56 protein-coding genes (1 of these 56 running past the window's edge) are annotated in these 55282 nt (G+C 57.2%); 31 read left to right on the forward strand and 25 right to left on the reverse strand.

Annotated features, from left to right (window positions below):
• Positions 1-289: the 3' portion of a phytanoyl-CoA dioxygenase family protein gene (locus tag ACYVHC_RS09230; protein WP_460613404.1), read on the forward strand. Its footprint begins 527 nt before the window's first position; only the last 289 of its 816 coding nucleotides appear in the window; its start codon lies beyond the left edge, outside the window; its stop codon occupies positions 287-289.
• A gap of 107 nt (positions 290-396) precedes the next feature.
• Positions 397-1179: an SDR family NAD(P)-dependent oxidoreductase gene (locus ACYVHC_RS09235; protein ID WP_460613405.1), complete on the forward strand. Its 783-nt coding sequence runs from the start codon at positions 397-399 to the stop codon at positions 1177-1179.
• 211 nt (positions 1180-1390) lie between these two features.
• Here ACYVHC_RS09235 and ACYVHC_RS09240 read toward each other — a convergent pair whose 3' ends face one another.
• Positions 1391-2029 carry a phosphatase PAP2-related protein gene (locus ACYVHC_RS09240; protein WP_460613406.1) on the reverse strand — a complete coding sequence of 213 codons (639 nt, stop codon included), beginning with the start codon at positions 2027-2029 and terminating at the stop codon, positions 1391-1393.
• A 192-nt stretch (positions 2030-2221) separates the two neighbouring features.
• Between ACYVHC_RS09240 and ACYVHC_RS09245 the strand changes: the two genes are divergently transcribed.
• A complete protein-coding gene (locus ACYVHC_RS09245) occupies positions 2222-3532 on the forward strand; it encodes a zinc-binding metallopeptidase family protein (RefSeq protein WP_460613407.1) in 1311 nt (436 codons plus the stop codon).
• 165 nt (positions 3533-3697) lie between these two features.
• Entirely contained in the window at positions 3698-4582 is an 885-nt protein-coding gene (locus ACYVHC_RS09250) for an ATP-grasp domain-containing protein (protein ID WP_460613408.1), read from the forward strand.
• 196 nt (positions 4583-4778) lie between these two features.
• Here ACYVHC_RS09250 and ACYVHC_RS09255 read toward each other — a convergent pair whose 3' ends face one another.
• A complete protein-coding gene (locus ACYVHC_RS09255) occupies positions 4779-5561 on the reverse strand; it encodes an SDR family oxidoreductase (protein ID WP_460613409.1) in 783 nt (260 codons plus the stop codon).
• Positions 5562-5849: 288 nt separating this feature from the next.
• Between ACYVHC_RS09255 and ACYVHC_RS09260 the strand changes: the two genes are divergently transcribed.
• Complete coding sequence (locus ACYVHC_RS09260) at positions 5850-8327, forward strand: M4 family metallopeptidase (RefSeq protein WP_460613411.1); 2478 nt, start codon at positions 5850-5852, stop codon at positions 8325-8327.
• Positions 8328-8448: 121 nt separating this feature from the next.
• Here the strand turns inward: ACYVHC_RS09260 and ACYVHC_RS09265 are convergent, their stop codons facing one another.
• From ACYVHC_RS09265 to ACYVHC_RS09275, 3 genes are all read right to left on the reverse strand, one after another.
• Positions 8449-9186, reverse strand: a complete 738-nt coding sequence (locus ACYVHC_RS09265; protein WP_460613412.1) for a hypothetical protein — start codon at positions 9184-9186, stop codon at positions 8449-8451.
• 94 nt (positions 9187-9280) lie between these two features.
• A complete protein-coding gene (locus tag ACYVHC_RS09270) occupies positions 9281-10006 on the reverse strand; it encodes a tetratricopeptide repeat protein (RefSeq protein WP_460613413.1) in 726 nt (241 codons plus the stop codon).
• A gap of 222 nt (positions 10007-10228) precedes the next feature.
• Entirely contained in the window at positions 10229-10735 is a 507-nt protein-coding gene (locus ACYVHC_RS09275) for a methylated-DNA--[protein]-cysteine S-methyltransferase (RefSeq protein ID WP_460613414.1), read from the reverse strand.
• A 281-nt stretch (positions 10736-11016) separates the two neighbouring features.
• Here ACYVHC_RS09275 and ACYVHC_RS09280 point away from each other — a divergent pair, with 281 nt between their 5' ends.
• Positions 11017-12618 (forward strand): PA14 domain-containing protein, encoded by a 1602-nt coding sequence (locus ACYVHC_RS09280; protein ID WP_460613415.1) that lies wholly within the window; start codon positions 11017-11019, stop codon positions 12616-12618.
• A gap of 116 nt (positions 12619-12734) precedes the next feature.
• On the opposite strand, the gene ACYVHC_RS09285 is transcribed toward ACYVHC_RS09280, so the two are convergent.
• The 3 genes from ACYVHC_RS09285 to ACYVHC_RS09295 form a co-directional block, all read right to left on the reverse strand.
• Positions 12735-13457, reverse strand: coding sequence for a phospholipase D-like domain-containing protein (locus ACYVHC_RS09285; RefSeq protein ID WP_460613417.1), 723 nt, complete (start codon positions 13455-13457; stop codon positions 12735-12737).
• Between the two features lie 4 nt (positions 13458-13461).
• Positions 13462-14664, reverse strand: coding sequence for a glycoside hydrolase family 1 protein (locus ACYVHC_RS09290; RefSeq protein ID WP_460613418.1), 1203 nt, complete (start codon positions 14662-14664; stop codon positions 13462-13464).
• A gap of 114 nt (positions 14665-14778) precedes the next feature.
• Positions 14779-15738 (reverse strand): cation diffusion facilitator family transporter, encoded by a 960-nt coding sequence (locus ACYVHC_RS09295; protein ID WP_460613419.1) that lies wholly within the window; start codon positions 15736-15738, stop codon positions 14779-14781.
• Between the two features lie 97 nt (positions 15739-15835).
• On the opposite strand from ACYVHC_RS09295, the gene ACYVHC_RS09300 reads away from it, so the two are divergent.
• A complete protein-coding gene (locus ACYVHC_RS09300) occupies positions 15836-17194 on the forward strand; it encodes an APC family permease (protein WP_460613420.1) in 1359 nt (452 codons plus the stop codon).
• Between the two features lie 19 nt (positions 17195-17213).
• Here ACYVHC_RS09300 and ACYVHC_RS09305 read toward each other — a convergent pair whose 3' ends face one another.
• The 4 genes from ACYVHC_RS09305 to ACYVHC_RS09320 form a co-directional block, all read right to left on the reverse strand.
• Positions 17214-17726, reverse strand: a complete 513-nt coding sequence (locus tag ACYVHC_RS09305) for a GNAT family N-acetyltransferase (RefSeq protein ID WP_460613421.1) — start codon at positions 17724-17726, stop codon at positions 17214-17216.
• A gap of 104 nt (positions 17727-17830) precedes the next feature.
• Positions 17831-18823, reverse strand: a complete 993-nt coding sequence (hemB, locus tag ACYVHC_RS09310) for a porphobilinogen synthase (protein WP_460613422.1) — start codon at positions 18821-18823, stop codon at positions 17831-17833.
• 89 nt (positions 18824-18912) lie between these two features.
• Positions 18913-19455: a hypothetical protein gene (locus ACYVHC_RS09315; protein ID WP_460613423.1), complete on the reverse strand. Its 543-nt coding sequence runs from the start codon at positions 19453-19455 to the stop codon at positions 18913-18915.
• A gap of 135 nt (positions 19456-19590) precedes the next feature.
• The gene (locus ACYVHC_RS09320; protein WP_460613424.1) at positions 19591-19818 is read right to left on the reverse strand and encodes a hypothetical protein; all 228 of its coding nucleotides are present in this window, start codon (positions 19816-19818) and stop codon (positions 19591-19593) included.
• 215 nt (positions 19819-20033) lie between these two features.
• Between ACYVHC_RS09320 and ACYVHC_RS09325 the strand changes: the two genes are divergently transcribed.
• On the forward strand, positions 20034-21215 hold the full coding sequence (locus ACYVHC_RS09325) for a glycosyltransferase family 87 protein (protein ID WP_460613425.1): 1182 nt from the start codon (positions 20034-20036) through the stop codon (positions 21213-21215).
• A gap of 169 nt (positions 21216-21384) precedes the next feature.
• On the opposite strand, the gene rocD is transcribed toward ACYVHC_RS09325, so the two are convergent.
• Both rocD and ACYVHC_RS09335 read right to left on the reverse strand, forming a co-directional pair.
• Positions 21385-22644, reverse strand: a complete 1260-nt coding sequence (rocD, locus tag ACYVHC_RS09330) for an ornithine aminotransferase (RefSeq protein WP_460613426.1) — start codon at positions 22642-22644, stop codon at positions 21385-21387.
• Between the two features lie 265 nt (positions 22645-22909).
• Entirely contained in the window at positions 22910-23386 is a 477-nt protein-coding gene (locus tag ACYVHC_RS09335; protein WP_460613427.1) for a hypothetical protein, read from the reverse strand.
• A gap of 130 nt (positions 23387-23516) precedes the next feature.
• Between ACYVHC_RS09335 and ACYVHC_RS09340 the strand changes: the two genes are divergently transcribed.
• The 12 genes from ACYVHC_RS09340 (at position 23517) to ACYVHC_RS09395 (ending at position 34658) form a co-directional block, all read left to right on the forward strand.
• Positions 23517-23702 carry a DUF5522 domain-containing protein gene (locus tag ACYVHC_RS09340; RefSeq protein WP_460613428.1) on the forward strand — a complete coding sequence of 62 codons (186 nt, stop codon included), beginning with the start codon at positions 23517-23519 and terminating at the stop codon, positions 23700-23702.
• A 95-nt stretch (positions 23703-23797) separates the two neighbouring features.
• Positions 23798-24037, forward strand: a complete 240-nt coding sequence (gene rpmB, locus ACYVHC_RS09345) for a 50S ribosomal protein L28 (protein WP_110976335.1) — start codon at positions 23798-23800, stop codon at positions 24035-24037.
• 234 nt (positions 24038-24271) lie between these two features.
• Positions 24272-25912 (forward strand): aminopeptidase P family protein, encoded by a 1641-nt coding sequence (locus ACYVHC_RS09350; protein WP_460613429.1) that lies wholly within the window; start codon positions 24272-24274, stop codon positions 25910-25912.
• A gap of 368 nt (positions 25913-26280) precedes the next feature.
• Entirely contained in the window at positions 26281-27075 is a 795-nt protein-coding gene (locus ACYVHC_RS09355; RefSeq protein ID WP_460613430.1) for a DUF5602 domain-containing protein, read from the forward strand.
• Between the two features lie 222 nt (positions 27076-27297).
• Positions 27298-27480, forward strand: coding sequence for a 50S ribosomal protein L33 (rpmG, locus tag ACYVHC_RS09360; RefSeq protein ID WP_044510387.1), 183 nt, complete (start codon positions 27298-27300; stop codon positions 27478-27480).
• 7 nt (positions 27481-27487) lie between these two features.
• Complete coding sequence (locus ACYVHC_RS09365) at positions 27488-27649, forward strand: DUF4295 domain-containing protein (RefSeq protein WP_460613431.1); 162 nt, start codon at positions 27488-27490, stop codon at positions 27647-27649.
• A gap of 193 nt (positions 27650-27842) precedes the next feature.
• Entirely contained in the window at positions 27843-28820 is a 978-nt protein-coding gene (gene ftsY / locus ACYVHC_RS09370) for a signal recognition particle-docking protein FtsY (RefSeq protein WP_460613432.1), read from the forward strand.
• 116 nt (positions 28821-28936) lie between these two features.
• A complete protein-coding gene (locus ACYVHC_RS09375) occupies positions 28937-30079 on the forward strand; it encodes an acyltransferase family protein (protein WP_460613433.1) in 1143 nt (380 codons plus the stop codon).
• A gap of 182 nt (positions 30080-30261) precedes the next feature.
• On the forward strand, positions 30262-31575 hold the full coding sequence (gene rimO, locus ACYVHC_RS09380) for a MiaB/RimO family radical SAM methylthiotransferase (RefSeq protein ID WP_460613434.1): 1314 nt from the start codon (positions 30262-30264) through the stop codon (positions 31573-31575).
• A gap of 190 nt (positions 31576-31765) precedes the next feature.
• Positions 31766-33358 (forward strand): bacillithiol biosynthesis cysteine-adding enzyme BshC, encoded by a 1593-nt coding sequence (bshC, locus tag ACYVHC_RS09385; RefSeq protein ID WP_460613435.1) that lies wholly within the window; start codon positions 31766-31768, stop codon positions 33356-33358.
• 86 nt (positions 33359-33444) lie between these two features.
• A complete protein-coding gene (locus ACYVHC_RS09390) occupies positions 33445-34023 on the forward strand; it encodes a 5-formyltetrahydrofolate cyclo-ligase (protein WP_460613436.1) in 579 nt (192 codons plus the stop codon).
• A gap of 104 nt (positions 34024-34127) precedes the next feature.
• On the forward strand, positions 34128-34658 hold the full coding sequence (locus tag ACYVHC_RS09395) for an ExbD/TolR family protein (RefSeq protein WP_460613437.1): 531 nt from the start codon (positions 34128-34130) through the stop codon (positions 34656-34658).
• A 62-nt stretch (positions 34659-34720) separates the two neighbouring features.
• On the opposite strand, the gene ACYVHC_RS09400 is transcribed toward ACYVHC_RS09395, so the two are convergent.
• The 3 genes from ACYVHC_RS09400 to ACYVHC_RS09410 all read right to left on the reverse strand — a co-directional run bounded on the left by ACYVHC_RS09400 (position 34721) and on the right by ACYVHC_RS09410 (position 36791).
• On the reverse strand, positions 34721-34864 hold the full coding sequence (locus ACYVHC_RS09400) for a hypothetical protein (protein ID WP_460613438.1): 144 nt from the start codon (positions 34862-34864) through the stop codon (positions 34721-34723).
• A 122-nt stretch (positions 34865-34986) separates the two neighbouring features.
• Positions 34987-35574, reverse strand: coding sequence for a GDYXXLXY domain-containing protein (locus ACYVHC_RS09405; protein WP_460613439.1), 588 nt, complete (start codon positions 35572-35574; stop codon positions 34987-34989).
• Positions 35571-36791, reverse strand: coding sequence for a DUF2157 domain-containing protein (locus tag ACYVHC_RS09410; protein ID WP_460613440.1), 1221 nt, complete (start codon positions 36789-36791; stop codon positions 35571-35573). Before ACYVHC_RS09410 ends, ACYVHC_RS09405 begins: the two co-directional genes overlap by 4 nt.
• 112 nt (positions 36792-36903) lie before the next feature.
• Between ACYVHC_RS09410 and ACYVHC_RS09415 the strand changes: the two genes are divergently transcribed.
• A complete protein-coding gene (locus tag ACYVHC_RS09415) occupies positions 36904-37308 on the forward strand; it encodes a hypothetical protein (protein WP_460613441.1) in 405 nt (134 codons plus the stop codon).
• Between the two features lie 25 nt (positions 37309-37333).
• Here the strand turns inward: ACYVHC_RS09415 and mnmC2 are convergent, their stop codons facing one another.
• Positions 37334-38020: a tRNA (5-methylaminomethyl-2-thiouridine)(34)-methyltransferase MnmD gene (gene mnmC2, locus ACYVHC_RS09420; RefSeq protein ID WP_460613442.1), complete on the reverse strand. Its 687-nt coding sequence runs from the start codon at positions 38018-38020 to the stop codon at positions 37334-37336.
• Between the two features lie 201 nt (positions 38021-38221).
• Between mnmC2 and ACYVHC_RS09425 the strand changes: the two genes are divergently transcribed.
• Together ACYVHC_RS09425 and rlmN are read left to right on the forward strand one after the other, a co-directional pair.
• Positions 38222-38653 (forward strand): thioesterase family protein, encoded by a 432-nt coding sequence (locus ACYVHC_RS09425; protein ID WP_460613443.1) that lies wholly within the window; start codon positions 38222-38224, stop codon positions 38651-38653.
• Positions 38654-38910: 257 nt separating this feature from the next.
• Positions 38911-39978: a 23S rRNA (adenine(2503)-C(2))-methyltransferase RlmN gene (gene rlmN, locus ACYVHC_RS09430; RefSeq protein ID WP_460614304.1), complete on the forward strand. Its 1068-nt coding sequence runs from the start codon at positions 38911-38913 to the stop codon at positions 39976-39978.
• 74 nt (positions 39979-40052) lie between these two features.
• Here rlmN and ACYVHC_RS09435 read toward each other — a convergent pair whose 3' ends face one another.
• The 3 genes from ACYVHC_RS09435 to ACYVHC_RS09445 form a co-directional block, all read right to left on the reverse strand.
• On the reverse strand, positions 40053-40733 hold the full coding sequence (locus tag ACYVHC_RS09435) for a hypothetical protein (protein WP_460613444.1): 681 nt from the start codon (positions 40731-40733) through the stop codon (positions 40053-40055).
• A gap of 68 nt (positions 40734-40801) precedes the next feature.
• Positions 40802-42028 (reverse strand): hypothetical protein, encoded by a 1227-nt coding sequence (locus ACYVHC_RS09440; protein ID WP_460613445.1) that lies wholly within the window; start codon positions 42026-42028, stop codon positions 40802-40804.
• A gap of 191 nt (positions 42029-42219) precedes the next feature.
• The gene (locus ACYVHC_RS09445; protein ID WP_460613446.1) at positions 42220-43191 is read right to left on the reverse strand and encodes a YihY/virulence factor BrkB family protein; all 972 of its coding nucleotides are present in this window, start codon (positions 43189-43191) and stop codon (positions 42220-42222) included.
• Positions 43192-43345: 154 nt separating this feature from the next.
• Between ACYVHC_RS09445 and ACYVHC_RS09450 the strand changes: the two genes are divergently transcribed.
• Positions 43346-44167 carry a hypothetical protein gene (locus ACYVHC_RS09450; protein ID WP_460613447.1) on the forward strand — a complete coding sequence of 274 codons (822 nt, stop codon included), beginning with the start codon at positions 43346-43348 and terminating at the stop codon, positions 44165-44167.
• Between the two features lie 78 nt (positions 44168-44245).
• Here the strand turns inward: ACYVHC_RS09450 and ACYVHC_RS09455 are convergent, their stop codons facing one another.
• Complete coding sequence (locus ACYVHC_RS09455; RefSeq protein WP_460613448.1) at positions 44246-44974, reverse strand: DUF3891 family protein; 729 nt, start codon at positions 44972-44974, stop codon at positions 44246-44248.
• 120 nt (positions 44975-45094) lie between these two features.
• Complete coding sequence (locus ACYVHC_RS09460; RefSeq protein ID WP_460613449.1) at positions 45095-46093, reverse strand: Rossmann-fold NAD(P)-binding domain-containing protein; 999 nt, start codon at positions 46091-46093, stop codon at positions 45095-45097.
• Positions 46094-46241: 148 nt separating this feature from the next.
• Between ACYVHC_RS09460 and ACYVHC_RS09465 the strand changes: the two genes are divergently transcribed.
• Together ACYVHC_RS09465 and kbl are read left to right on the forward strand one after the other, a co-directional pair.
• Positions 46242-47315 (forward strand): patatin-like phospholipase family protein, encoded by a 1074-nt coding sequence (locus ACYVHC_RS09465; protein ID WP_460613450.1) that lies wholly within the window; start codon positions 46242-46244, stop codon positions 47313-47315.
• Between the two features lie 86 nt (positions 47316-47401).
• Entirely contained in the window at positions 47402-48649 is a 1248-nt protein-coding gene (kbl, locus tag ACYVHC_RS09470) for a glycine C-acetyltransferase (protein ID WP_460613451.1), read from the forward strand.
• 195 nt (positions 48650-48844) lie between these two features.
• Here kbl and cdaA read toward each other — a convergent pair whose 3' ends face one another.
• Together cdaA and folP are read right to left on the reverse strand one after the other, a co-directional pair.
• Positions 48845-49687 (reverse strand): diadenylate cyclase, encoded by an 843-nt coding sequence (gene cdaA, locus ACYVHC_RS09475; RefSeq protein WP_460613452.1) that lies wholly within the window; start codon positions 49685-49687, stop codon positions 48845-48847.
• Positions 49684-50502 (reverse strand): dihydropteroate synthase, encoded by an 819-nt coding sequence (gene folP / locus ACYVHC_RS09480; RefSeq protein ID WP_460613453.1) that lies wholly within the window; start codon positions 50500-50502, stop codon positions 49684-49686. Before folP ends, cdaA begins: the two co-directional genes overlap by 4 nt.
• Positions 50503-50721: 219 nt before the next feature.
• On the opposite strand from folP, the gene ACYVHC_RS09485 reads away from it, so the two are divergent.
• From ACYVHC_RS09485 to ACYVHC_RS09505, 5 genes are all read left to right on the forward strand, one after another.
• Complete coding sequence (locus ACYVHC_RS09485) at positions 50722-51276, forward strand: DUF1599 domain-containing protein (RefSeq protein ID WP_460613454.1); 555 nt, start codon at positions 50722-50724, stop codon at positions 51274-51276.
• Positions 51277-51450: 174 nt separating this feature from the next.
• The gene (locus tag ACYVHC_RS09490) at positions 51451-52557 is read left to right on the forward strand and encodes a BT_3928 family protein (protein ID WP_460613455.1); all 1107 of its coding nucleotides are present in this window, start codon (positions 51451-51453) and stop codon (positions 52555-52557) included.
• A gap of 81 nt (positions 52558-52638) precedes the next feature.
• The gene (locus ACYVHC_RS09495) at positions 52639-53697 is read left to right on the forward strand and encodes an ABC transporter permease (RefSeq protein WP_460613456.1); all 1059 of its coding nucleotides are present in this window, start codon (positions 52639-52641) and stop codon (positions 53695-53697) included.
• A 64-nt stretch (positions 53698-53761) separates the two neighbouring features.
• A complete protein-coding gene (locus ACYVHC_RS09500; RefSeq protein WP_460613457.1) occupies positions 53762-54328 on the forward strand; it encodes a shikimate kinase in 567 nt (188 codons plus the stop codon).
• Between the two features lie 69 nt (positions 54329-54397).
• Entirely contained in the window at positions 54398-55072 is a 675-nt protein-coding gene (locus ACYVHC_RS09505; protein ID WP_460613458.1) for a sterol desaturase family protein, read from the forward strand.
• The last annotated feature ends 210 nt before the right edge of the window (positions 55073-55282 follow it).

Raw genomic sequence — 55282 nt, forward strand, 5'->3', positions numbered from 1 at the left:
GCGCCTGATTCCGGGCACGCACCGCCAGAACCTGCGCGACATCCTCTTCCGCAAGAAGTACTACAAAGACGTAGGCCCCGACCCCAACGAAGTAGCCGTAGAAACCGAGCCCGGCGACTTAACCGTGCACGATGGCCGCATGTGGCACCGGGTGGCGCAGTCGCCGCTGGTGGGCGAGGCCTCGCGCCGCCGCGTGATGTACGTGCCCATCATTGCTGGCAAGTACGAGCCTAAGCACGAAAACAGCCCTACACCGTTCTATCTGCGGTTTTTGCATCTTGTTAAGTAGCCACAACCGACGAAATAGGTTTGACCTCCGATAGGGCCTAGGGGCTTTTGAACCTCAAACCCCTTTCTTCAGGAGCGTACGCATTCACCTCTTTACCCTTTTTGCTTTTGAAAACTGCCCTTATTACCGGCGCTTCCCGCGGAATCGGGCGGGCCATGGCGCTGGAGCTGGCCCGCCGCGGCTACAACCTGCTACTGGCGGCCCGTTCTGCTGATCAGTTAGAGCAGGTAGCGGCCGAGGCGCGGCAGTTGGGGCGGCAGGCGCAGGTGCTAGCGCTGGATCTGGCCATGCCCGGCGCAGCAGTTGAGCTGGCTACCTGGGCTAGTGCGCAAACGCAGGAGTTGGCGGTACTCGTAAACAATGCGGGCTACGGCTTGTGGGGGCGTTTTGAGGAGCTGCCGCTAGCCCAGCAGCATAATATGCTGCAGCTTAATATGCACCTGCCCGTGGAGCTTACGCATGCGTTGCTACCAGCTTTGCGTCGTCAGCCCACAGCGTATATTCTCAATGTTGCTAGCACGGCCGCGTACCAGGCGGTGCCTACGCTCACGCTGTATGCTGCCAGTAAGGCTTTCCTGCTGAGCTTTTCCCGTGGGTTGCGTTTCGAGCTCCGCGACACCAGCGTATCGGTAACGTGCCTGAGCCCCGGCGCCACCACCACCGATTTCGCCGACCGCGCCGGCATGAACTCGGAGCTGCAAGCCGTGGCCAACAAGGTTTCCATGACACCCGAGCAGGTAGCCCAGTTTGGAATTGCCGCTATGCTGGCCGGAGAGGCAGAGGTGATTCCGGGCGCTCTCAATAAGGTGTCGGCCGCCCTGACCTCCTTGGTTCCCAAAGGCCTCACCGAGCGCATTGCGGCCGGCATCTATGAAAAGCACTTAAAGTAAACAGGCTGCACTAGGTGGGGTGAGCAAGTGAACCTAAGGAAGAATTAAATAAGCACCCAAAACAAAGGTCATGCTGAACTTGGCGAAGCATCTCAGCCGCTTCGTTGTAGTGCCGAATAGAAAGTCAGAGGAAGAGATGCTGCGGTAAGCTCAGTATGACCACTCGGATCTTAAGACGCAGGCTAGTACGAATTTGGGCGAAAACAAGACCCTAGGCGGCTGGCGATTCACGAAGCAACTTACTAGCCAGCCAGAAGCTCAGGCCTGCAAACAGCGGCGCGGCCAGCACATCATAGGTGTAGTGCGCATGCTGCACCAGTACCAGAACGCCAATTAGGCAAGTGCCTGCTGCCAGCACCCAGCGCCGCCAGCCGCGGGGCACGGCCAGCGCCAGCAGAAACAGCGTAGCCGTGTGGCCCGAGAAAAACAGGTCTTTGGTGATGGGAACCGGAGCGGCGTAAAAAAGCTGTTCTACCAACGGGTCGTGCAGCAGCACGAGGCCTGTTGGTGGCTCTAGGGGTAGTAAGGCCAGCATCAGGCACCGAAATCCGTGCAGCAGTAAATAAGCCAGCAGGGCGCGCAACAGGGGCTGTGGCCGAGGGAGTAGCGTGGCAACTCCTAACCCAATTCCCAGATAGATAACGCCGAATGCCAGCCCTGAAACATCGTGGGCAGGCAACGCCGCGAGCAGCGGATCAGGAAGCTGGTAGCCAGGGCGGGCCTCAATCCAGGCAAAGAAACGCGGAAGCAAGGTGGCCAGCAGCAATAGCCCCCCGAGTACGAGCAGCAGTTGATGCCGGAACTTGGGGTAGCGCCAGGCCTCAGGCCACGAAACAGAATCAGGTATCATGTACGCGTAAGCAAGTCCGATCAAGTGCACTAGCCCCACGGTGCTACCCAAGTGACCAGGCTGCAAACCTACCGCCAAATTGGGCACGGCCGTGCAAGCAGGTTTTTCTTCGGCAAGATTCGGGCAAAAGCAGTTTGCGGCGTACCTTTTCAACCGACTGTTTTTACCTGCCTGCTTTCCATTCCTCTGCGCATGAAGCTTCTGTACACTGCTTTCACGGCCGCTTTGCTCGGGGCCGTTCCGGCCCTAGCCCAAAACACGGCTCTCTCTGACCAAATTGCCAAGCTGGCACCCCAGCAGGAAGCCAAAGTAATAGCTTGGCGCCGCGACCTGCACCAAAACCCGGAGCTGGGCAACCAGGAAACCCGCACCGCCGCCCTCATTGCCGAGCAGCTCAAGCGCCTCGGGTTGGAGGTGCAGACGGGGGTAGCGCGCACCGGCGTAATCGGGGTGCTAAAAGGAGGAAAGCCCGGCCCTGTGGTAGCCTTGCGCGCCGACATGGACGGGCTGCCCGTCACGGAAAGCAACAATCTGCCGTTTGCCTCCAAAGCCCGCACCACCTACAACGGCCAGGAGGTTGGCGTGATGCACGCCTGCGGCCATGATACGCACGTGGCCATGCTGCTAGGCGCGGCCGAAGTGCTCAGCCAGATGAAAAAAGACCTGCCCGGCACGGTGAAATTCATCTTCCAGCCCGCCGAAGAAGGCTCATTGCCTGGCCAGGAAGGCGGTGCCCGCCTGATGGTGAAGGAAGGCGCCCTCGAGAAGCCAAAGGTTGATGCCATTTTCGGGGTGCACATTCAGGCCCAGACGGAGGTAGGCAAGCTCTCATACCGGCCCGGCGGCGAAATGGCCTCGTCGGATGTATTTACCATCAAAGTGAAAGGCAAATCGGCGCACGGCGCCTACCCTTGGCTTTCCGTCGATCCGGTTGTAACAGCCGCCCAAATTATCCTAGGCTTGCAAACCATTGTAAGCCGCCAGACCGAGCTGACCGAAGATGCCGCCGTGCTGACGGTGGGCATGGTGCACGGGGGCGTGCGCAACAATATTATTCCGGAGCAGGTGGAGCTGACCGGCACTATCCGCTGCCTGAACAAGGAAACTCAGCAGAAAGTGTGGGCCGCCGTGCGCCGCACAGCCAAAGGCATTGCCGAAAGCGCCGGGGCTAGCGCCGAGGTCGAGATTGTAAACTACACGCCCATCACCTTCAACGACCCGCGCCTAACCGAGCAAATGGTGCCAAGCCTTAACCGGGCGGCCGGCGCCGCTAACGTGCGCGTGCAGAAGGCCGTGACGGGGGCCGAAGACTTTGCTTATTATCAGGAAAAAGTGCCGGGCCTGTTCGTGTTCGTGGGCGGCATGCCTAAAGGAAAGAACCCAGCCGAAACGGCCCCGCACCACACTGCTGGCTTCTTCATCGATGAAAGCGGCCTGACCCTAGGGGTGAAAACCTTAGCAACCCTCGCTACCGATTACCTCTCGGCCGGCGCCAAAAAATAAGCCGCTGGGTAGCGCTGGTTTCCTTAAAGATTTCGGCCAATTCAGCCTAATCACGCAACCGCACACCGTGCTATACGTCTGATAGCGCGGTGTGCCGGCTTGTAGCGTGTGCCGCGCGGCATGGCATCCGGCTGCCAAATCTCCCACCTTTGTTCTGTTTCGCTGATGAATATTGCCCTTGTTACCTGTGAAAGTCTGGCCCAGTACGCGGCCCCTAACGTGGAGGACGAGGATGGCCTGCTGACCCGCTACCTGCGCGAGCAGGGCCACACCGTAGAGCCCCGCGTGTGGAGTAATCCGGCCGTAGATTGGCTGCGCTATGATGTGGTAGTAGTAAAGTCGCCCTGGGATTATTTTGATCGGGTAGCTGAGTTTTATGAGTGGCTTGAGCGCATGGAGAGCCTAGGCGTGAAGCTCTTGAACCCAGCCGCTACGGTGCGCTGGAACGCCGATAAAAAGTACTTGCTGGAAATGGAGCAGGCCGGCGTGCACATTGTGCCCACGCACTGGCTTTCGCGCGGGCAAGCCGTGGAGGCCGAGGCACTGTTTGATGAGTTGGGCAACGATACGCTGGTAGTGAAACCGGCCGTGAGCGGCGGCGCCAAAAATACGTTTGTATTTACCCGCCAGGAGTCGGCCATTCGGCAACCACTGCTACAGGATTTGCTGCGCGACGAAGACTTTCTGGTGCAGCCATTTCAGCCCGAAATTCAGCAGGAAGGCGAGTGGTCGTTAATTTACTTTGGCGGCGAGTTCAGCCACTGCGTGCTCAAAACCCCCAAATCCGGCGACTTCCGGGTGCAGCACTACCTAGGCGGCGGCATTGAACCCCGGGAGGCACCCGCCCACCTCCGCCAAGCCGCCGACGCCATCGTGCGCCAGTTTGCCACCGGCTGCCTCTACGCCCGCGTGGATGGGCTAGACCAGGGTGGCCAGTTTCTGCTCATGGAGCTGGAGCTGATTGAGCCCTTCCTGTACTTGGCTTCCTCCGAAGGCTCCTTACCGCGCTACGAAGCCGCCCTCAAGCGGCTGAGCACCAGCCAACACTAGCCCTCGAAAACCACCAAACCGCAAGGCCGTTCAGTGGGGCGGCGACTAGGGTCTTTTCGTATCTGAAACTCTCGTAACCGCGACAGGTTCAGGCATGATACAACCCTAGGCGCCGCCTAACTGAACGGCCTTTGCTGCTTTCCGGACCTAGTGGCTGTCAGTCCGAGAAATCCGAAAAATTCAGCTAAATCCGTGATTAGAAGCCGTACACGGAAAAACCACCATCTACGCTGAGCGTTTGGCCAGTAATGTAGCCGGCTGCGGGTAAGCACAGGAACGCTACGGCCGCCGCTACTTCTTCCGGCTCGCCAATGCGCTTCAGGGGCGTGCGACTCAGCACGTCGTTCAGGTAGGCCTCATTGCTCAGCACGCCGGCGGCCAGTGGGGTCCGGATGTACCACGGGGCCACACAGTTCACTCGAATTCCGAGGCTAGCCCATTCTACAGCTAGGTTTCGGGTGAGCTGCACCAGCGCGGCTTTGGTCATGCCATAAATGGCGCCGGTGCGCACGTGCGTCAGGCCCGCCACCGACGAAATATTTACGATGCTGCCGCCGCCCGCAGCTTTAAGCAGCGGCTGCACGCCCCGGCTTAGTTCCCAGGCCGAGTTGAGGTTGGTAGCCAGCAGATAGCGGTACTCCTCTGCGGTATACTCCACGGAAGGCTTGCGGATGTTGGTGCCTACGTTGTTTACCAGGATGTGCAGCTCAGGCCAGCGCCGGCTGACCTCCGCCAGCAAGTGCGCCCGGCCGGCTTCGGTGCTGATATCAGCCGCTAGGGCGTGAGCCGGCAAGCCCTGCTGTTGCCACTGTGCCACCTGCTGCTCCAAATCGGGGGCCGTGCGAGCCACCGCTAGTACGGTTGCGCCCAGCCCCAAAAGCTCTTCGGCTACCGCGGCTCCTATTCCTTTGGAGGCTCCAGTAACCAGCGCGGTTTGACCCGCCAGCGTCCAGCGAGATGACAAGGAGGATGTCTGCATATGCGTTTCTAGGAATGTTTAAAATTTCGAGCTGCAAAATAGAAGCTTACGCTGGGCTGCTAGGTAGGGTAGTGAAAATCAGCAAGCTGAAAGATATTATAAATGCTATATAAATGGGTTTGTTAAATTGTGAATGTTGCATCAAAAACAACTTTCGCTATAAATGTTATCAACGATTGGACTTATTATTAAAAAGTATTTAATTTACGCCCTCTTTGCTTGCCAACAGTCGTAGTTGGCAGGTGTACAAGTTCTGTTCAATTTTTCTTCACAACCAAATCGCGCTCTATGCTCAACAAATACTCTGCAGCAACCCTATTGCTGCTAGGTGGCCTGGCCTCAACTGCCTTCGCCCAGGACTTCTCCCGGGTAAAAAGCAAAAACCTCAACGACAACGGAACGCCTTTTTTGGTGCAGTTCCGCTCTGAGCTGAACGCATACAAACTCAGCGAGTCGGGCAAGGTGCTGAAGGACCAATTGGAGCTGACCTCCGACGACCAGATGCTCCGTGCCACCACCGAAATTGATAATGCCGGCTTTGTGCACGAGAAGTATCAGCAGTACTTCAAAGGCATTAAGGTAGAGCACGCTACCTACTCTGTGCACGCCCGAAAAGGCAACGTGGAAAGCATTAGCGGCCAGTTTGAGAAGATCAAAGGCATCAACACCACCCCCTCACTGGATGCCAGCGCCGCGCTGCAGCGCGCACTTGCGTTTGTGGGAGCCAAAAAGTACATGTGGGAAGATGCCCGCGAAGAAGCTGGGCTGAAACAGCAGCAGAACAACCCAAACGCCACGTTTAAGCCTCAGGGCGAGCTAGTGATTGTGCGCAAGGGCTACACTCGGGATGCCGCTTCGCTGGGCAAGCCTACTCTAGCCTGGAAGTTTAACGTGTACGCCCAGGCTCCTCTGAGCCGCGCCTTTATTTACGTGGATGCCCAATCGGGTGAGGTAGTACTCCAAGACAACATCATCAAGCACGCGGCGGCTACGGCTACTTTCGCTACGGCGTACAGCGGCACCCGCTCGTTAGCAAACGGCACGGCTACCGGTGGCTACAACCTGCGGGAAGTTACCCGCGGCCTGGGCATTGAAACCTACAACGCCCGCAAAGGCAACAGCTACACCGCCGCCGTCGACTTTATTGATGCCGACAACAACTGGACGGCTGCTGAATACAACAACGCCAACTTCGATAACGTAGCCGGCGACGCGCATTTCGGCGCTCAGGCTACCTACGATTACTGGAAAGCGGTGCATAACCGTAACTCCTACGACAACGCCGGCGCCAAAATCAAGAGCTACGTGCACTTCGATGACACGCCCGGTGACGGTGTAGGGTACGAAAACGCATACTGGAACGGCTCGGTAATGACCTACGGCGATGGTGCTTCTACCTTCAAGCCGCTGGCCTCTATGGACGTGTGCGGCCACGAAATCGGCCACGCCGTGTGCGAAAAAACCGCCAACCTGACCTACCAGAACGAGTCGGGCGCCATGAACGAAGGCTTCTCCGATATCTGGGGTGCCTGCGTGGAGGCCCGCGCCGTGAGCACTTTCGGCCTCACGGGCAAGAGTACCTTCCTGATTGGAGAAGAGGTAATGAAAGCCGGCGGTGCGCTGCGCTCCATGAGCAACCCCAACCAGTACGGCCAGCCTGACACCTACAAAGGCACTTACTGGAAGCCAACCACTACCTCGCCTACCCAAGCCAACGACTACGGCGGGGTGCACACCAACTCGGGTGTATTGAACTTCTGGTTCTACCTGCTCAGCCAGGGCGGCTCGGGCACCAACGACATCGGCAGCGCATACTCGGTAGCCGGGGTGGGCATTGATGCCGCCTCGAAGATTGCCTACCGCACCGAAAGCGTGTACCTGACGGCTTCTTCTACCTTCGCTAACGCCCGCACGGCTGCTATTTCGGCCGCTACCGATTTGTACGGCGCTGGCTCGGCCCAGGTAACTGCCGTTACCAATGCGTGGTATGCAGTAGGAGTAGGCGCCGCGGCCGGTGGCACCACGCCTCCGCCTACCACGGTTACCTACTGCGCTTCCAAAGGCACCACCACTACCTACGAGTGGATCGACTACGTGAAGCTGGGTACTATTGCCCGCACCTCCGCGGCTGATGCCGGCTACTACAACGGCACCGCTACGTCTACCTCGGTGGCCGCTGGCTCTTCGCAAACCATCAGCTTCTCGGCGGGCTTTGCTTCTACCGCTTACACGGAGTACTGGAAAGTATACATCGACTACAACCAAGACGGCGACTTCATCGATTCCGGCGAGCTAGTAGTATCGGGCTCTTCGGCTAGCACCGGCACCCTGTCGGCTACCTTCACGGTGCCTGCTACGGCTAAGTCGGGTGCTACCCGCCTTCGGGTTATCATGAGCGACGCCTCGGCTACCACCAGCTGCAACAGCTACAGCTACGGCGAAACCGAAGACTACACCCTGAACATTTCGGGTGGCACGTTGGCTGCTGCCAGCGTAGCGTCTATCACGGGTGGTTCTAGCCTGAGCAATACCCTCGAGAAAGCCATTACGCTGTTCCCGAATCCTGCTTCCGATGAACTCAACATCGCACTGTCCAGCAAGGCTGAAGTGGTATCGGCTACGGTAACCGACCTGCGTGGTGCGCGCGTAACGGGTGCCCGCTTCGAGAACGGTAAGCTCAACGTAAGCGGTCTGGCTAAAGGCATCTACCTGCTAACCGTTAGCGACGGGCAGAAGTCTTTCCACGAGCGTTTCGTGAAAGAGTAGTCACGGGTACTAGGTGCCGTTTTTACGAAAACCCCGCCCGCTGGCGGGGTTTTCTTTTTGCCTTTATAGCACAAAAAAAGCCTGACTCTTAAGTCAGGCTTTTTTTGTGAAGATTGACCGCTTATCGGGCCCACGGAGCATACTCCAGCTTCAGCTCAACTTGGCCGTAGCCGTCGTTTTTGCCCGAGCTGGAGCGCCCCGAAACCGGGCTGATATCATCGAGTTGGTCGGTGGTGGTGAAGGTGTAAGAGCCTTCTAGGCCTGCATTCAGTTGCGAGGTAAGCTTCACAGTGAAGCCCACACCAACCGGAAGTATGCCGGCCAAAGCAGGGTAGTCGTTGCGCTCAGCCCCCAGATACTCGGGGGTAGAGTTGCCGGAAGGCCGGGTAGTGCCCCGGAACGCTTTGGGGTTATACAGCAGGAGGCCCACGCCCGCTTTCACGTAAGGCTTCACAAGGGAGGCATTGCGGCGAGAGGCGGCATAGGCACCGGCATCATGAAACGGCTCCCATCGCACATACGAAATGCCGGCGAAGTTGGTGCCCTGGAAGGCTAGCCCGCGGGACGTAAGGTAGTCTTTGGCGCCCAGTCGGATGTAGGAGCCTTCGCCGCCTACCTGCCAATGCGGGTGCAACTGATACAAAACGCCCGCACTCAGGCTAGGGCCAATAAACTGGTCGCCGAGGCTGCTGGTTAGGTCGCCGCTGTAGAGGCCAATGCCGCCCCCCAGCGTAAACCGCACCGGCCCGCGGTAATACGCGCGCGCCTGCCCATCGTAGTGCCGGCGCCGACGCTCGGGGCCACTGTTCTGGGCTGCAACGGAATGTGCTGCCGCAACAGAGAAGAATAACAGAGGCAAAAAAGGACGAAACTTCACGCAGAAAAGCAAAAGGTGAGGTCCCGGCATACGCGGCCAGGACGTTACTCGTTGTCTAACGCCCTAGGGTCATGGTTTATTTGAACTTGCCTTCTGGGTCGGGCAGGTGCGTCAGCAGGTTCGACACGAGGTCAAAGTCAACCGCCGAAAAATTGATGTTCTGAGCTTTATGAATGGCAGCCCAGGCCTCAGCGTACTTCTCCTGATGATAATAGGCTTGCCCCAGCTGCTGCCAGGCGGCCACGTTGCCGGCATCCTGGGCGGTAGCTTTTTCTAGGAGTGCTGTGCCACTGGTGAGGTCCTTTTTCTTTTTGGTTTGCTCGTAGCGCAGCAAGTAGCTGGTGCCCAGGTCGCTGAGTAGCATTGAGTTGGTAGGCGCCAGCGCCATTCCCTTCTGGAGCAACTCAATGGCCTGATCGGGGGAAGGGTTGCGGTTAGCGGCTACAATGCCCAGGCCGCGGTAGGCATCGGCGTTAGAGGGGTCGAGGAGCCAAGCCAGGTTAAAGCGGTAGGCGGCCGTGTCGGCTTGGTTTTCGGCTAGGTACTCATAGCCTTTGTTGCTGAAAAAGCGGCTGGCTTCGGCTTTGGAGGCAAAGCTGCTTTCCAGACTAGCTAAGAAAGGCGCTCCAACCGCTTGCGTGGCCTGCTCCGGCGTAAGGCCGCCAAATAAAGGCTGAAGTCGGCGCGCAGCCACCGATACGTTGGTAGAAGCAGCGGCCGAGGTTTTGGATTTACGCTGCGCCTGCGCCGATACCGATACGCTAAGCAATACGGCCGTCGCGAGTAAATAAGAGAATTTCATAAGGAGCCAGAAGGAAAGTAGGTGCACAAGGGCTACTCTCAAAGATACAGCGGCCGCGGCAACCGCAGTTCCCTTTCTGCTAAGCGCTTTTCGCACTAGCCCTTTTAGGTAGCCAAACCGTTGAGTTTGTGTTTGCTCTCGGGCTGGTAGATTTTGCTTTGTGGCGGAGTCAGTTGTGCCACTAGGCCCGTAGTTGCCACAAACCGGTAACAACTTTCTAGTTTAAAAGAGGCGACCCTGCAGGGCTGGGCGCTCAAACTCAAGCAGCCACTGCTTACGCGAAAGTCCGCCGGCATACCCAGTTAGCTTGCCGCTGGCCCCGATAATGCGGTGGCAGGGCCAGATAAGGGCCAGCGGATTCTGGCCGTTCGCGGCACCTACTGCCCGTACGGCACCGGGGTTGCCCAGCTGCCGCGCCATATCCAGATAAGAAGCCGTGCGCCCATACCCCACCGCCGGCAGACTAGCCCACACCTGCCGCTGAAACGGAGTGCCCACCCGGACATCCACGGCCAGATCAAACTCCTGTAGCTCCCGGCCAAAATACGCCGCCAGCTGCTGATAAGCCTCCCGCAGGCAGCCCGCTACCTCTGCTGCCGGCGTAGCAGCCAGCTCCGGCTGAGCACCAGCTTCTGCTACAAACTGCACGGAGCTAAGGCCAGCATCGGAGCCATGCAACGCGAGTAGTCCAAGGGGAGAAGGCAGGTACGCAACCGTGTCAGAAATCATAATTTTGAGGAAAGCCAACAGTCAAAAATACACAACTTCTAGCGGGTAAATTATTGTCGAGCTTACGCGCAAAAGCAGGAATTCAAGGCAATAAGTGCACGAGGTAAACAAGTAGTCAGCTGGAAATACTTATATTGTGCAGGCAAAACGCGCCGGAAAAATGCAAGCCGGGTTCTGCGTTACTTTGTTCGCTAGTGTGTTGTAGGCTTTGCCTGATTCGTTGATTTAAAGCTTTCGTTGCTGTGCGATATTTACTTTTGTGTTCTGTAGTTGGGCTGGGAATGGCCGGTAATGTGCTAGCGGGCAGCGTAGGTAAGCTAGCGCCAGCTCCCTGCTTTGCCAAGTTGGATGGGGCTAGCATCGGCAGTGTTGCATATGGGCCACAGGTAGCCGTTCGTACTCCCGCACAAGGCCTCGGCACCGGACTTACGGCCTCTTACTTTACCAACGGCACCTTGGCTGGTGCCCCGGCTCTTTCGCGGGTGGATGCCGCCGTAGATTTCCGGTGGGGAAAAGGCGCTCCGGCTCCCGGTATCCCCGCCGATAACTTCTCGGTGCGCTGGGAAGGTCTGTTGGCAGGCCCCAGCACTGGCCGCTACCGGTTCTCGGTGGTAACGCCCGATGAGGTGCGCGTGTGGGTGAACGGCAAAAAAGTGGTGGATACCTGGGATGGCAAAAAAGCCAGCGCCACCGATGCCAGCGTAAACCTGGCCGCTGGCGAGAAAACCACCATCAAAATAGAGTACAGCGACACCGATGGCGACGCCACCGTGCAGCTGATGTGGGTAGCTCCCGGTCAGGGCCCTCAGGTTATCCCGATGGGTAGCCTGTATCCGGTAGGTTCGCCTACTACTCCTGATCCGGCCGGTGCTACCCCGGCCGTAGCCGCCAAACCCGCAACCCCCGCGCCGGCGCCAGCCAAGCCTGCTACTCCTGCTCCTGCTCCTGCGCCGGTGGTGGCCGCCAAACCCGTTAAGGCGGCTAAGCCCAGCAAAAAAACAGCGGATAAGCCCGCCGAGGCTACTGCTTCAGTGCCTGCACAGGCGCCAGCACCAGTAGCGGCCAAACCTGCTTCAGCCAAACCCGCCCCGGCCGCCGCGCAAGCTCCGGCTGCCACTGCCCTGACAGGCGGTATATTTACGCTTACTAACCGCGCCACCGGCAAGGCGCTGGAAGTAGATATGGGCCGGCCTGCTACCCGCGCTGAGCAATTGGCCATGGCAGGCAATGCTGCCGCGCCGCAATGGAAAATTGAGAGCGTGGCCGATGGCTACTACCGACTGATGGTGCAGGGCAGCAACAAAGTGCTGGAAGTACTGGGTAGCTCTACCTCCAACGGCGCCGACCTTAGCCTCTGGACGTACTACAGTGGCTACAACCAGCTCTGGCGCATTGAAGATGTAGGCGACGGCTACTACAAGCTCACGGCCAAACACAGCCGCAAAGCCCTCACCCAGAAAGATTCCATTGATGGTGGTTTCCAGCAGTGGCGCTACAATGGCAAAGAAAACCAGCACTGGAAACTAGCTGCCGTGGCGCCGGTTGCCGCTGCCCCGATGGCTGCCTTTACGAACCTGCGGGGTGTGGGCGCCAACAACATGAGCGTGTACCCCAACCCTTCTAACGGCGTGATACAGATGGCGTATGAGCTAAAGCAGGAACAGCCGCTGGGCTGGGTACTGTATAGCCAGCGCGGCGTGGCCGTGCGCGTTTCCGATTACCGCAAGCAGGCCGCCGGCCCGCACAACCAAACCCTCGACTTCACGGATCTGCCCGCCGGCGACTACTACCTGAACCTAACAGTAGGCGCAGAAAATACTCGCCAGCTGATTTCAATTCGGCGCCCCTCAGCTGATGTGCCGGAGGTTGGAGCTTCCAAGTAGGCTAGTAATCAAACTTGTACAAACTGCTGGCCCGGCCCGGACTTCCCTTGCAAAGGGAGGTTTGGGCCGGGCAAGCAGTTTTTGAGTTGGGCTAAGAAGGAGGGCTAGTAATCTGCTCAGCTTTCCAGCACTTTCATCTGTGCCCATAGCTGTTCAAACTCTGCGGCGTAACGCTTCACAATGGCCGGGTCAGGCGTGATTATCAGGTTTTCCAGGTTATACTCAGCGGCTGAGCGGGTCCAGTTGTAGCTGCCCGTGAGTACGGTCCGTTGGTCGGCAATGGCAAACTTGTGGTGCATATGGTTGTCGGTACAATCAGTGCGCACGGCTACGCCGGCTGCGTGCAGTTCGCGCACATCGGAGCCCCGGTCAAAGAGTTTGTCGTTGTCGGTGAGCAGGCGTAGGCGCACCCCGCGGCGGTGCGCCTGTAGCAATACTTCCGTCAGCCGGTCATCGGCCACCGTAAACACGCACACATCCAGCGTATGGCGGGCCTCACTGATAAACTCCCGGATTGCCGCTACGCAATCAGGCCCCGGACTAAAATACACTTGCGCCTGCTGACTGTGGGTAGCCGGGGTTGGGGCCGATTGCTCGGGTAGCAGGGCACTGGCTGCTTCCAGCCATTCTACCACGGCTTTGTCTTTGAACGTATTAAACCGCCCCTTCGCCAGCTCAAACAACTCGTGCCGAAGACGAGCCACGTCGCCGCCCTGGCCGGCAAACTCCACAAGCTGCTGCCGGAGCTGTTGGGCCTCAGTAGGAGAAAGATTTACATCGGCGAAGGCCTGCCGGAACTGAAATAGCAGCTCAGATGAGGCAGAAAGGGGACTGCTCATATACCTAATACGTGGAGGTGAGCAGCTCCACGGGTGCCGGCAGCACTTCCTGCGTAACCTGCTGGGCCTCCAGAAGTGCGTCGGCAGAAGGTATGTCCAGCACGCGGGTCAGGCCTGGATTTGGCTGTGAAGTGTCGGCGTCCCAGAGGCCGGCGCGGTGCCACGGCGTCAGGTGGTCCCAGTCGGGCCGGTCGATGATGGGGTACAGACAGATACCTAGTAAAGGCACGCCGGCCTGCAGCGTACGCACGGCCTCGTGGGCAATCATGCGTAGCCACAGCGGCCGGTCTTGGCCGGGGTGGCTGGTTTCGGTTAGTAATACTGGCCGGCCGTAGCGGCGGTAGGCTTTGTTGAGTAGGTGGCTAAGCGGGCGCCAGCGTGGGTCGTTGTGTTCATTCATCCACGGCAGGGTTTGATGCGGGTCCTGCTGCCACTGGTTGTCGTAGTAGTAATTGAACCCTAGCAAATCCAGATATTCCGGCCGGCCGCCCAGCTCCGGGCATAGTCGGCCCGCTAGCATGTCCACGCTCTGAAACTGGTTGGTATCAAACTCCCGAGCCCTCCGAACCTCAGCGGGCCGCGCTCCGTGCCTTGGCACAATGTTAATGAGCGGCTCTGTGGTCAGGATGCGGATACCGGGGTCGGCTTCTTGCAGGGCAGCTACCCCTTCAATGTAAGCGCGCATCAGGCCCCGCTTCACTTCCCAGCCCTGGCCCACGCAATAGGGTGAGGTTCCGCGCACATCGCCCCCTAGCCAGCTCATAAAGCTCACCTCATTAATGGGCGTCACGATGAGCACATCATCGGGGCGTTGGCTGCGGTAGAAATCCACGAAGGCGCGGCAAAGGTGCGCGAAGCGCCGGGCAAACATGGGGTGTAACGGCGTCAGGTCGTCGGGGTAGCCGAAGTGGCATAAGTCCCAGATTTGCTGTACGTTATTTCGAGCGCCTGCATCTAGTAGCACCTGCACCGTGCTCCAGTCGTACTGATAGGGCTGGCGCTCCACTTGGCTCCACCGAATTCCCTCGCGCACCGTGCTCATGCCGAACGATTGAATGGCCTGATAATCCTCGTCGAGCAGCTCTAGGTGCCCAGTTAGGGTCAGAAAATCAACTCGATTGCCAAATGCATTCAGCTGGTCGGTACACTCAAAACCAGCCATCCAGAACGACTGAAACGGATTGGTGTGGGTAGATAAAGTAGCCATACTTGCCTGGGGTTATGGATCAAAAAGGCGCTAGCCACGCTCCTCTATAAGCCTGGTTAGCGCTCTGTTTACCTTAAAACTGCCGCGTAGGTTGGATACGGTTCAGCACCGAGGTTAAATTTGGGGAGAAACCTGGTTGGTGGGCGACTTAGTACCCCGCTCTTTGCTAGTAAGAGCCTTAGCCTCCACAAAAATGCGCTTAAACTCCGGATGCTTGGCCCGGATGGCGTCCTGTAACTGGTCCACGGCCTGTTCTACCTCCACGGCCGAAAGGTGGTCGTGAAATTCGACATCCAGCGCCAACACCACATCCTGCGGGCCCATGTACATGGTCAGGGGGCGGCGCACCTGCTCCACACTCCGCTGACTTACGGCTATTGCCTCAAGCGAGAAAATCGTTTCGTCGTCTACTCCCTCGCCTACCAGCAAGCCTTTGGTTTTGTAAATCAGGAAGATGGCCACCGCTACCAGCAACACGCCAATGCAGAGGGAAGCTGCTCCATCGAGGTAAGGATTCTTGAGCAGGTGCCCGAAGTAAACTCCGGCCAGCGCAAGTACTAGCCCCAGCAGGGCCGCTAAGTCCTCCATCAGAATAGAAAATACGGAGGGGTCTTTGCTGCGGCCCAGTGTAGCCCAGAAGCCGGCCTCGCCGCGGCTTTTGTTGAACTCCCGGAATGCCAGAAAAAACGAAATGCCCTCAAACACCAACGACAGGCCTAGTACCCAGTAGTTCCAGGTGGGGTCGGTGATGGGGGCGGGGTGCTGAATGTGCTTGATGCCTTCGTAGAACGACATGCCGCCGCCCACCGAGAACACCAGAATGGCCACAATCAACGACCAGAAGTACAGTTCCTTGCTGCGACCAAACGGGTGACGGTCATCGGCCGGCTTCTCGGCCTGTTTTACTCCAAATAGGATAAGCATGCCATTGCCGCTGTCTACGAGGGAGTGAATGCCCTCCGAGAGCATAGCCGAGCTGCCAGTGAAGAAGGCAGCTACAAACTTGCTGATGGCAATGGCTATATTGGCTCCGATGGCCCCGTAAATAGCAATTTTAGAAGAGCTTCCCGCCATACAATAGATAGTTTGTGCACCCGTGGTACGGGCCCCGCCAAGGTGGGGTTGGAACGGCGGGCTGAACAATCTGCCGTTATCCGACTTTTACGCCCCTATGACGCCAACCTCTACTGAAACTACGGCTCCGTTGCGCCGGCGGCTTGGGCTCCTGCAGGCCACCGCCCTCAACATGATTGACATGGTGGGCATCGGGCCGTTCGTGACGCTGCCGCTGGTGATGGGCTTCATGGGACCGTACTTCTTGCTGGCTTGGCTGGTAGGGGCCGGCCTAAGCCTAGTAGATGGCCTTATCTGGAGTGAGCTAGGCGCGGCGTACCCCGAGGCAGGCGGCTCTTACCGCTTTCTGAAGCTAGCGTACGGTGAGCGGAAATGGGGCCGCCTGATGTCGTTTCTGTATGTGTGGCAGACCTTGGTGCAGGCCCCGCTAGTGGTAGCTTCCGGCGCCATCGGGTTTGCGCAGTACTTCGGTTACCTCGTGCCGCTCACAGAGTGGTGGCAGCCCAAGTTGGTTTCGGGGGTAGTGGTATTGCTCCTGATTGCGCTGCTGTACCGGAGGATTGAGGAGATTGGGCGCCTAGGAGTCATGCTCTGGGTAGGCGTGCTGGTCCTGATGGCGTGGCTGATTTTTGGCGGCATCACCCACTCCACACATGCTGTGGCGTGGCTGCCAACGGAGGGAGTATCGGCGCTGCCTGGCATCCTGATATCAGCCGCTATGGGCCAAGCCGCCGTCAAGACTATCTATAGCTACCTGGGCTACTACAACGTGTGCCACCTGGGCGGCGAGGTGAAAGAGCCGCACAAGCTGATTCCGCGCAGCATATTTCTGAGCATTTTGGGCATTGCGGCGTTGTACTTGCTGCTGAACTGGAGTGTGGGCACGGTTATCCCATGGCAGGAGGCTAGTCAGTCGGAGTTTATTGTGAGCACGTTTGTGGAGCGCCTCTATGGCGCGGTGGCGGCCAAAGCGGCTACCGCGCTGGTGTTGTGGGTGGCCTTTGCCTCCCTGTTTGCCGTGCTGCTAGGCTACTCGCGCATTCCGTACGCCGCCGCTGCCGATGGCGAGTTCCTACCCATTTTTGGTCGGCTGCATCCCACCAAGCAGTTTCCGCACGTGTCGCTCCTAATCTTGGGCGGCGTGGGCTTTGTGTTTAGTTTGCTGTTTCGGCTAGGAGAGGTGATTAGCGCTATTCTGGCTATGCGCATTCTCATTCAGTTTGTGGGGCAGGCAGTGGGCTTAGTACTACTTCGGCGTCGTCGGGGCACGGCGGGGCTTCCCTTCCGTATGCCGCTCTACCCGTTGCCCGTAGTGCTGGCCATTGCCGTGTGGCTGTTCATCCTGTATAGCACCGGCCCTACTCTTATTCTTTCGGCGCTAGGCGTAACGGCCGCCGGGGGAGTTGCCTTTCTGCTGTGGAGCCGCAGCCAAAGCCGCTGGCCGTTTGAGCGGTAGCTTAGGCTGGGCTAGTGACCTAGTCTAACCGTTTCTCGTAGCAGAAGAACCGCAGGCCGGGCCGGAAAGCCAGCGTGATTTCGCCGGCGTAGCGGTAGCCCAGCTTGGGAAAGAGCTTCTGGGTTGCTGCGTTTTCCGAGTTGGTATCAACCCGCAGTGCTTTCAGGCCGAAGGATTGAGCTAGGGTTTCGGCTTGGTGCAGCAAGGCCACTGCCAAACCGTGCCCATGCGCCGCCGGGTCTACGGCCAGCCGATGCGTAACAAGGGCCGGCTCCGAGGGGTCCCAATCGGCTTGGGCGTATTCGGGGTCCTGGTCGTTGTTGGTGAGGGCAGCCATGGCGGCTACGTTCCCTTCCATTTCGGCCACCCATAACTGGCCCTTCGCAATATCCTGAGCAAATATGGCTTCATTCGGATACTCATCGCTCCACTGCTGGTTGCCGCTAGCCTGCATTACAGGCACAACCCGGCGCACAATGGCCAGGATGGCGGGTATATCGGAGGTAGTAGCAAGGCGCAGAGAAGCAGGCATAGGATGAGAATATAGGGAGCGGCGCAACGAATATCGGCTACGAAAAGCACAAAAAAGCGGAACGGGCCTAAGCTCATTCCGCTTTTTGATTTCAAGACAACTGATTAGCCGCGGCGCAGCACTTCGGCAGCTTCCTTGGCGAAATAGGTCAGGATGGCATCGGCGCCGGCGCGCTTGATGCTGGTAAGCACTTCCATCATGGTTTTTTCGCCATCGAGCCAGCCATGTTGAGCGGCGGCTTTCACCATGGCGTATTCCCCCGATACGTTATAGGCCGTCACTGGCAGCTGGGTGTTGTCGCGCACTTCCCGAATCACATCTAGGTAGCTCAGGGCAGGTTTAATCATCACCATATCGGCGCCTTCCTGCTCATCGAGGGCTAGCTCGCGGAGGGCTTCACGGCGGTTGGCGGGGTTCATCTGGTAGCTTTTCTTGTCGCCTTTCTTGGGCGCCGAGTCCAGCGCATCGCGGAAGGGGCCGTAGAACGCCGACGCGTATTTGGCCGTGTAGCTCATGATGCTCACGTGCGAAAACGCGTTGCGGTCGAGCACGTCCCGAATCCAGGCCACGCGGCCATCCATCATGTCGCTGGGTCCGATGATATCGGCGCCGGCGCGGGCTTGTGCCAGGGCCATCTGGCCGAGCACCTCCAGCGTCGCATCGTTCAAAATCTCGCCCGACTCGGCATCTACTACCCCATCGTGGCCGTCAGAAGAGTACGGGTCCATGGCTACGTCAGTCATCAGCACCACATCCGGAAACTGGCGCTTGATGTCAGCTACGGTTTTAAGGTACAGGCCTTCTGGGTTCGCCGATTCGCGTGCCAAGCGGTCTTTGAGCGCATCATTGATGCTCGGGAATGGGGCGAAGCTGTTGATGCCCAGCTCCACGCAGCGCCCGATTTCGTCGATCAGGCGGTCGGCAGAGAAGCGGTGAATACCCGGCATGGACTTGACTTCCAGCATCTGGTTCTGACCTTCAATCAGAAACACGGGGTATATAAAATCGTGGGTAGTGAGGCGGGTTTCCTGCACCATGTCGCGGATAACCTGAGACTTGCGGTTGCGGCGCGGACGATGCGTAGGTAGAATAGGCATGAGTTGCTTTCAGTTAATGAGACGAGGTAGAACAGGACAGACAAAGGTAAGGTTGCGCCAATTGGCAACTACCACTGGTCCGCAGCGCCCTACATATTGAAGAACTCTTGGAAGATTTCCAGCCAGGCGTGCTTACCCCCGAGCCCGAGTATCACAAAATAATAGCCCAGAATCACTACCAAGGCGCCTACGCCCAAGCCCAGCCAGCCGCCAAGCAGCAACCCCGCTACCACCCCAGCCGCCACTAGGGTAAACCCAAGCACCAAGTGAAACGTGTCGCGGCCCGCCTGGGAAGCAGCAGGCTGCGCGGCTACTTCAGCGCGGGGCCGCAGGAATGGCCGGGGCGTGGCTACTGCCAGCCGGCGCCAGGGGTTTGAGGCCACGCGAGGCCTAGTACGTGTTGGTTTGCGCGGTGCAGAAACAGCTGGGGCCGTTAGGACCGGTGCAACAGAGGCTGCGGAAGCTACCGGGGTGCCAGCCAATGCAGCGACGCGCGGCGCACTAGGTACCGACGAAGCCGAATGTGCCGAAGGTGCCGTTGAGAAGCGAAAGGCTACCTGCTCGCTACGGCAGCTGGTGAGCAAAAGCAACACAAACGCCCACCCGTGGCGCCGGAAAATTAAGGTTTGCATGCCCCAAGGTAGAGACAAACCACTTTACCCGTAAACCCAACCTAGTAACTCTGGGCGCAACGCAAAGCGCGGCTGTACCACTTCCGGTACAGCCGCGCCAGCACGGTGTGTGAAAACCAGAAAAGAGCGAAGAGCCTACTGCTGTCGGAAGGTAGCGGCTTCAGCCGTGGTGAGCGTAACACGGGTAGCCTGCGGGCCCTGCGAGTCGTGCATCATAATGACGGTGGTGGCGGTATCGGAAGCTGAAGCGGAGAGCGTCTTTCCGAAGGAGGAAGGGCCCTGCAACACGTTTCGGCTAATTTGGCAGCTAGAAAAAGCGGCTCCGGCACCACACAACAACACGAAAACAAAACGAGCACGCATAACAGTCAGGGCTAAAGGAATAATACAACAAAGCTACAGCGCCGGAAAAACGGCCGCTGACTTCCTCGGCCAAGCGGGCACTGGGCCCCGCCAGTTAGGCCGTTTTATCGGCCGGTGGCTTTGGAACTCAACGGTTACGAGTGCACCACGGGCTAGTGAAGCCTCCCCCGATCCTTGTACCTTTGACCTAAACAGCTCCGTTTTACCTATCATGCATGAATAGCCGCCTGAAGTTTCTGGTTCACCCGCGCTTTGTCTTGATTCTCTATGTGGTCCTGACGATTATCGTCAGTTTCCAGCATTACCTCAAGGGGACTTATAACAACTACCTGATTTTTGTAAAGCCGTTCTTCAACCTGCTGGAAGGCAAAAATCTGTACCTCGAGTACCCCGAGTACTATTACGATACCTACAAATACAGCCCCACCTTCGCCTTATTCATGGGCCTGTTTGCTTATATGCCCAACTGGCTGGGCTTGCTTAGCTGGAATGCGCTGAACAACGCGGTGCTCTACACGGCTGGCCGGCGCCTTTTCCCCGATCAGCGGCGCCAGATCTGGTTTCTGCTGCTGGTAGTGGTGGATATGATGACTGCCCTGCACAACAGCCAGGCCAACTGCCTGCTCGTGGGCCTCATGCTCTGGACGTACATCAACCTGGAGAAAGGCAATAACCGCTGGGCCGCGCTGTGCGTGGCGCTGGCCGCGCTTATCAAGGTGTATGGCATCGGCATCGGGCTGATTTTCCTGTTCTACCCAGGCTTTATCCGCAACGGATTCTGGATTGCTGCCTGGATGCTGCTGCTCGCGTTTTCGCCGCTGCTGGTGGTGTCGTGGCCCGAGTTTCAGATGATTTACACCGGTTGGTACAATATTGTGCGTGAGTCAGCTACGGGTATTCAGCTTTCCCTGATGGGCGTGCTCGAAGCCTGGTTTGGCGTAGCACGCGAAGCCAAAGGCCTGGTACAAGGCATCGGCATGGCGCTGCTGCTGCTGCCACTGGTGTACTGGCGGCATTGGCAGGAAACGGATTACCGGCGGCTGTACGTGGCTTCTATTCTGATTTTTGTGGTGATTTTCAACCAGATGGCCGAGTCGCCGACGTTCATTATTGCCACCGCTGGCTTTATGTTCTGGTTTATCTGCTACCACCGCAGCCTGCGCTGGCACTGGGCGCTGTTTGCGTTTGTATTCGTCTTCACTACCCTCTCTGCGACCGACTTAGTGCCGCCTTCCATCCGCCACGCCTACTTCGATGTGTACAAGCTCAAAGCCGTACCCATGATTGTGGCCTGGCTGGTTATTCAGGGGCAGTTGCTGCGGTATCCGGCCTGGCGCCAGCGCCTGCAGGAAGCTGAGCAGAGTGTTGCCGCCGAGCAATCACTAGCCATTGCCTAACCCCAAACTGCTCACAAAAACCAACTCCCTGCACCAGTCCAGAAGCTTCGGCGTCCGGGCAGGTGCAGGGAGTTGGTGGTTAAGGTGAGCCTAGTAAGGAGGAGCTCGCAAGCAGTTGAACGGCGGAGCAGGGGTAGTGAAGAGTTGCTCTCTGCTACCCTACTAGCGGTTAAAACTCCCGAATTACGTCCTCGATGATGTCACAAGCCTCATGGAGCTGCTCTTCCGTGATAACCAGCGGCGGAGCAAACCGAATAATGTCGCCATGAGTAGGCTTGGCCAGCACGCCACGCTCCATTAGGGTCACGCACACGTCCCAGGCGGTGCGGCCATCGGCGTGCGGCTTAATTACTACGGCATTGAGCAGGCCTTTACCGCGCACCAGCTCCACCACCTCAGGGCGCTGCTGCTGCACCCGGCGCATCCGCTCCCGGAATACCTCGCCCAGGGCCCGGGCATTAGCCGTCAGCTTTTCATCAATGAGTACATCCAGCGCGGCGCGCAGTACTACCGAAGCCAGCGGGTTGCCCCCGAACGTGGAGCCGTGCTGGCCGGGCTGAATGGTAAGCATGATTTCGTTGCGCGAGAGTACCGCCGAAACGGGTAACACACCGCCGCTCAAGGCCTTGCCCAAAATCAGGATGTCGGCGTGTACGCCCTCGTAGCACACAGCCAGCAGCTCGCCGGTGCGGCCCAGGCCCGTCTGAATTTCATCGGCAATAAACAGCACATTGTGGGCTTTGCAGATGGCAGCTGCATGGGCCAAGTAGCCTTCTGAAGGCACCATCACGCCGGCTTCGCCCTGAATGGGCTCTACCAAAAAGCCGCATACGTGCGGGTTCTTCACGGCTTCCTCTAGGGCTGCCAGGTCATCGTAGGGTACTACCTGGTAGCCAGGGGTATAGGGGCCAAAGCCGCCGGTTGAATCGGGGTCGGTGCTGAAGGAGATGATGCCAGTGGTGCGGCCGTGGAAGTTGTGCTCCGCTACCACAATCACGGCTTGGTTTGGGGCAATGCCTTTCTCCTGATAACCCCACTTGCGCGCCAGTTTCAGGGCCGTTTCTACAGCTTCGGCACCCGAGTTCATGAGCAGGGCTTTGTCGTAGTTGAACAGCTCACAGATCTGTTTTTCAGCCGGACCGAGTTGGTCGTTAAAAAACGCGCGGGAAGTAAGCGTAAGCTTTTGGGCCTGCTCCGTAAGCGCCCCAATGATGCGGGGGTGGCAATGGCCTTGGTTTACAGCCGAATATGCCGATAGAAAATCATAGTAATGCTTGCCATCTACGTCCCACAGATGCACGCCTTCGCCCCGGCTCAGCACCACGGGCAGCGGGTGGTAGTTGTGGGCGCCGTAGTGGTCTTCCAGTGCCATCAGCTCCTGGCTGCGGCCGTGTATAGTAGTGGAGGTAGCAGAGTGGGTGGTTTCCATAGGGTGGGATGGTTGCAGTGGAAGATTCAGCAAGTCAAAAGTACGCAAAAAGGTTAGAGCCCGGTTAAGCCTGGCCGGAGCTGAGCTCCACCATGGCGTAGCTGGCTGCAAGTGGTGGGGTTGAAAAAAAATGCCTGGAAACCAGCTACATGCATACCGTAGCTCTGCTAGGCCAAAGCCCGCAGACCAAGTGCGCAGTGCGTCAGAGGTAAGGTAGTACAGACCGGGGCAGTAGGAGCTGTTGCGATTTAGGCCAGTAGGCACCCTAGTCCTCCAGCGTTGCCAAGCGTTCTTCTAAGTCCAGAAACTTACCGAGGTAGTTACCTTCTTCTGCGCCCTGGGGCCGGATTACGGTCCAATCCAGCACTACCGTTTCATCTAACTCAACTGGCGCTACGGCGCTGGTGCTGCGGCTATTGGCAGCAGCCAGGCGCACAATTCGGCCACTGATGAGGCCTTGCTGCCACGTGTCTACCAATATCAATACCGGCTCGGGGGTAGCGGCTTCGTTCAGCACCTTTGCTGTCAGATAGAGCCTAGTACCCGCCGGCAACCCCTGCTGAAAGCGCTGCCTAACTTGCGGCAACGTGCGGCGGGCTTCCTTCAGGGGCAAGGCTGGCACCGGCTCAGCCAGTCGGGCCAGCTGCCGCACCAACTGCAGAATGCCCGCATTATCGGTCGGCTGGGCCCAGGCGGTGCTCACCGGCAACCAAGCTACAAGAAAACAGAAGAGAAAGCGCATACGCGAGGAAGTAGCAGTGCCGTGCGAATAGCCCTGAATAGAGATATACAAATAAAGGGCGTCCCGGGTTTTCGTTGGCCGTAGCTCCGGCGCCAGGGTGTATCTTGCGGCTTCATCTACTGCTCGCTCTGTGGCCCAATCTGCTCCGCAACCGCTCCAGCCCGGTGACTACTACTTCACGCCGGAAGGGTATATGGTATTCACTGAGCAGTACCACTTGCGGCGGGGCAGTTGCTGCGGAAATGGTTGCCGCCATTGCCCTTGGCAGGCCGCCCGGAATAAAAAGAAGGCCCCTAGGGCCCCTGAAAATGGCTAACCTGCTATTTTTCAGGTGTTGGATTTGATTTGCTCGAACAAATACCGATATTTGCGTCCCTTTTTCTAGCATTGAAACCTTAAGCTCCTGATATCATGGCCCGAGTTTGTGATCTGACCGGCAAGCGTACCCGCGTAGGCAACAACGTTTCGCACGCCAACAACAAAACCAAGCGCAAGTTCTACCCGAACCTGCAGAAGAAGCGTTTCTACATTCCTGAGCAAGACGCCTGGGTTACGTTGAAAGTTGCCGCCAGCACTATCCGTACTATCAACAAGAACGGCATCATGTCGGTATTGAAGAAGGCGAAAGAGCAGGGCTTCATCGTTTACTAGTACTTCGTTTCTTTTCAGAAACAAAGTGAGTTTCAGCGCGAAGCTTCCGCGACGTGCAGGGTTTGGTAAGGTTCCGATACGGAGCTTTTCGGCGCTGCGCATTGTGGAAGCTTCGCGCTGTTTCTGTGTTGCCCGCCGCTGGCAGTAGGTTCCGTCCGGCTTTTTTCGCAAGTTGAGGCCTAGCTCTGCTTTCAGCGGCAACGTTGTGGGCGGGTTGCTGTCCTTGCCTGTGCTATGACCCCACTTCTGCTGAACTCTGCCCGACTGCTCCTGCTGGCCGGATTGCTGACTGCCACCCCCGATGCGCAGGCCCAGCGTGCGGCCGGTCCCGACCGGCCCGCCGACTTCTTGTCGCCCTCTTTCCATAAGCAGCGGCGCGAGCTGCTCCGGCAAGCGTTGCCGGCCCGCTCGGTGGCAGTATTGTTCGCGGCCCCCGTCCGGAACCGGGCCAATGATGTGGACTTTACCTATCATCAGAACCCCGACTTTTACTACCTCACCGGCTACGATGAACCGGAGGCAGTGCTGGTTCTGTTTAAAGAGCCACAGACTATTAAAGGCCAGGCTGGCGTAACGGAAGCACTGTTTGTGCAGCCCCGCGACGCACGCGCCGAGCAGTGGACCGGTCGCCGCTTGGGCACCGAAGGCACCAAGCAGCAGTTGCAGGTGCAGTTTGTGGCCGACAACAAGGAGTTTGCCGCGGCCGGAATTAAGTGGGCCGATTTTGCAGAGGTTGCCTACCTACCGCTCCCGGCCGATGTGCGCAACGATGCCCGCAACCCCGCGGACTTGTATGACCTGGTGGCCACGTTCCGGCAGCAAGCTACCTTGCCGCCCGACATGGACCCGGCCGTGGCGCAGGCCCACCAGATGATTCAGCAATACGGCCTGAGTGGCGCTGAGCGGCTGCGCACCTTCCTGCAGGAAACCGCCAAAACGAATGCCAGCGCGGCACAGGATACCTATATTCAAACTTATCTGGCAGCCAAAACTGATGCGGAGCGGCAAAAGGCCGTGGCCGGCAAGCCCACCAGTCGCTTCAATACTACTGCCCTCGATGACGCCCTAGACCAGTTGCGGGAAATAAAAACGCCCGAAGAGCTGGCGCTGCTCCGCCGGGCCGTGCGCATCAGTGCCATGGGGCAACAAGAGGTGATGAAAGCTACCCGCCCCGAAATGGGCGAGATGGAACTGCAGGGCCTGCACGAGTACGTGTACAAAAAATATGGCGCCGAGTTTGAGGGCTACCCTAGCATAGTAGGGGCTGGCAACAACGCCTGCATTCTGCACTACACCCAAAACGACAAGCCGCAGGTGAAAAACGACCTGCTGCTAATGGATTGCGGCGCTGAATACCACGGCTACACCGCCGACGTAACCCGCACCATTCCGCCCTCCGGCAAATTCACCCCAGCCCAACAGCAGATCTATGAGTTAGTATTGGCAGCTCAGGAAGCAGGTTTTGCGGCTTGCAAGCCCGGCAATGAGTTTCAGGCGCCCAACAAAGCCGCCCAAAAGGTGGTGGCTGATGGGCTGTTAAAGCTCGGTATCATAAAAAAGCCTGAGGAGGCGCGCATGTACTTTCCGCACGGTACTAGTCACTATTTAGGCCTTGATGTGCACGACCGGGGTAGCTACAAACCGCTGCAGGCGGGCACCGTCATCACGGTGGAGCCCGGAATTTATATCCCGGAAGGCAGTCCCTGCGACAAAAAGTGGTGGAACATTGGTGTGCGCATTGAGGATGATGTACTGATTACGGCCCAGGGCTACGAAAACCTCTCGCGGGAAGCCCCGCGCACCGTTGCCGAAATAGAAAGCATGATGGCCAAACCTAGCGCCCTCGACGATTTTAAGCTGCCTCAGTTGAAATAACACGGCTCAGATAACTGCGCTAGCCGCCGTTGCCGCACTGCACACAGCATCTCTCTGCTCTTTTGCTAGGTTACCAGAGTAACTAAAGCGCTGGGCGGAAAGATGCTGTGTTGTTATGTACGCAAAACGGGTTTTCGCTAACCGTAAAGAAGATGGCGTTCATTAAGATGTTGGAGATGAATGTTTATTATATTAGATTTAGTTAATAATCATTTGCACTAACGCTATCGGCCGGAGTAGCTGGTGGGGTGCTGGTACGTATGGGGCAGCTGCTCATAGTACCGAGAGGGGCTGGAAGTAGCAGACGCAGCCCGGAGCCTGACTGCTCGGAGATTTTCTATCCCCTCATCTCTGTTTTCCTGGTAACAATGCATGTTCTTCCTGCTTTCCAACCGCGCCACTGGGTGCGGGCTGGGCTGGCGGTGCTCCTACTGAGCAGCCTCTCGCTTAGTGCTTGCAACGATGATGACGACAACCAGCCCGACCCCACCACTACGTATGGGGATACGGTAACCATCGGGAATGGCTCAGCCCGGAGCTTTATCACTACCTCACCTGATGGCGCGCCTACTGAGGTAGGCATGCGCATAACCGAAGCCGGCCTGACCGGGCTGCCCACCACCGATACCAATCCGCCCGCCTGGTATATGCTGCCGCTGCCGGCTACCGCCGCCAAGATTCCTTTCAACCATGTTTCCTTCGACTGGAACCCCCACGGCCACGACCCCGCTCAGATATACGACTCGCCCCACTTCGACGTGCACTTCTATACCATGCCGATGAATGAGCGCATGCAAATTGCGCCTAACGACCCCAAAGGAGAAATTGCGCCCGAAAGCAAGTACATACCCACCGGGTATGTGGCCGGCCCGGGGGTAGTACCCATGATGGGCAAGCACTGGATAAACCCAGCGGGGCATGAGTTTCATGGCGAGCAGTTCACCCAAACCCTTATTTACGGCTCGTATAATGGCAACGTCACGTTCATTGAGCCGATGATAACGCTAGCCTATCTGCAAAGCAAAACCACCGAAACCTTCGACTTACCCCAGCCGCAAGCCGTAGCCCAAACCGGCCTCTACTATCCTACAAAATACACGATCGGCTACGATGCTGCGGCTAAGGAATACACCGTTAAGCTGCACAATATGGTATTGCGCTGAGTCCTGCTAGGCCTGCTATGTGGGCAAAGCATAAAGCCCAGTCCTGCACTGTCGGGGCTGGGTTTGGGCCTAGCCAAGGGCTAGTACGGAAGGTAGTACCGGGCGCTATGGATAATAATTGGCCGGTAAAGCACAGTTTTATTGGGAATGTCATTGACTGTTTGGCAATTCCAAAAAGGGTTGTACCTTTGCAGTCCTTAATACCAAAAAACCCCCGTCGAGATGGCTAAGAAAGGCAACCGGGTGCAGGTAATCCTTGAATGCACTGAGCATAAGAACTCGGGGCAGCCGGGCACCTCGCGCTACATCACCACCAAGAACCGTAAGAACACTCCTGAGCGCATTGAGCTGAAGAAGTTCAACTCCGTGCTCAAGAAGATGACCGTTCACAAGGAAATCAAGTAACTGAGCAATGGCTAAGAAAGTAGTAGCAACCCTGAAAACCGCTGGCGGCAAGGACTGGGCAAAAGTCATCCGTGCTGTGAAATCGGAGAAAACCGGCGCTTACACCTTCCGCGAAGAGATGGTGCCCGTTGACAAAGTGCAGGAGTACATTTCCTCCGGCGTTAAGTAAGTCGGCGCCTCTGTGGCATTCCTACCGAAGTGAAGAAGTCCCGCCTGCGTGGGACTTTTTTGCGTGTTGGGGGCTAGCGAGCTTTGGATCTTGGGGTCTGAGGTTTCAGGCGCCATCCATGCAGGCTCTTATTGCAAATACATAGCGGCTCTTCTCATCCAGTCCCCAAGACCCTAAGACTCTAAAACCCAGTATGGGACTTTTCGATTTTTTCAAGAAGGATAAGGAAAGCAAGGAGCAGCAGCAAGCCCTTGATGAGGGGTTGCAGAAAACCAAAACCAACTTCTTTGATCAGCTCAGCAAAGCAGTAGTCGGCAAAAGTACCGTCGATGAAGCCGTGCTCGACGACCTGGAAACACTGTTGGTGCACGCCGACGTGGGCATTGATACCACCGTGAAGGTGATTGACCGCATTGAGAAGCGTGTGGCCCGCGACAAATACGTGAGCACCTCGGAGCTGGACCGCATCTTGCGCGAGGAAATAATAGACCTGCTAGACCGCAACAGCGGCGCAACCGGCTCCCGCGCCATCCTCGACCGGCCTGATAATACCGGCCAGCCCTTCGTGATTATGGTAGTGGGTGTGAACGGGGTAGGCAAAACTACTACCATCGGAAAACTGGCGCACCGCTTCCACTCAGCCGGCAAAAAAGTAGTACTGGGCGCCGCCGATACGTTCCGAGCCGCGGCTGTAGACCAGCTCATCATCTGGGGACAGCGCGTGGGCGTACCGGTAATTTCGCACGGCATGAACACCGACCCCGCTTCCGTAGCCTACGATGCCGTGCAGAAGGGCGTAGAAATGGGCGCCGATGTCGTGATTATAGACACCGCCGGCCGCCTGCACAACAAGGTGAACCTGATGAACGAGCTGAGCAAGATCAAGCGCGTGATGCAGAAGGTAATTCCGGATGCGCCGCACGAAGTGTTGCTGGTTCTTGATGGCAGTACCGGCCAGAACGCCTTCCTGCAAGCCAAGGAGTTTACCAAAGCCACCGAAGTATCGGCCCTGGCCATCACCAAGCTCGACGGCACTGCAAAAGGCGGCGTGGTTATCGGTATCAGCGACCAGCTACAGGTGCCCGTGCGCTACATTGGCGTGGGTGAGAAAATGACTGACTTACAGCTTTTCGACCGCGCTACCTTCGTAAACTCGCTGTTTAAGAAGTAACTGCGCATCGCAAAAGACTAGCTTTCAAATCCTCCTGAACCTTAGGGTGCAGGAGGATTTGTGATTTTTGGGTACCTAGCAGACAACGCTTTTTGGCCCGCTGGCATCCTAAGAATATGCAAGCAACTACTACCCTGGCTGCGCCAGCACCGCCTGTGCCACTCAATGCGTTTCTGAGTCAGAAACTACGGTTTTGGTCGTTGGTAGCCATGGTGCTGCTGGTGTACGTGCACGCCTACAACCTGCACTCCCGTTACCTGCAGCCCTGGACGCCCGTTGATGAGCCCTTATCAGCGGGTACATGGCTGCAGTACTTCCTGGCTAATGGGGTGTTGCGCTTCCGCATCCCGATTCTGTTTGCCATTTCCGGTTACTTGTTTGCCCACCACGAGGGGAGCGCGCCCCATACGGTGCGGGTGAAGCGCCGGGTCCGGACGCTGCTGGTGCCGTATGTGTTGTGGTGCACTGTGGGCCTGGGCCTAACCTGGGCCATGGAGCAGTTTCCGGCCACGCGGCAGCTCGTGCTCGATGCCGCACTCAGCCCATTTGGCCCGCAAAACCCCCTAGTAAGCAACTACAGCCCCGGCGAGTTGCTACTGCGGTGGCTCCTGATTCCAGTGCCGTTTCAGCTGTGGTTTTTGCGCAGTTTGCTGGTATATAACCTGGCCTACCCCTGGATGCGTCGGGCCCTGGAACGGGCCCCGAAAGTGTATTTTGGAATTGCTGGGCTGATGTGGCTAATGGAGTTCGGAATACCTCCTTTTTTTGAGGGAACCGGCTTGGTGTTTTTTGCGCTGGGTGTGCTATTGCGCAAACGTGAGACGGATGTCCTGACTCCTCCGCGGTGGTTTAAGGCCGGCTTGCTGCTAGCCGTGTGGCTAGGGCTGTTGGCCATCAAAACCTGGATGGCCTTTCATTTCGAGCAGCCGCCCTTTATCCCGATGCTTTTGCTGCACAAATCGGCGGAGGCGTTGGGCGTGGTGCTCATGTGGTTTGGGGCCGATGGGCTGGTAAGCGTGGCTATGCGCCAACGGTGGTTTGTGTGGCTTACGGGCTTCTCATTTATGATTTACGGCCTGCACGTGCCGCTGGTAAACTACGCTACGGAAGCGGCTTTGCGCCTCTGGCCGGGCCAAAACCTGGCTGTATACCTCATGCTGCCCTTGCTGATTGTGCTGATAGCGGTAGTACTAGGTGCCCTGTTGCGGCGAACCGTGCCGGGCGTGTACAGTGCCCTGACGGGCGGGCGTGGGTTGTAGCGGGTTGGCGAGGTCGGAGGGGCTAGTATTTACCGAGCCCATCAGTTCAGCCTTTGGAACGTTCACCTTAGGAAAAGGCGTTGCCGAGTTCGTACCTTTGCGGTCCAAAATTCGCCGCGAGCCGTAGCGGGCAACTTTCTCACTCAGAAGAAATTGCCCGGCCGCCCGCCAACACACGCAGCATGAAAGTTAGAAGCCAGCAGGCCAATAAAGTGAACGTCATCACCCTCGGGTGTTCCAAAAACCTCGTCGACTCAGAAGTGCTGATGGGCCAGCTCCGTGCCAATCAGTTTGATGTAACGCACGAAGCCGACAAGAGCGACGCCAACATCGTTATCATCAATACCTGCGGTTTTATTGATAACGCCAAGCAGGAAAGCATCGACACTATTCTGCGCTACGCCGATGAAAAGATGGCGGGCAAGCTGGACAAGCTGTACGTAACCGGCTGCCTCTCTCAGCGTTACAAAGATGACCTGGAGCAGGAAATTCCGCAGGTAGATGCTTACTTCGGCACCTTGGAGCTACCGCAGCTGATGAAGACGCTGGAGGCCGACTACAAGCACGAGCTGATCGGCGAGCGGCTGCTCACTACCCCGTCGCACTACGCCTACTTCAAAATTGCGGAGGGCTGCAACCGCCCTTGCTCGTTCTGCGCCATTCCCCTGATGCGTGGCAAACACCAAGATCGTCCTATCGAGGACCTGGTAAAAGAAGCCACTCGCTTGGCTTCTATGGGCACTAAAGAACTGATTCTGATTGCGCAGGACTTGACCTACTATGGCCTGCAGCACTACGGCGAGCGGAAGCTGGCCGACCTGATGCGCCACCTCTCCGACGTGCCCGGCATCGACTGGATTCGGTTGCAATATGCCTACCCCTCGCAGTTCCCGATGGATGCCCTGGACGTGATGAACGAACGGGAAAACATCTGCAAGTACCTGGATATGCCCCTGCAGCATATTTCTGATAACATGTTGAAAACCATGCGCCGCGGCATCAGTAAGCGCCGCACGGTGGAGCTGGTAGATACCATTCGGCAGCGCGTGCCCAACATTGCCCTGCGTACCACGCTTATTGCCGGCCACCCCGGCGAAACCCAGCAGGATTTCGAAGACCTCTACAACTTTGTGGAGGAAACGCGCTTCGACCGTCTGGGCATCTTCACCTACTCGCACGAGGACAACACGCACTCCTTCACGCTGCCCGACGATGTGCCGGCCGAGGTAAAGCAGGACCGTGCCGACCAGATTATGGAGTTGCAGCAGGGCATTTCGATGGAGCTGAACGAGGAGAAAGTAGGCCAGACGTACAAAGTGCTCTTCGACCGCAAGGAAAGCGGCTACTTTGTGGGCCGTACCCAGTTCGACTCGCCCGAAGTAGACAATGAAGTGCTGGTGCCTGCCACCAAAGATACCTACGTCCGCCTCGGCGACTTTGCCCAGGTGCAGATTATCGAAGCTTCGGACTTTGACCTGTACGGCAAGCTAGTATAGCGGTAAAGCAAGGTGCATTAGTGATTGGCTGTCAGTGGAATGAATTTCCGCTGGCAGCCAATTTTGTTTGTGTGTACTAGGTGCCCGATGAGCTGAAACCCATTAACGCTGGGCTCAAAAACAGGAGCTAAGAAAATACCCAGTTACTTTGTAGTCGCTGGCCGGTTATAGCCGGATTATTCCCTTTCGTATGCCCGTCACGACCTTGCGCTACGCCGATACCGGCGCGTTTTCCCCTCTGCTTACCGATTACCTGGCCCGCCACGAAGCTCTAGCGCCCTTTTACCACCGCTTTCCAGAGCTGGATGCTTTTCAGGCGCAACTACAGGAGAAGCAGGCCAGCTATACCCCCGAAGCCCGGCAGCGGCTGGTAACTGCCTTACGCGAGCAATATGCCACGTTGCCCTCGGTGCACCCGGCGGTGCAAGCCAACCTGGCCCTGCTGGAAAAGGACACTACCTTCACTATTACCACTGGTCACCAGCTCAACCTGCTCACGGGCCCGCTGTACTTCATTTATAAGATTGTAACGGCAGTGAAGCTGAGCCGTCAGCTCAAAGAAAAGTATCCGCAGTACGATTTCGTGCCGGTGTACTGGATGGCCTCTGAAGACCACGACTTCGCCGAAATCAACCACTTCAACCTGTTTGGGAAGCAATACGAGTGGAACGCCGCCGAAACGGGCGGCCCAGTAGGCAGGCTGAAGCTGGACGGGTTTAAGGAGCAGCTACTCGACCAGCTGCCCGCCGATGTGCCCGCCTTGTTCCGCACCGCTTATCAGGAAACTGATACCCTAGCCGCTGCCACCCGCCGCCTCACCCATGACTTATTCGGGGAGCTAGGGCTAGTAAGCCTAGATGCCGATGCGCCTGCACTCAAGCAGGCCTTGGTGCCGGTGCTGGAAAAAGAAATTCAGGAGCAAGCCTCCAACCGTGCCGTGCAGGCTGCCAATGCCCAGCTGGAAGCCGCCGGCTACAAGCCCCAAGTGTATTCACGCCCGCTCAACCTGTTTTTCCTGACTGATGGGGGCAAACGGGAACGGCTGGAATACGATGCCGCCCAAGATTGCGTGCAGATTACAGTGCGCAACACTGGGCGCTGCCACAGTCAGCAGGAACTGCTGGAGCTGGCCCGCCAGCACCCCGAGCAGTTCAGCCCGAACGTAGTGCTGCGTCCGCTGTACCAGGAGTTGTTGTTGCCGAACCTCTGCTACATTGGGGGCGGGGCCGAAGTAGCCTACTGGTTTCAACTGAAAGGCGTATTCGAGGAAAATGGTGTTCCATTTCCCATTCTGTTGCCCCGTAATTCGGCCCAATACATTGGCAAGGCCAACGCTGGTAAGCTGCGCAAACTGGGCCTGACTTCCACCGATATTTTCCGGCCCCTGCCGGAGCTTAAGAAGCAGGTAGGCGCCACCTTAGGCCAAGAGGAGGTGAGCCTGAAAGAGCAACAGCAGCAGCTAGCTGCCGCCTTTCAGGCCGTATCCGACCTAGCCCAACGCCTCGATCCAACCCTCGTGAAAACGGTGGCGGCTGAGCAGCAAAAAGTAAGCGGTATTGTAACAGGCCTGGAAAAGCGCCTAAGCAAAGCCGCCGAAGCCAAGCACGAAACTGCCTACAGCCAGCTCACAGCCCTCAAAGATAAGCTCATGCCCGGCGGCCACCTCCAAGAGCGCACCGACAACGTTCTGAGCATTCTCATCAACAATCCGCAGTTTATTCAGCAGCTTGTGGAGGCCTTCGACCCATTGGCGCTGGAGTTCACGGTGCTGGAAGAGGAGTAAGCGCCCGCCGCGTTTCCTGAAAATATTGTCTTACTTCACAACGGCCCGCTTCTACCTGATGCGGGCCGTTTCTTTGCTCGCTCCTTATGCTCAAAGCCGACCTTCGTCGCCAAGCCCTAGCTCACCGGCGTGCCCTACCCGATGAGGAACTAGCGCGCCGCAGTACTGCGCTGTGGCAGCAGTTGCGGCAGGAGTTTGACCTAGCAAGCTGGCGGTGGCTGCACGTGTTTCTGCCCATTCCGCAGCACAAGGAGCCCGATACCTGGGCCCTGATTCGGCAGGTGTGGGCGGAGGTGCCCGGTTTGCAACTCGCCGTGCCCGTGGTGCAGCCCGATGGCCAAACGCTTCGGCACTATCACTTGACCGCCGCCACCCACCTAGTAACCAACCGCTGGGGCATACCCGAGCCGATGGACGCCACGGAGGTTGCACCCGCGCAGCTGGATGCCGTGCTGATTCCACTGCTGGCTTTTGATGAATCCGGCCACCGGGTAGGCTACGGTAAAGGCTTCTACGACCACTTCCTAGGTCAGTGCCGGCCAGAAACCGTGCGTATTGGCGTGAGCCTGGAGTCGCCGGTGCCGCGTATTACCGATGCCTGGGAAGGGGATGTGCGCCTGCATGCCTGCCTCACGCCGGAGCAGGTGTGGCGGTTTGAAAGCTGAAGCAGCCTAGTGAGAAAGAGTATATAGCGTAACAGCAATAACTCCAAGGAGCGGCCCGTTAGGTGGAAAAGAGTCACAAGATTCACCTCAACCACCACACTGTTATGGCCGACATTCAAGCATCTCCGGTTACGCGCGGCGGCAAGCCCCGTGCGAAGAAACATGCCTTCCGCCTTGATATGACGCCCATGGTAGACCTGGCGTTTCTGCTGCTGACTTTTTTCATGCTCACGACCACCTTCAACAAGCCTTCCGTGATGGATCTGCAGATGCCGGTGCAGGATGCTGCCAAGCAAAAAAGCCCCGTTTCTGATAAGAAAGCACTCACCTTGATTTTGGGCAAAGGAGGCCAGGTACACTACTTCTTCGGGCTGAATGAAGCGGGAAATGCTGCCAAAGCCGCTGCCACGAAGTTGTTCACTACTAACTTTAGCGCAAGCGGTTTGCGGCAGGTACTTCTGAAGCGCCAGCAGCAACAGCCAGCGCCCATCGTGCTGATCAAAACGGGCCCGGGCGCTACTTACCAGGATTTGGTGAATGCATTGGATGAGATGAACATCACGGACCAGAAAAAATATGCGCTAACTGAGTTAGACCTCGCCGATCGGCAGTTGCTCGCCAGTCGGAACTTGTAGTGTAAGCCGCTACCCGTAAATAAGCAGAAGGCCGAACCTGTACCCCAGGTTCGGCCTTCTGCTTATTTACGGGTAGTGTTTCCTACGTTGGGTTCACTATTGGCCTGACCCTGAGTGTCAGTGGCTTTTTTGCGGGCAGTGGATGGGCGGGTGTTCTGGCGCTGAGCCGCCAGCACATCGGCCAGAGTAGATAAATTAGCTTTCATGGAGTAGTAAAAGGAAGGATTACAACAACATGCAATAGGTAACTAGCAGAAGTAGAGGCGAGAATAGTACGCTAATATAAGGCCGCCCGCCAAATAACAGTCTGCGTTTTCGCCTGCCGGCACTACTTAGTGTCCGTCTCGACTTTCGTAATGCGGGCCTGGCCCCAGGGGGCAATACTTACCTGCACGCGTAGGCTTTGGCGGCGCTCTAGGTCGCGGCTGGCACCTTCTGGCACATAGTAACGCTCTAGCCCGTAGCGCAGGCGCAACCCACGGCGCCACACATCCTGCACTGAGCCACGCAGTACGGCTTGGTTGCCGACGGTAGTAGGCTTCTCGGGGTAAATGGCTAGCGCCTCATAGGTGCCATCGGGTTTTGGCTCTAGCAGCACGTAGGCGGGCTCATGGCGGCGCGGCATGGCCCCTCCTCGCCAAAGCCGGCCCGGCAGCTCGCTTATGTGGTAGCGCAGGGTCACGTAGTCGCCGTACAATAGGTCGCGTGGGTCGATGGGGCTCGTGCGCAGCACAATGGTGCGGCCCAGTGCTGCCGTTGCATAGCCAGCGGCCGCCACGCCCAGCACAAACAGCACTTGCGCCAGCACCAGCCATTGCAGCCACCGCCGCCGACGCGGCTCCGGCAGCTCAGGTAGCGGTTTCACCAGGGGAGGCGCTACTACCGGTTCAGGTGAGTTAGGGTAGGTAGAACTCATGGCTGAGGCGGAGCGGTGGAAGAAAACGTGCGGGCTGCCCGGCGCCTTAGCCACCAGCTCAGGCCCAAGAGTAGCAAGCCTCCCAGCAGGAAAAACAACGACTTATCCAGGAAACCCCAGGTCAGCTTAAAGTAGGCTACGGCTGTAGTGAGAATAAACAATACGGTGCCCAGCGTCACACGGTCTTGGTTTTGCTCTTGGTGAGCCCGCAGCAATACCGAGCCCGAATACGCGTACAGCACAACCAGCGTAGCTACTGCCAGCGGCAAGCCGCCCGTAAAATAGAAACCTGGCAGCAGTAGTAGCCAATCGGTGAGGCTGCCGAGGCGGCCGCGCTGCCGTTTGCCCAGCACCGAAATAGCTAGTACTGCACTTAACGCGGCCAGGTAGGGTAGTAAGGGTGCACGCAATTGCCCGGCATAGAAATCAGACTCACCAAACAAGGCCAGCCCCAGCGTAAACAGGAAAGCCGCCACCAATGGCGGCCCCTGCAACGCTCGCCCGGCCGGCCGATCCGGCTGCCAATCGCCAAAGCTGTACACGAGCATAGCCGGGATGAAAAACCACGTGATTTTGACGTGCAAGTGGTTGATGAGCAGCGCCGCCTGCCAGAGCAGACCCGTGGCGAGCACGCCCCCTAGCAACGAATCAGGCCGGCGCCACCAATAATAGCCCAGGCCCACCGCCGTACCTATGGCCGTGAGGTAACTGAAGGCGCCAAGCTGCCCGGTGTTGTACCCTTGCACAATGCCGCTGATAACGGCCGTCATCAGGAACAGGAGGCGACTGCGGTACAGCCAGGTAAGGCCCATGCCCGCTACGGCCCAAGCTAGCAGTCCCGTGAGGTCGTAGCCGATGAGTTGGTAGAGCTGGCTGGTGAGTACAATGCTAGCCCCGAACAGAATCAACCCCAAGGCAATCAGGCCCATTCCTAAATTAAGGTTGCCGCGCCGCCGGAAGTACTCGCCACCTGCGTAGGCCGCGCACAGCGCACCGAGCAGCAACGCTAGCCTCACTGCCTCGGGCAACCCCTGCCAGTTAGCCGCGACCACGCTCAGAGCACTTAGACCAACCAGCAGGCTCCCCAGCAGCGGCAATAAGCCAATAGCGGTGGCATCAGCAGGGTAGAGGGTCAGCAGTTGTTCTCGCTGTGCCTCGGTAATTATGCCCTGCTGCACCCATTCCCGTCCGTCGGTTTCTAAAAGCTTACGACTCATATTAGCCCCAACTTACGCAGGATGCAGAGAAAACAGTTGACTTCTCTGCTTATGCAGCCCGGTTGCCGGAAGTGGTACCTTGCAGCCGTCTATTATTAAACTTGATTCGAGTATGCTAGGCTTCTTCCAAAAAATACCGGTTCATGTAAAACTCTATCTAAACGAAATAGAAGTTACAGACTTGCGTACTAACCGCACCATCCGTCGAATTGCTAACCAGAAGTTCTCATCTTCGCGAATGTTGCTGGCAGACTTTCATACGGCCGAATCCTTGATCAAGAGTACTTTAGAAGAACTAGGCCTTCGCGACAAGATGCTAAAAGTGGCCGCGCAGCAGATGGTAGATTTAGGTGGTGGCATATCGGCCACTGAGCAACGGCAGCTCCGAGATACATGTGAGTTTGTCGGCTCTGCTTTTACTATCCTGCTCTTGCACACGAGGGAGGTACCTGCCGCTGAAGTGCTAGGCCTGCTGGAGTTGAAAAGGGAAGAACTGCCTACGGATGTAACATGGTAATGCCCAAGCCGATATTATTCTCTGCTTAGCGCTTCCAGGCCCGCGTCATTTCGCGCTTGCCGGGTGGGCCCGGAATCCGCTCTACTAGCCAGCCGGCGGCCTTAAGGCTACGCTTGAAGGAGCCTTTGGCGCAGTAGCTCACGAGCACACCGCCCGGAGCAGTGGCTTGGTACAGTTGCGCAAATACCTCATCGGTCCACATATCGGGCTGCTTTTCCGGCGCGAAGGCATCGAAGTAGATGACGTGGTACGTGTCGTCGGGCAGTGGAGTGGCTTGCAGCTCGCCGGAGTGCTTAAGCAGCAGAAAATTAGGCGTAAGAATCACGGGCCGATTCCAGGTGGCGGCGTGCAGCTGGTGCTGGTAATCAAGCAGATCAGGGTGAGAGAGGTGATAGTTCTCGGTGTTCATCTGGCTTATTACTGACCAGGGCAGCGGAAACTTCTCGATGGTGTCGTAGAAGATGGTTTGCTCCGTGGTCAGGCTGCGCTCCAGCGTGAGCAAAGCATTCAGGCCCGTCCCGAACCCTACTTCCAGCACCCATACTGATTCGGTAACTTCAGCCAGCAGCGGCTCCAGTCCGGCGGCTAGGTATACGTGCCGGGCTTCCTGCAATGCCCCGTGCGTGCTGTGATAGTGCTCATTAAGCTCGGGTACAAACAGGGTGCTGGAGCCGTCGGCGGTAGCGCGGACTTCGACGTGGGGCGTAGACATGGTGTTGGAAAAGAACAGAAGATAGGACAGGCGGCAGCAGTGCCTAGTCCGGCGCCACGCTTGGCTAATATACTGCGTTTCGGGTTTCAACGCTATAAGGCCCTAGTCGCTGTGCGGTTGGAGCTGCTGCTGGGGCTAGCAGTATGTAGTTTACCCGGCGAAAACCTGCGTACTTTATTTGTGTTCACTTAAGCTGCTACTATGGCCCGCGTAAAAGTCGCCCTTCCCGAAACCTACCTGCTGACAGTCGAAATTCCGGTGCGCATCACCGACCTCAACTACGGGGCCCACCTCGGCAACGATGCTCTGCTCAGCATCCTGCACGAGGCTCGCGTACAGTTTCTGCGCCACCTGGGCCACGCCGAGTTTGACCCCGCCACCGGCCTAGGCCACATTATGGCTGATGTAGCCATTGAATACAAGGGTGAAGGGTTTTATGGCGACGTGCTGCACATTCAGATGGCCGCCACCGACCTCAATAAGTATGGGTTCGACTTGGTGTATTGGGTAAAAAACCAGGACGGCAAGGAAATAGCTCGCGCCAAAACCGGCATGTTGGGCTTCAACTACAACACCCGCCAGCTACTACCCCTCACCGAGGACTATACCGCCCGCCTGAATGGAGCCGGGTAAGTGAGTAGATAAGAATGACTCTCATCCTGAGCGGAGCGAAGAACCTCATTACGCCGTCCGCAGTCGTAAAAACGATTGTCGCGCTAACGTGATAAGGTCCTTCGCTCCGCTCAGGATGACAGCCGGATGTGGCGGCCATGTGTTGTCCTATGCCTACTTCTCTTACCGGCACTTTTTTCAGTTTCAGCGGGTTGAGGGATGTTCTGAGAAAGAAGAGGTATGGCTTCGTCTTTCTGCCTTGTATCTTTGCCGTTATGATGATTGACCTGCCCGTAGTTTCTAAGCGCGATATCCGCAAACTCACCCCCGACGAGCTCAAGGCCTTTATGGTGGAGCACGGCGAGAAGCCTTTCCGTGCCAAGCAGGTACTGGAGTGGCTGTGGAAGAACACGGCGGGCACGTTTGAAGAGATGAACAACATCTCGTTGGCCACGCGCGAGCTGCTGGCGCGGCACTTCGTTATCAACGGCGTGCAGGTGCAGAACTCGCAGCTTTCCAACGATGGTACCATCAAATCGGCGTTCCGGCTCTACGATGGCAACATTGTAGAAGGCGTGCTTATCCCGCACGATACGCGCATGACGGCCTGCATCAGCTCGCAGGTGGGGTGCTCCCTTACGTGCAAATTCTGCGCTACCGGCTACATGGACCGCAAGCGCAACCTCGATGCCGCCGAAATCTATGACCAAGTAGTGCGCATCCGGGAGCAGTGCGAAGCCCAGTATGGCACGCCGCTCACCAACATCGTGTACATGGGCATGGGCGAGCCGCTGCTCAACTACGCCAACGTGGTAAAAAGCATTGAGCGCATTACCGCTCCTGATGGCCTGAACATGGCGCCGCGCCGCATCACGGTGAGCACTGCCGGCATTGCCAAGATGATCAAGAAGTTGGCCGACGACGGCGTAAAAGCTAACCTGGCCCTCTCGCTGCACGCCCCCAACGATACCAAGCGCAACGAAATCATGCCCATCAACGAAGCTAACTCGCTGGCCTCGTTGCAGGACGCGCTGAAGCATTACCACCAGGTAACCGGCCGCAAAGTAACCTACGAGTACATCGTGTTCGAGAGCTTCAACGACACGCTACAAGATGCCGAGGAGCTGTACCAGATTTCGAAGTGGATTCCCTGCAAAGTGAACCTGATTGAGTACAATCCCATCGAAAACGCCGACTACGTGAATACCGCTGACGACAAGCTGGTGGCTTTCCATAAGTACCTAGCCGACCGCGGTGTGCAAACTAACGTGCGCCGCTCGCGGGGCAAAGACATTGACGCCGCCTGCGGACAGCTGGCGGTGAAAGAGAAAACGGTAGTAGCCTAGGCCTATATCACAAGCAAAACAGCCCCGTCATTCTAATGATGGGGCTGTTTTCATTTATACTGTGCAGTAAGAAGCTAATCTGCTTGGTTAAGCAAATATAGGAGCGAGGTACATTGTTCCTGTATTTGTTGAGATACCAATTGGCTCAGTCTATCTACAGCTTGTGGGCTATTGCCAGCAGGACCATACACCTTCATGATTTGTGGTCCGTGCGTGTTTACAGAGGTCATAAACTCCCGACGGAAAAGCTCCATTCGCTCAGTCGGAGTTTTACCCTTGAAGCTGCCATTGTCTTTTAAAGCAGTAAGTCGAGAGCAAAGCTCACTTCCCCAAGACTTGATTAGCATTTGCTCTGCAGCAGTAGGCAATGAATTGCTGAACTGATTATACAAAGTAGCAGCAGGCTGGCAAGTTTTTACCAACTGTATAGCTACTGCCGTAGGTAGATTAGCTCGTAATTGTTCGTAGGCGCCGGCTATCTTAGAACGCGCTGCCACTTGCTTAATGCTGCTGACGCGTTTCTCTATAGTTGCAGATAATGTTTCTTCAAAAAGCTGTTGTGCTTGCGTGGCGTTCAGCGTAGAAAAAGGAGTGTTCTTCTGCCTGCTTAGGAGTTGCTCACAAGCTTCTGTACGGAGCTGCTTTACTAACTGACTTTGCCCCATAAGGGTGTCAGGAAGGACTTGTAACGCATAAGCATATCCATTAGACGAAAACAGGCAACAAAGAATCGCTAAAGCAATAAATAGTCTCACAGAGCAACAGATGAAATAAGCGGATAGTGGCTCCCAAGGTAGCTATAGGTTTCGACGTGCACACGTAATTAGCGCTGTGCCGTTTTGCCGAAGCGCAATGCTAGGTCTAGATACACGGGGTACAAGTAGCCAAAAGCACCTTCTTCACCGAATGGGGCTACATAAAATGAGCCTATGCCAAAGGTTGTGCGGGGCCAGTTCAGGCGAATACCGTACAAGCCGCCCACGCCGCCATCTCCAGACGTGATTAAGTAGTTCTCTGACATAAGAGAGAGTTTCTTGCTAACGCGGGTGGTACCGCTCAGCACCGCTACCGGCGACTTGCCGAAGCCCTGATTGCCATTGCCCTCACCTGTAAAGCCATATCCCAGCCCGAAGGTGAGGTTATTGTCGGCACTGCCATAGGTAGCCAGACCATAGGCAATTCCGGCTCCGTAGCTGGACGTATAGCCTGATATGTCGTCTTCGGCGGGAATACGAGCGTAAAGAAGGCCTGCTCCAAGGCTCCAATCTTTGCTGATGGGAGCGCTAAACTTAGGGGTAATAGCCACAATCTGGTTACCAATACCAAGCCCGGGAATAGCGGAGGCTAAAAGACCCATGGAGAAATTATCAGTAAAACCGTAGTTGGCTCCGAGCAAGAAAACGTCAATTGTTTGCACGTAGCCTTCCCCGGCCCGCAGGTTACGGGCTGTGGGTGAAAAAAACACGCGGGTACCATTGCCAACGTAGCCCCAGGTTGGGTGACGCATAGCATCAGCCATTTCTACTTGGGGTACGAGCTGCATGTTAGCAATCTGACTCCGGGCAATGATAACCGCACCCGGTTCATTGGTAGAAAATTCCAGTTCCAGCGGGCGAACTGCTACCAACCTGCCTGCAAAAGTAGTTCCAGAGCGCAGGGTTACGCGGTAAGTCTGCCCAATAGAGTCAGCCGCCGCTGATCGGCTGCCGGAGCTGAGCAGTTGCGCTTTTGCCTCAATGCGCTGACGCATTGCAAAATATTCAGCTAACGGAATAGGACGGACAATGGTACGCCCATCATTAAGGGTTGCCCGTAGTCTGATAGCACTGTCAGGAGCTAAAACCTGTTCAAAAGAGCCCTCAACGAATTCCTTGGGGGTATAATAGGGGAATAGCTCGTACAGCACTTTCTCTTGGCTGTCGATAATGGGGCCAACGACTGGGCTTATAACCAGTGGACGGGTAGTGGGTTGTTGGGCATACGCATGACCGCTAATCAGCGAAGCTAGCACCAGAAAAACTATTCGGCAGGAGGGTAGGAGTGGATGCATATACTAGGAAAGTGAAAGTGATTCAAACCTATCACTTCGCTGGAGTAGTACAACATATATTTCCTGCTATAAATTGAATTTATCAGACTTTTCCAGAGGAGAATATTCTACAGGTAAGGTGATCTTTATGGCATACAGAAGAATACAAAGCCGGTTTTATCCGGTTTAGTACCTAGTAAATTTCTGACTTTCTAATTTTTCCAGCGGCCTTGGGAGCGGGGGCGGCCGGTGCTGATTTCTTCTTTGGTTTCGCCCTCGGGTACTTCGCGGGTTTCAATGCGCACGGCGTGGGCCTTGGGCTGCACCTTTTGCCCGAAGGCATCGGCAAATTCCTGGGTAAACTCGGCCCCGAAGAAGATGATGAGCGACGAGTAGTTTACCCACACCAGCAGCACAATGGCCGAGCCGGCAGCTCCAAACGCTGAGCCTGGGTCGGCCTGGGCAATGTAGAAAGCAATCAGGAATTTGCCCAGCACGAACAGCAAGGCCGTGATAAAGGCGCCAATGCCCACGTCGCGCCACCGAATAACAGCATCGGGCAGGAAGCGGTAAATCAGGGCAAACAAGAGCGTGGTAACACCCAACGACAAGGCAAAGTCCACAATCCGGATTACTACCACCCCTATTTCTGGAAACCACCGCTGCAGCTGGTCCGTGAAGGCACTCAGCACGGCACTGATAACAAAGGAAACCAGCAGCAGTAGCGCTACGCTCAGGATAAGGCCAAACGACAGAAAGCGCTGCTTCAAAAACTGTCCGATACCGATGCCAACGGTGTTTACCTTCAGGTTCCAGATATCATTGATGCTTTCCTGGAGCGTGACGAAGAAAGTAGTAGCGGCAAATACGAGGGTGCCAATGCCAATGAGCGAGGCCACGCCGCCTTTCTGCTGCTTGTTAAACTCATTGATGCTGTCTTGCATAAACTTGGCCGAGTCGGCGCCTACTAGGCCCTTCATCTGGTCAAACACCTGCCCCGACACGGCGTCGGCGTCCCAGATGGTGCTAGCGGCCGTAATCACAATCAGCAGCAAGGGCGGCAGCGAGAAGATGGTATAATAGGAAAGCGCCGCCGCATGGCGAAACGAATTGTTTACCATAAACTCGCCGGCCGAAGTTTTTAGGATGTTAATAACATCGGAGAAGCGGTAGGTTGTGGCCATAGGGCAGAGGGTTCAGAAGAAGAAAGCTGCGATTAGTACGGACCAGATACAAAGGACGTTCGGTGGAGTCACGCAATTCCCGTTCATTTGCGTAGCAAGCTCGCCCGTCCGGAGGCACCGGCAGGGGCTGCTACTCACTGATTTTATTACTCTTATGCGCGTTCTGAGTTATGTTGTGCTTGCCGCCCTCGGGGGGCTAGTGGCCTGCCAGTCGAATTCCTCTGAGCAAGCGGCGGCCGCTTCTTCAGCCGCGGCTACTAGCCCCGGTAGTAGCACCTACCCCGCCGCCGAGGGCTTTGATGCCGCCGGCTCCGATGCCAAAGCCATAGCCCTGGCCGATACCGTAATGCAACAGATGGGCGGTTACCCGGCCTGGCAGCAAACCCGCCTGCTAGGCTGGGACTTTCTGGATGGCTCGTACCAGCTCTGGGACAAGCAAACCGGCGACTTCCGTTGGCAGAAAGACAGCACCGTGGCCATTTACAACCTCACCAGCAAGCAAGGGAAAGCCTACCGCAACGGCCGCGATATTTCGGCCACGCCCGATGGCGAGAAGTTGCTCAGCAACATGTACCCCATTTGGGTGAACAACTCGTGGTGGCTGCTCATGCCCTTCAAGCTGAAGGATTCCGGTGTAACCCTGACCTATAAAGGACCCGGCAAGTTTATGGACGGTACGCCCGCCGAGGTATTGAACATGACGTTTAAGAATGTGGGCGTCACGCCCGAGAATAAGTACGAAGTGCTGGTTAACCCCCAAACCAAGCTGGTAGAAGAGTGGGCTTTCTTCGCGAAAGCCACCGATGCCCAACCCGCCTTTCGCCGCCGCTGGGCCGGCTATCAGCAGTATGGCCCTATCAAGCTGGCCGCTGACCGTACCGATGGCAAAGATGGCCGCGGCCTAGGCCACATCAGTGCCCGAACCGATGTGCCCGCCGGCCTCATGCAAGACCCCAAGCCCGTAGCCAAACTGTAACCAAAGGCGCCGTGAAATGCACCGCCCGGCATCCTGTGTACAAGGCAGGGTGCCGGGCGGTGTACAGGTAAAGTCTATCTATTTCGCCAGCTCCCAGCGCAGCATCTCGATAGGAGCTTCTCGCAGGGCAGCGGCTAGCTCCGTATCATCAGCAAACTGCAGCTGATGCAGCGTCATGGCTTCTACGCTCACGCTGAACTGTTTTTCCCGAAACGGCCAAGGCTGCACATTCACCGGCCCGCTGGGTTCAGGCTGAACTACGTGGTAGCGGTTGCCATCAGGCCCGGCATAGATTTCCAGTGCCCGCCCCATTTCAGGCAGCTCGTGGCGGCATAAAATCAGGCTGAGCCGGTCGCACCAATGCAGCAGCGTATATGCCCGCTGGGCATCAAGCTTCTTGATGTGCAGCTCCCGCAGCCAACGCTTCTGGTTGGCCACTTGCTCATCTAGGAAGGTATCCAGTTCCTTTTTCTGGCCGCGCAGCCCTTCATATAGGGTGCTCAGGTGCATGCTCGTGAGTAGGCTGCGCCAGCGGCCTTGGTAGCGGGCAGCCTTCATCACGCCGGTCGCCTGCTCCAGGGAAAACTCCTTCATGGTGAAGTTGGCGGGCGCGCCGGCGGGCGTAATACCGTAGTGTCCGTCCCAGTTCTGTTGCTCATCGTCGTGCTGCGCGGCGGCGGCCAACAGGCCCACCCACTGGTCGCAGGGCAAAAACGCGGGCCACTGGTGCAGCAGCTGCGCTGCTAGCAAGGCATGCGCTTGCTGGTAGATAACCTGCCAGCCGTCCGGAACGTGGTTTACAATCATAATGGAGCAAAGTAGTCTGCACAGAAACGCAGCGGAGCTTTACTAGGTTGGCGAAGTTCACCACCCTAGTGAGTGCCGCATCCAATAAAAAAAGCCCCGCTGAAAAGGCGGGGCTTTGTGCTAGGCTACTTTTTCGGGTACTACGGCTTCTTTCATGTGCAGCAGCATGTCGTCGGTCATCTTGTTCAGGTCGTACTGCGGCTGCCAGCCCCAATCTTGGCGGGCCTTGGAGTCATCGATGCTGGCGGGCCAGGAGTCGGCAATTTGCTGGCGGGCGTCGGGCTTGTAGCTCACCTGGAACTCGGGGTAGTGGCGCTGAATGCTGGCCGTAATTTCGCGGGGGCTGAAGCTCATGGCGCCCAGGTTGTAGCTAGAGCGCACCTTAATGCTATCGGCGGGCGCGTGCATGAGGTCCAAGGTCGACTTTAGCGCGTCGGGCATGTACATCATGGGCAGGTAGGTGTCCTCAGAAAGGAAGCACTCGTAGTGCTGGCCCGCTACGGCTTTGTGGTAGATGTCCACGGCATAATCCGTAGTGCCGCCGCCGGGTAGGCTTTTGTAGCCAATCAGGCCGGGGTAGCGCAGGCTGCGCACATCCAGGCCGTGCTTGCGGAAATACCACTCGCACCACTGCTCCCCGGCCAGCTTGCTGATGCCGTACACCGTGTTGGGGTTCATGATGGTGAGCTGGGGCGTGTTTTCGCGCGGGGTATCGGGCCCGAATACGGCAATGGAACTGGGCCAGTATACTTGCTTCACCCCTAGGTCAACGGAGGCATCGAGCACATGAAACAGGCCATCCATGTTCAGCTGCCAGCCAAACTTGGGGTTCTTCTCAGCGGTAGCCGACAGTAGCGCCGCCAAGTGATATACCTGCTTAGGCTTGTACTGGCGGATAACATCTTCCAGTCGCTTCTTATCCAGCACATCCAGGAGCTCAAATGGGCCTGCTTCTGCTGCCTCAGCATGTTGTGGGGCTCGTACATCGGCGGCTACCACATTGGAGGCGCCATACATCTGGCGCAGCTCGTGGGTAAGTTCCAGGCCAAGCTGTCCGCCGGCGCCGATAACGAGAATGGTGTCGCCGGGGGTGGCGGCAGAAGTGCTGGATGTGGCCATTCGGGGGTGGTTGAAGGTATTGGGTGGATGGGGGCTACAAAGATAACGGGCCGAAACGGTTCTTCTTTGCTGCCCGAAAGAGGAAAGAACCCGAAAGCAACCCGCGGTGGCTGCTTTCGGTATCTGGTCTTTTGCTAGCCCCCTTTGTATGCGTAACCCCTTGTTTCTTCTCGCTCTGGTCTGTCTGGGGCTGACTTCCGCCGCCGCGGCCCAAGCTACTAGCCCTCCGCAGTACCGAAACCTGGTGATGGAAGGCGGCGGTATTCGGGGAATTGCCTACGGCGGGGCGCTGGCCGAGCTGGAAACGCAGGGCGTACTGGCGGGACTGCAACGCGTGGGCGGCACCTCGGCGGGGGCAATTCAGGCGGCGCTGCTAGCGGTGGGCTACTCGGCGCAGGAAATAACGGAGGTAGTAAACCACACGCCCATCCAGCGCCTGAACGACGGCCGCCTGCTATTTTTCGGGGGCAGTACCCGACTGCTCAAGCAATACGGCTGGTACCGCGGCGACGAGTTTTCGCGCTACCTGAGCGAACTGGTCGGGCGTAAAACCCAGCGCCCTCACCTCACCCTAGGTCAGCTGCACGAGCTAACCCAGCAGGAGCCCACCCGCTACCGCGACCTGTACACCACCGGCACTAACCTCACCACCCAGCGCACCCAGGTATTCAGCTACGAAACGCACCCCGATTTGCGTGTGGCCGATGCCGTGCGCATCAGCATGAGCATTCCGCTGTACTTCCGGGCCGTGCTGCTGGATACGCAAGGCCGCGTAGTGCGCCGCCCCACCCAGGGCCAGGAAGTAGAGGTGCTGGTTGATGGCGGCCTGCTGGCCAACTACCCCATCGATTTATTTGATCAGCCGCGCTACCTGCCCGTTGGTGCCGCCACGGTTGCTGAGGCCGCTACCCCCGGCCGGTTCATCAACCCCGAAACCCTAGGCCTGCGCCTCGACCGAACCGAGCAGCTGGCCTACGATGCCCAGCCCGGCGGCCGGCAGCAGCTGGCCCCCTACGCCATCCACGATTTCGGTTCCTACGTGGGTGCGCTCTACAACGTAGCCATCGAAAACCTGAACCCCACGCAGCCCGAAGACTGGGCGCGCACCATCAGTATTAGCACCTTGGGCTTCAACCCCAAAATCAAACGTATTTCCGACGCGCAGAAACAGCAGCTGATGGAAAGTGGCCGGGCCGGCGTGCAGGCATTTCTGGCGCGCTGAGTAAGGAGTGGGCACAGTCTGCCAAACGCTTACCTTTGCTTTTCTCTCCCATTGCCCCCAAGCCCCACTCTATATTTACCTCACCCATGTACACCACCCTTCAGCCCGACCTCGAACAGCAGCTTCAGGAAATCAAGGACGCGGGCCTTTACAAAAAGGAACGAGTGATTACCTCGCCCCAGGGCGCCGAAATTGAAACCCAGGAGGCTGGCGAGGTGCTGAACTTCTGCGCCAACAACTACCTCGGGTTGTCGTCGCACCCGGAGGTAGTGAAAGCGGCCAAAGATGCCATTGACACCCACGGCTACGGCATGTCGTCGGTGCGCTTTATCTGCGGCACGCAGGATATTCATAAGCAGCTGGAAGCCAAGCTAGCCGAGTTCCTGGGCACCGAAGATACCATCCTGTACGCGGCTGCTTTCGATGCCAACGGCGGTGTGTTCGAACCATTGTTTAATGAGCAGGACGCCATTATCAGTGATGCTCTGAATCACGCCTCCATTATTGATGGCGTGCGCCTCTGCAAAGCCCAGCGCTACCGCTACGCCCACAACGACATGGCCGACCTGGAGCAGCAGCTCCAGGACGCCGTAGCCAAAGGCACGCGCCACCGCATCATCGTCACCGACGGGTCCTTCTCCATGGACGGCACCATCGCGCAGCTTGACAAAATCTGCGACCTAGCCGATAAGTACGAGGCCTTGGTAATGATTGACGAGTGCCACTCCATGGGCTTCCTGGGCAAAACCGGCCGCGGCACCCACGAGTACCGCAACGCCATGGGCCGCGTGGATATCATTACGGGCACGCTGGGCAAAGCGCTTGGTGGCGCTATGGGCGGCTTCACCTCGGGCCGCAAGGAAATTATTGATATGCTGCGTCAGCGCAGCCGTCCGTATCTGTTCAGCAACACCCTGGCTCCGGCCATTGTAGGGGCTAGCCTGCGGGTATTGGAGCTGCTCACGGAAAGCACCGAGCTCCGCGACCGACTAGAGGAAAACACCAAATACTTCCGCACCAAGATGACGGAAGCCGGCTTCGACATCAAGCCCGGCGAGCACCCCATTGTGCCCGTCATGCTCTATGATGCCAAGCTCAGCCAGGATTTCGCCGCCAAAATGCTTGAGAAAGGCATTTACGTAGTCGGTTTCTACTTCCCCGTAGTGCCCAAAGGTCAGGCCCGCATTCGGGTGCAGCTGAGCGCCGCCCACACCCGCGAGCATCTGGACAAAGCTATCAACGCCTTCATTGAGGTAGGCCGCGAGCTAGGCACCATCAAAGCGCCATCGGCCCAGCAGCCCGAAGCCGGCCAGATCGTAACCAACACGCCGTAATCTTTTCTTGATTGTAGACTAGCCAGCCTATCATCTTGAGCAGCGCGAAGAATCTTATCACGTCAGCACGAACCGCATGAACGGCTGGTTCTCTCGTGGTAAGGTTCTTCGCGCTGCTCAGGATGACAGGCTGGTTTGTAAGTAAGTAGCAGGGATGAGTAAACACTAGGCCAGATTACTGCCCAAACCGCGCGTCTACGCCGCTACTTCTGCCGCCGTAGAGCCGGCCGATGCTGTAGGTTTTGGAAGAGCATCGAACAGGAACTCGTTGAGGCGGGCGCGCAGGTCGGCGGGGGCGAGGTTGCGGAATACTTCGCCGCCGCGTACCAAGGAAATCTGCCCGGTTTCTTCGCTCACCACTAATACAATAGCATCTGTTACTTCTGTCAGGCCGATGGCGGCACGGTGGCGCAGGCCCATGGAAGCCGGTACATCGGGGTTCTCACTCACGGGCAAAATGCAGCGCGCCGCCCGAATGCGGCCGTTGGTAATAATCACGGCGCCGTCGTGCAGGGGGCTGGTTTTGTTGAAGATGCTCATGAGCAGGCGCTTGCTTACCTCGGCATCAATCAGGTCGCCGGAGTCAGCAAAAAACTTTAGGTCCGAGACCATGCTGAAAGCAATGAGGGCCCCGGTTTGCTTACCCGATAGGCTTTTGGCCGCCTCAATAAATGGCGTGATGTTCATGCGCTCCTGAGGCTGCTCGCGCCGCCACGGAAACACCCGCATGCGGCTCCCGAAGGAGGTAGCCTTGCCCACATTCAGCAAAAACCGCCTGATTTCCTGCTGAAACAGAATGATGCCCGCTAGCACGCCCACGCTCATAAACTGCCCCAGAATGCTGGTGAGCAGCTCCATGCCCACGGCCTTCACCACCAGGTACACCAGGTAGAGCGACATAAACCCCAAAAACACCTTCAGCGCTACGCTGCCCGTTAGCAGCTTATACAGCTGATAAAAAAGGGCCGTGACCAGTAGCACGTCCACGACGTCTATCCAGCCAATGCGCAGGAAGCCGATGGTGAAGGAGCCAATCACGAGGAAGGGGGTGGGGGAAAGGTGTTGGAAACGAGTTGAATAGTCTGCACAGCCTCGGCTACATCGTGTACGCGCAGGAGCTTGGCCCCGTTGAGCACGGCCATGGTATTGACGGTGATAGTACCCGCTAAGGCTGCATCAGGCGTGAGGCCTAGTGGCTTGTAGACCATGCTTTTCCGCGAGAGCCCCGCCAAAATGGGGAGCCCTAGCACGTGTAGCTCCCGCAACCGTTGCAGCAACTCGTGGCTTTGGGCTGGGGTTTTGGCAAATCCAAAGCCTGGGTCCAGCACTACATCTACCACGCCGTGGCGGCGCAGTTCAGTTAGTTTGTCGCGGAAGTAGCGCACCAGCTCCAGCACCAGGTCGTCTTCGTAGTGCGTGAGCTGGGTCATGGTTTGCGGCGTGCCACGCATGTGCATCAGGATGTACGGCACCCCTAGGCGGCCCACGGTAGGCAGCAGGTCTTCATCCAGGCTGCCGCCGCTGATGTCATTCAGAATATCGGCGCCGGCGGCCACGGCTTCGGCCGCTATTTCGGCCCGAAAGGTATCCACGGAAATAAAGGCTTCCGGGAAAGCACGCCGCACCGCCTCCACGGCCGGTAGCAGCCGCCGCTTTTCTTCCTCCACTGCTATATGCTCGGCCCCGGGGCGCGAAGAGTAGCCTCCTAAATCCAGCACGGCGGCGCCGGCTTGCAGCATGTGCTCGGCGCGGCGCAGCAGCTCCTGTTCGCTGCTAATTCGGTTGCCTTCAAAAAACGAGTCGGGCGTCAGGTTCAGGATGCCCATCACTTGTGGCCGGCGCAAATCCAGCACGCGTCCGCCCCTGCAACGCAGGGTTTGCCTCGGGGAAAAGCATGTATCTTGCAGGGCCTGGAGCATGATTTTGGGCGGAAAAAGGCGTGTATGCTACGCGTGGTCGAAGCATGAAGCCAGAAGGTAGTCTGAGTACATGCCTGTGCCTGCCTACGCGCCGCTTCGGCTGTGTGTAGCACAAGGGCTCGGAGCGAATTGCAACAAAATAGCCTCAAAAACTTGGAGAATCAAACCCAGCACGAATACGACCGGGTCATTGCACGGTGCCGCCAGCTGTTTCTGGCCAAAACCCACGACTATGGGACCGCTTGGCGCATCCTGCGCCTGCCTTCCGTGACCGACCAACTATATATCAAAGCCCAGCGTATCCGCAGCATTCAGGAAAAGGGCGTGCAGCTGGTAGCCGATGGGGTAGAGGAGGAGTTTGTGGCCATCATCAACTACTGCATCATTGCCCTGATGCAGCTGGGGTTGCCCACTGATGCACCGTTGGAGCTAGATGCCGAGGTAGTAGCTGCCGCCTACGATGAGCAGGTGGCTGAAAACCGCCGCCTGTTGTTCGCCAAAAACCACGACTATGGCGAGGCGTGGCGCCAGATGCGCATTGAAAGCATCACCGACATCATCCTGATGAAGCTACACCGCACCAAGCAAATTGAGGACCTGGGTGGCCTTACTAGGGTGTCGGAGGGCGTGGAAGCCAACTACCGCGACATGCTTAACTACGCCGTGTTCGTGCTGATTAAGATGGACTTTGGCACTCCCAAAGACTAACTCAGCAACAGTTGGGGCCTGCTGGTAGGTGCTGTATCTTGCAGCGGCCGCAGCCGATAGGCTCCTTTCGTAGTCTGTTTGTTGTGTTGAACGTACACGCGTCTGGCTGCTCCTGCTGCGCCTAGCGTGGCCTTCTGCTCAAACCTTCTGGCTTATAAGTCTTTCAGGCTGTATATGAAACAATTTACCCGTATTTGCTGGCTACTGCTGGGCGTCGTTTTTATCTTTTCGGGCTTGGTAAAGCTCAATGACCCCGTCGGGACGGCGTTGAAGCTGGAAGAATACTTTGAAGTGTTTTCGACCGATTTCGGATCGTTCTTCCGCGTGTTTATCCCGCATTCCCGCACGCTCAGCATTGTACTCAGCTCCCTGGAAGTGATTCTGGGCGTGGCCGTGCTGCTGCGCTGGATGTTGCGCCAAACCCTGTGGGTGCTGCTGGCGCTGCTCGTGTTCTTCGGGTTCCTTACATTCTACTCGGCCGCGTTCAACAAAGTAACTGACTGCGGCTGCTTCGGCGACTTTATTAAGCTTACCCCCTGGACTTCGTTTATCAAGGACTTATTCCTGCTAGGGCTGTGGGCCGTGGTGTTCTTCAACCTCCGTCATTTGCGCCGGGTGTTTGCCAAAGGCACTTTGGGCGTGATGTACATTACGTTGGCCTCGGCCATAGCCATTGGCATTGGGGTGCGTGCCCTGGGCCACTTGCCGTACTTCGACTTCCTGCCTTACAAAGTAGGAAATGACATTGGCAAACTGATGAAGCCCCAGGAGCAGGCTCGGTACCAGTACGTGATGGAGCGCAACGGCGAAACCAAAATCTTCACGGAATACCCCACCGACTCGACCTGGAAATACAAGAGCATGGAGGTGATGAATCCGCTCACGAGCAAGCCCGTCATTACCGATTTCTCCGTGTTTGATGCCGAGGGCAAAGACCACACCCAGGAAATACTCACGGGTAGCAAACTGCTCCTGATTGTGCAGAACAGCCACGACGCCGACCGCGACCGGTTTACCGAGATAAGCCAACTAATGGAAGATGCGGCCAAGTCGCGTAAGCAGATTAAGTCGTTGATTATCACTAGCAGCAGCCCTCAGGAGTTCGATGCGTTTCGCCACGATGTAAACTTGGCGGGCACTTACTACTTCGCCGATGCAACTGTGCTTAAATCGATGATTCGCTCCAATCCGGGCTTTATTCTGTTGCAGGATGGCGTAGTGAAGGGCAAATATCATTACCACGATATTCCTGATATCAGCAAGCTGGAAACGGAATTGTAATCAGGACCTAGGGGTGAGTGCGGGCTGTACACTCGAACTTGTAACCGGCACCTCACTCCTGGCAACTGGCAACTGAAAATAATGCTAGGGTTCATTTTAAGCCGATTGTGGCAGGGCGTGCTGGTACTAGTAGGCGTGGCGCTCACCGTGTTCTTCCTGTTTCAGGTGCTGCCCGGCGACCCCGTAGCCTTGCTGGCCGGCCAGCGCAGCGATGCGGCCACGCGTGCCGCCATTGCCGCCGACCTGGGCCTCGACCGCCCATTGCCGGGCCAACTGCTGGGCTACCTGAACGACGTATCGCCGCTGGGCGTGCACCCGCGCGATTCGGCAGGCGTGGCCAAATACGGCGGTGTGCAGGTACTACCCCTCGGCAGCGAGCAAGCCCTGGTGCTGAAAACGCCGTATCTGCGGCGGTCTTTTCAAAGCAACAAAGAGGTGCTCAGTATTCTGCTCGACCACTTTACTGGCACACTCTGGCTCGCGTTGGCGGCGATGCTGCTAGCGGCCGTGGTTGGCATTTCACTAGGGGTAGTGGCGGCCTTAAAGCCTCATTCCTGGCTGGATAGGGCGCTGGTCTCTACCTCCGTGCTGGGTATTTCAGTGCCTTCGTTTGTGGCCGCTATTCTCATTGCCATGACGTTCGGCTTCTACTGGAGCCACTGGACGGGCCTCAACCTAACGGGCCAGCTCTACGAAACGGACCCTTTCACGGGGCGCCACTTGGTACTCAAAAACCTGGTATTACCGGCCTTTGCCTTGGGTATCCGGCCGCTGGCAGTTATTGTGCAGCTTACCCGCTCCTCCATGCTGGATGTGATGAGCCAAGACTACATCCGGACGGCGCGGGCCAAGGGCCTGTCGGGCTACCGGACGGTAGTGGGCCACGCGCTCAAAAACGCCCTGAACCCGGTTATCACGGCCGTTTCGGGGTGGCTGGCCTCGCTCATGGCCGGCGCCTTTTTCATTGAGTACATTTTCAACTGGAAGGGCCTAGGCACCGTAACCCTCAAGGCCGTAGAAAATCTTGATTTCCCGGTAGTAATGGGCGCCACCATCTTTATTGCCGCCATGTTTGTGGTGGTGAATATTGTGGTAGATGTGCTGTACGCCGTGCTGGATCCGCGGGTGAAACTATGCTAGGCCGGCTGTAGTCCGCCACGTACTAGGCCTCGGCCGGCGAGCAACCCCACCACTTTCTCCTTCTATGACACCTAGTACCTCAGCTACCGGCACGGCTCCTGTTGCCCTTCAGCGGCTTTACCTTATCGGGATGCCGGGGGCGGGCAAAACCACGCTGGGGCGCGCCTTGGCTACTGCCTTTCAGCTGCCCTTTCTGGATCTGGATCAGGAAATTGTTCGGCGGGAGCGGCGGAGTGTATCGGAGATATTCGCCCAGCACGGGGAAGCATACTTCCGCCAGCTAGAGGCCAATGTACTGCGCGATGTAGTGGCAACGCATGAGCGGCTCGTGCTGGCCACCGGCGGCGGCACTCCCTGCTTTCATCATAACCTAGAGGTGTTGCTTGAAACCGGCCTGACGCTGTACTTGGCGGTGCCCGTACCGGAGTTGGTTAGGCGCCTGAAGGTAGCGGCCACCAATAGGCCTTTGCTGGCTGCTAGCGTAGATGCCGCCGGCCTAGAAGCACGCTTGCACGAAACCTTAGCCGCCCGTCAGCAGTTTTACGACCGAGCTCCGCTGTGCTGTGCCGCTCCTACCTGTTCTCTGGAAGCGGTACAACAATTGCTGACTCGTTATTATACTACGGCGTAAGCTGCTTGGGGCAGCGGACAAATTGCGCCACTGTGTGTATTTTTGCGCATTCATCATTCCTGTAGTGGCATGAACACCTCTCCTGAAGTCCTGGAACCCGATGTTAAAGTAACTCCGGTTAAAACTCCTGACGCCATCAAGCCGAAACACAAAGGCTCGGCCCGTTTATTTGAAAACCCCGTTCTCGAGCGGCTTACGCACACACATATTGCCGGGCCGCTCAGTATTTTCTTTGCCGTAGCAGGCGTAAGCCTGTATTATAGCCTGAGCAAGGGGCTGCTCACGGGCCTTTCTGCGTTTGGCTTGTTTTTAGGCGGGTGGCTGCTGTTTACGCTGGCTGAGTATCTGATGCACCGCTTTGTGTATCACATAAGCACCGATACCCCGCGCAAGGCCAAATTTCAGTACACCATGCACGGTGTGCACCACGAGTTTCCAAAAGATAAAACCCGCTTGGCCATGCCGCCCATCCTGACGGTGTTTGTGGCCTCGCTGCTGTTTTTCATCTTCCGCTTCACATTCGGCAATGCTGGCTTTGGCATTCTGGCCGGCTTTGTGTTCGGTTATGCGCTATACCTGTTTGTGCACTATGCCATCCACGTGTACTCGCCTCCCAAAAACTTCCTTAAGTTCTGGTGGCATCATCATGCCCAGCACCACTACCGCCAAGATGAAATTGCCTTTGGCGTAAGCACCACTCTCTGGGACCACATCGTCGGGACGATGCCCAAGAAAGGCAAGTAAGCGTCAGAATATAGTTGATATAAAAAAAGGCCGCTGTACCAGCGGCCTTTTTTATTTGGGTTAAGGAAAGTCAAAATGCTAATGCCGCGGGCATTCTTGCCGGCTTCTACAGCATTTTTAACCTAGTACACTAGCCCTGTCATCTTCACAAACCCAAGGTGTTGTCCTGCCAATGTTCACTAGGTATCCCACAAACATAAAGCCTCTCTT

The sequence above is a fragment of the Hymenobacter seoulensis genome (assembly GCF_054780535.1).

Coding starts and splice junctions, on each gene's coding strand:
- ACYVHC_RS09240 (WP_460613406.1), bottom strand. CDS start 2,029: ATGATACCTGATTCTGTTTCGTGGCCTGAGGCCTGGCGCTACCCCAAG.
- ACYVHC_RS09245 (WP_460613407.1), top strand. CDS start 2,222: ATGAAGCTTCTGTACACTGCTTTCACGGCCGCTTTGCTCGGGGCCGTT.
- ACYVHC_RS09250 (WP_460613408.1), top strand. CDS start 3,698: ATGAATATTGCCCTTGTTACCTGTGAAAGTCTGGCCCAGTACGCGGCC.
- ACYVHC_RS09255 (WP_460613409.1), bottom strand. CDS start 5,561: ATGCAGACATCCTCCTTGTCATCTCGCTGGACGCTGGCGGGTCAAACC.
- ACYVHC_RS09260 (WP_460613411.1), top strand. CDS start 5,850: ATGCTCAACAAATACTCTGCAGCAACCCTATTGCTGCTAGGTGGCCTG.
- ACYVHC_RS09270 (WP_460613413.1), bottom strand. CDS start 10,006: ATGAAATTCTCTTATTTACTCGCGACGGCCGTATTGCTTAGCGTATCG.
- ACYVHC_RS09275 (WP_460613414.1), bottom strand. CDS start 10,735: ATGATTTCTGACACGGTTGCGTACCTGCCTTCTCCCCTTGGACTACTC.
- ACYVHC_RS09280 (WP_460613415.1), top strand. CDS start 11,017: ATGGCCGGTAATGTGCTAGCGGGCAGCGTAGGTAAGCTAGCGCCAGCT.
- ACYVHC_RS09285 (WP_460613417.1), bottom strand. CDS start 13,457: ATGAGCAGTCCCCTTTCTGCCTCATCTGAGCTGCTATTTCAGTTCCGG.
- ACYVHC_RS09290 (WP_460613418.1), bottom strand. CDS start 14,664: ATGGCTACTTTATCTACCCACACCAATCCGTTTCAGTCGTTCTGGATG.
- ACYVHC_RS09295 (WP_460613419.1), bottom strand. CDS start 15,738: ATGGCGGGAAGCTCTTCTAAAATTGCTATTTACGGGGCCATCGGAGCC.
- ACYVHC_RS09300 (WP_460613420.1), top strand. CDS start 15,836: ATGACGCCAACCTCTACTGAAACTACGGCTCCGTTGCGCCGGCGGCTT.
- ACYVHC_RS09305 (WP_460613421.1), bottom strand. CDS start 17,726: ATGCCTGCTTCTCTGCGCCTTGCTACTACCTCCGATATACCCGCCATC.
- hemB (WP_460613422.1), bottom strand. CDS start 18,823: ATGCCTATTCTACCTACGCATCGTCCGCGCCGCAACCGCAAGTCTCAG.
- ACYVHC_RS09315 (WP_460613423.1), bottom strand. CDS start 19,455: ATGCAAACCTTAATTTTCCGGCGCCACGGGTGGGCGTTTGTGTTGCTT.
- ACYVHC_RS09320 (WP_460613424.1), bottom strand. CDS start 19,818: ATGCGTGCTCGTTTTGTTTTCGTGTTGTTGTGTGGTGCCGGAGCCGCT.
- ACYVHC_RS09325 (WP_460613425.1), top strand. CDS start 20,034: ATGAATAGCCGCCTGAAGTTTCTGGTTCACCCGCGCTTTGTCTTGATT.
- rocD (WP_460613426.1), bottom strand. CDS start 22,644: ATGGAAACCACCCACTCTGCTACCTCCACTACTATACACGGCCGCAGC.
- ACYVHC_RS09335 (WP_460613427.1), bottom strand. CDS start 23,386: ATGCGCTTTCTCTTCTGTTTTCTTGTAGCTTGGTTGCCGGTGAGCACC.
- rpmB (WP_110976335.1), top strand. CDS start 23,798: ATGGCCCGAGTTTGTGATCTGACCGGCAAGCGTACCCGCGTAGGCAAC.
- ACYVHC_RS09350 (WP_460613429.1), top strand. CDS start 24,272: ATGACCCCACTTCTGCTGAACTCTGCCCGACTGCTCCTGCTGGCCGGA.
- ACYVHC_RS09355 (WP_460613430.1), top strand. CDS start 26,281: ATGCATGTTCTTCCTGCTTTCCAACCGCGCCACTGGGTGCGGGCTGGG.
- rpmG (WP_044510387.1), top strand. CDS start 27,298: ATGGCTAAGAAAGGCAACCGGGTGCAGGTAATCCTTGAATGCACTGAG.
- ACYVHC_RS09365 (WP_460613431.1), top strand. CDS start 27,488: ATGGCTAAGAAAGTAGTAGCAACCCTGAAAACCGCTGGCGGCAAGGAC.
- ftsY (WP_460613432.1), top strand. CDS start 27,843: ATGGGACTTTTCGATTTTTTCAAGAAGGATAAGGAAAGCAAGGAGCAG.
- ACYVHC_RS09375 (WP_460613433.1), top strand. CDS start 28,937: ATGCAAGCAACTACTACCCTGGCTGCGCCAGCACCGCCTGTGCCACTC.
- rimO (WP_460613434.1), top strand. CDS start 30,262: ATGAAAGTTAGAAGCCAGCAGGCCAATAAAGTGAACGTCATCACCCTC.
- bshC (WP_460613435.1), top strand. CDS start 31,766: ATGCCCGTCACGACCTTGCGCTACGCCGATACCGGCGCGTTTTCCCCT.
- ACYVHC_RS09390 (WP_460613436.1), top strand. CDS start 33,445: ATGCTCAAAGCCGACCTTCGTCGCCAAGCCCTAGCTCACCGGCGTGCC.
- ACYVHC_RS09395 (WP_460613437.1), top strand. CDS start 34,128: ATGGCCGACATTCAAGCATCTCCGGTTACGCGCGGCGGCAAGCCCCGT.
- ACYVHC_RS09400 (WP_460613438.1), bottom strand. CDS start 34,864: ATGAAAGCTAATTTATCTACTCTGGCCGATGTGCTGGCGGCTCAGCGC.
- ACYVHC_RS09405 (WP_460613439.1), bottom strand. CDS start 35,574: ATGAGTTCTACCTACCCTAACTCACCTGAACCGGTAGTAGCGCCTCCC.
- ACYVHC_RS09410 (WP_460613440.1), bottom strand. CDS start 36,791: ATGAGTCGTAAGCTTTTAGAAACCGACGGACGGGAATGGGTGCAGCAG.
- ACYVHC_RS09415 (WP_460613441.1), top strand. CDS start 36,904: ATGCTAGGCTTCTTCCAAAAAATACCGGTTCATGTAAAACTCTATCTA.
- mnmC2 (WP_460613442.1), bottom strand. CDS start 38,020: ATGTCTACGCCCCACGTCGAAGTCCGCGCTACCGCCGACGGCTCCAGC.
- ACYVHC_RS09425 (WP_460613443.1), top strand. CDS start 38,222: ATGGCCCGCGTAAAAGTCGCCCTTCCCGAAACCTACCTGCTGACAGTC.
- rlmN (WP_460614304.1), top strand. CDS start 38,911: ATGATTGACCTGCCCGTAGTTTCTAAGCGCGATATCCGCAAACTCACC.
- ACYVHC_RS09440 (WP_460613445.1), bottom strand. CDS start 42,028: ATGCATCCACTCCTACCCTCCTGCCGAATAGTTTTTCTGGTGCTAGCT.
- ACYVHC_RS09445 (WP_460613446.1), bottom strand. CDS start 43,191: ATGGCCACAACCTACCGCTTCTCCGATGTTATTAACATCCTAAAAACT.
- ACYVHC_RS09450 (WP_460613447.1), top strand. CDS start 43,346: ATGCGCGTTCTGAGTTATGTTGTGCTTGCCGCCCTCGGGGGGCTAGTG.
- ACYVHC_RS09455 (WP_460613448.1), bottom strand. CDS start 44,974: ATGATTGTAAACCACGTTCCGGACGGCTGGCAGGTTATCTACCAGCAA.
- ACYVHC_RS09460 (WP_460613449.1), bottom strand. CDS start 46,093: ATGGCCACATCCAGCACTTCTGCCGCCACCCCCGGCGACACCATTCTC.
- ACYVHC_RS09465 (WP_460613450.1), top strand. CDS start 46,242: ATGCGTAACCCCTTGTTTCTTCTCGCTCTGGTCTGTCTGGGGCTGACT.
- kbl (WP_460613451.1), top strand. CDS start 47,402: ATGTACACCACCCTTCAGCCCGACCTCGAACAGCAGCTTCAGGAAATC.
- ACYVHC_RS09490 (WP_460613455.1), top strand. CDS start 51,451: ATGAAACAATTTACCCGTATTTGCTGGCTACTGCTGGGCGTCGTTTTT.
- ACYVHC_RS09495 (WP_460613456.1), top strand. CDS start 52,639: ATGCTAGGGTTCATTTTAAGCCGATTGTGGCAGGGCGTGCTGGTACTA.
- ACYVHC_RS09500 (WP_460613457.1), top strand. CDS start 53,762: ATGACACCTAGTACCTCAGCTACCGGCACGGCTCCTGTTGCCCTTCAG.
- ACYVHC_RS09505 (WP_460613458.1), top strand. CDS start 54,398: ATGAACACCTCTCCTGAAGTCCTGGAACCCGATGTTAAAGTAACTCCG.